This is a genomic window from Ruegeria sp. CDSC002 (assembly GCF_059610905.1).
In genome coordinates this window covers 53,722-111,182 of the sequence record NZ_JBXWOM010000004.1, presented here as the reverse complement: position 1 = coordinate 111,182, position 57,461 = coordinate 53,722, and the positions used below count along the sequence as shown (strand labels likewise).

Sequence of the window (57,461 nt, the reverse complement as noted above, 5' to 3'; positions counted from 1 at the left end):
CTAGTCGCTGTGTTGTGAGGAAAATTTGTCCCCCATACAATGCGTTCGGGGGCATGGGTTGCCATGACCTTCGAAACCTCGGCTACGTCTGAATAATCAGATCCACCTTCAAAGGAAGACTCATAGCAACCGGCAAACTTGAACCAGCATCTACCGCCGTCGACAAGGCGTTTGAGCATGGCGACTTCATCGCCATCAGGCACGACGCCCCTTAAGAATTTGCCATGGTGGTCAAGCACCCATCTGGATCGCAGTTTTGAGAGCCTATCGACATGGTCCGAAATGTCCGAGCCATCGAACTGAATTGCAATCATCCAGCCCGCGGCAAAAGCACGGGCGTCGACCTCTTCGAGCTGACTGAGCCCAACCGCGCCCCCTGGCAGATCCACGATACGCGTCCCGACGACCCCTCCATCCTTGAGCATTTCAAGTTCTGCTTCAGAGGTTTCACCGTCAATGGCGGCCACGCCACGTGCCACGTCCCTGGTTTCTTTGAGCGCCGCCAGCAAATTCGCATGGTTGGCGTGATGTGCATTTCCTTGTGTGATGACAAACCTGTCAATGCCAAGCCAGCCCATGACTTGTCTGTACTCTGATAACCCAGGCTGGCCCTCTGGCAGATCAGGACCTCCTGGCAGTGCTGGAAACCCGGAAAGATAGACGTGAAGGTGTGTATCAATGGCGCCTGCAGGCAGCTTGGTCTCAGGGGCACGGCCAGAGAAGCTGCGTTCGATCATTCGGGTTCTCCCATGGCGAACTCTGCCAATGCATCACGATTGATCTCAATACCCAGACCCGGTTTGTTCGGAATTGCGATCACGCCGTTTTCATGTTCGATCGGGTGGGTGATTATCGCCTGCCTGAATGGGTTATGCGTCCGATCAAACTCAAAAATCGGTTCGATTGGATCACGCCGTGGTGGGTCTGGTAACAGGGCCGAAACAAACTGGAGGCTCGCAGCGATTTGCACTGCCGTTCCCCAAACATGCGGAACAACACGTACGCCGTGAAGAGCCGCCATATCAACGACCCGGCGCATCTCCGAAAAACCGCCAGTGCCACACAAGTCTGGCTGGGCAATATCGATACATCCTGTTTCCAGGGGCTCGCGGAACGCGAACCTACCATGCCAAGTCTCGCCACCAGCAACCGGAATAGGCTGACCAGCGCGTACGCGACGATACGCGTCAAGTTGTTCCGGAATGACTGGTTCCTCGAACCAATCGATATCGAACTCTGCCGCACGGTTGCCCAGAGTGATCGCTTCTTGGATCGAGTACCCGTGATTTGCGTCGATCATCAGACGAGTATGCGTTCCGATCGCTTCACGCACCGCTTTGATGACTGCAAGATCTTCTCCCACCCCAAAGCCAATCTTGATTTTAACTGCGTGGAACCCTGCAGCGACATGGGCTGCGCATTCCTCGGCATTGTCCGAAATACGATCGACCCCGTCGCGCCGGAAAGACCCGGTGGCATATGCCTTTACTTTGTCCCGAACACGTCCTCCGAGAAGCACCGAAACCGGAACGCCAAAGTGGTGACCCTTGATATCCCACAAAGCGACATCAATTCCTGAAAGTGCGGTCATTGTGAGACCGCGCTGCCCTTGGTCTCGAAGGAGATTATACAGGCCTTGCCAGAGAATTTCCGTATCCAGCGGATTGCGGCCAATCAAATAGGGCGCATAGGCCTTTACGATCGCAGCGTTTGGCTGAGCTGGCCCCAGGCATTCTCCCCAACCCGTTGTTCCGTCGTCACAGATAATCTCGACCAAAACATGTTGGCGTCGCGTGAAACGAGTTGCTGCGCTCTCGAAGGCGGTCTCAAGCTTGTAGTCAAGAAGATGTGTATGGACCTCGGAAATCTTCATTTACACACCTCCAACTGGGCAGCGTCCCGAGCCAGGGTCTCGATACCCGCCCAATCGGTCGCTGCGATAAGATCTTTGGGCGCCACCCAACTGCCTCCAGCGCAAACCACATTCTGCTGCGCCAGATATGAGCCTGCATTGGCCGCGCTGACCCCACCTGTAGGACAGAAGGAAACCTGCGGCAAAGGCGCGCCAATAGCCTTGAGTGCCGATACTCCGCCCGAGGCCTCGGCTGGAAAGAACTTGAGCATATCATAGCCGCGCGCCAAAAGACGCATCGCCTCAGACGCAGTCGCGGCCCCGGGCAGGAGCGGCAATCCTTCGGCTTCACAAGCCGCCAGCAGTTCATCGGTTGCCCCCGGAGAGACACCGAAGGTAGCGCCCGCCTCTTTGGCAGCCCGAACATCTTCGGGGGTTATCAGTGTGCCAGCCCCCACATGCCCACCCGGGACGCCGCTCATGACCCGAATAACCTCGAGAGCGGCAGGAGTGCGCAATGTGACCTCCAGCGTGGGTAAACCGCCTGCGATAAGCGCCTCGGCCAATGGTCGGGCTGTTGTGACATCATCAACCACCAAAACCGGCACAATTGGCGCGAGTGCACAGATTTCTCGGGCCCGTAAACTCGCTGCCTTTGGAGAAATAGTCATCTGGATAAGCTATCCTTTTGGTGGGTGAGCCCTGAGGCGAAATGCGTTCGTCCCAGTATTAGACAATAGGTGATCGCGATTCAGACGTCAGTCAGAGAGCCGTGCGCGCCAGACCTTAAATCGTTCAAGAACGTCTGGGTCGGTTGCAGGATAAAGTCCGATTACGGGGGTGTTTTTTCGTACCTCTTCCAGAACAAAGCGTTCGAACAGCTCCATTGGGCCTGCCTCGATCGCAATGTCATCGGCAAGGTGACGTGGGATAATCATGACACCATCGCTGTCACCCAGAACGATGTCACCAGGATAGACCGCCACACCGCCACACCCGATTGGCAATCCGACATCAACCGCATGATGTTTCGTAAGGTTGGTTGGGGCAGACGGTTTGGCAGCAAACACTGGCATCTCTAGTGCGGCGGCACCGTCGGCATCGCGAATGCCACCATCCGTGACGACGCCCGCTGCTCCGCGCATTTCCAGTCGCGTCAAAAGGATCGAACCGGCCGAGGCCGCCGAGGCATCCTGCCGACAATCCATGACCAATACCGCGCCTTCCGGACATGTCTCCACGGCCACGCGCTGCGGGTGATCTGGCTCACGAAACGCCTCGATTGGGTCGGTATCAGGTCGCGTCGGAATGTAGCGCAGCGTAAAGGCCGGGCCGACAAGAGTGGACTTGCCCTTGCCCAATGGGGCAACGCCTTGAACATAGGCGTTTTGGTAACCGCGTTTGTAAAGCAGCGTGGCCACGGTTGCCGTGCTGACCTTTGACAAGCGATCAAGCGTATCGGGATGCAGTTTGATCGTTTTGGCAGGCTGAGGGTTCGGCATGGGCTGGATCCTTCTGCTAAGGCTGTGGGCAACTGTCGAGCAGGCTTTGGTTGATGGGAACAAGGGCACCTTTGCCTTGCACGACATGCCCTGCCAGTTTGCACGCCAGCGCTATGCTGTCTGGCAAGGGTGTATCTGCTGCCAGCCCCGCCAGAATGCCAGCGTTGAAACTGTCACCGGCAGCAGTCGTATCCACAACCGAAGCCAGAGGCGGAACATGGACAGAGCCCTCTGCGTCACCGGTACGATAAAGGACCGTTTCTGCGCCATTCTTGACAACGATCGTTTCCGCGCCCGCGCTTGCATAGCGCCGCAAAGTGGCCGCAGGGTCCATGTCGCTGAACCAACGTGCCTCGTCCTCGAACGATGGCAAGGCGATATCGCTAACGGCCGCCGCCTGCATGATAGTATCGGTCATCTCGGACGGGCTGTCCCAAAGATGCGGGCGTAGATTGGGATCAAAGGCAATCCGTTTTCCATCGCGCCGCGCCGACCGAGCAGCGTCGAGCAAGGCGGCGCGCCCTTCAGGGTCCAAGATTGCCAGAGTGATACCCGAGAAATAGATGAGATCTGATTGCGTCATGGCATGGGCGAGTGCTTGCTTGTCTTGCGCCAACAGACGTGCGGCTGACTGACCACGCCAATAGGTGAAACTGCGCTCCCCGTTGTCCAGCGTGATAAGATACAACCCCACAGAACGGTTTGGCACGATCCGCACCTGCTGGGTATCCACCCCACTTTCGCGCATGGCACCCAGCATCCGGGACGAGATGGCGTCGTCTCCGACGGCGGTAAAATAGGACAAGGGCGTTTCGGGAGTGAGTTGGGCCAGATACCAAGCTGTATTGAACGTGTCTCCGGCGAACCCCATCTGAAACGTGCTTGGCGCGTCAGTAGGGGCCATTTCGGCCATACATTCACCAATCGAGAGAATACGCATAGTCCGGTGTCCAGTACTTTGAAGGTTGACGAACAGTAGCGTTTGACACTTACGCCAACTGTGCTGCTGCGATCACGAGAACAGCATCCCACCATTGATATCAACATTGGTCCCGGTCAGATAAGCCGAGTCCTCGCTTGCCAGAAACGTCACGAGGTTCGCAACATCCTGAGACTGGCCTTGCCGCTTGAGCGGCGCAGCAGCTTCTAGCCCGCGACGGCCTGCATCGGGAGTATGGATGTTATGGAAATCCGTGTCGATCATGCCCGGGCAGATTGCATTGACCCGGATATCGGGGCCCAGTTCCCTTGCAAGACTACGGGTGAACGTCATGACCCCGCCTTTTGACGTTGCATAAGCCGCCGCACCCGGGCCACCACCGTCGCGACCCGCCTGACTGGCGATGTTTACAATGGCCCCGGATTTCATATGCAGCAGTGCCGCTTTGACCATAAGAAACGTGCTGGTCAGGTTGAGATCCATGACAGCCTGCCAATGCTCAAGCGACATCTCGGTGATTTTCTTGCGCGCGATCAAACCTCCGGCATTGTTCACCAGAATGTCCAGGCTGCCATAGGTATCGACCGTCTTGGCGATCAACGCATCGACCTCTTCGGGTTTGTTCAGGTCGCCTTGCATTGCAAACGCCTGTCCACCGATCTTTTTGATCTCGGCTACGGTTTCCTCGGCGCCAGCACTACTGGCGAAGTAGTTCACCGCGACATTCACCCCTTCGGAGGCGAGTTTGACAGCGCAGGCGCGCCCGATATCGCGGCCACCACCCGTGACAATTGCGGTCTTTCCCTGAAGTCTCATGGTTGCTCTTTCCCGTTCAATTGGTGCTGCTATGCGTGACTGATAGATCTGACGCTAAAGCTTGGCAAAATAGTCGAAGATTTCCGGCACGTTGCCGTCGCCCATGCCTGCGTCCGCGGCTGCCTGAAGGTTGTTCGCGGTTCCTTCAGCGATCTCGGCACGAGTGCCCACGTCCTCGGCCAGCTTCAGGAAGTAACCAAGATCCTTGTTGGCGTTGTTAATCGAAAACCCCAAATCGCTGACACCATCAACCGCGTAGTTCTTACAAAACTGCATAAAGGGGGAATTGGACGGTCCAGCTGACATGATGTCAAAAAGCTGCTGTTTGTTTACCCCTGAGCGTTCAGCCACAGCAAAGGCTTGGCTCATGGTGCAAGCTGTCGTCATGCCCATATAATTGTTGATGAGCTTGGTCACATGGCCCGCACCCAGTTCGCCGAGGTGAAAGACATTTTCCCCCAGTACATCCAGGACAGGTTTCACCTTCTCAAAGGCGGCTATATCGCCCGCTGCCATGATGTTCAGCAAACCATCCTTGGCGTGCGCCGGTGTGCGTCCCAGCGGCGCATCAATCATACCAGCACCTTTTGCGGCCAAGTCTGTGCCGATTTTGCGTGTGGACGCTGGGATCGAGGTGCCAAAGTCAATGACCACAGCACTATCTTTGATGCCTGCCAGGATGCCGTCATCGCCGTAGATCAGGCTTTCGACGACATCCGATGTTGTTACACAAAGCATCACGATATCGCTGTTTTCAGCAAGCTCTCGTGGCGTTGTAACCTCTACAGCACCGCGGTTGACTGTTGCTGCGACAGCTTCCTTGTTCCGACCCATAACAACCAGATCAAAACCGTTGTTTTGCAGGCACTCTGCCATGTTGCCGCCCATAAGACCGAGGCCGATGAAACCGATGACGGGTTTTGTCATATCTGACTCCTTAAACTCTTTCTAATTAGGCTTCGCAGAGCGCCGTGACCCCTGCCTGTGCAACTTTGAGATCCTGAGCTGGTGAGCCCGAGCTAACACCAATCCCGCCAACCACCTGTCCGTCGACCGTCACGGGAAGGCCACCTGCAACGGTCACCATTCGTCCGCCGAGCGTTGAGGATATTCCGTGTGCGGCCATGCCAGGCTGATTTGCTTCACCAAGAGCATCGGTTCCTTTTTGGATACCGGTTGCAGTGAAACTCTTGTCGATGGCCAAAATGATGCTGGTAATCTTGCCACCATCCATCCGTTCAAACGCGATGAGGTTGCCGCTTTCATCTGTGACGGCAATACACATCGGCACGCCGATTTCCTGCGCTTTGGCTCGCGCTCCTGCGATCAACTTGCCCGCGTCATCGATGTCCAGGCGTCTTATTGTCAGCATCGCCACATTCTCCTTTGATTTACGGGCCAATGATCAGGTTCGGCAGCGTCAGCGATATTGCCGGTACAAAAGTGATCAGCATGAGCGCGGCAAAGATGGCGAGGTAGAAAGGCCAAATCGTTTTGACCGCTTTCTCCATCGGTAGTTTTCCAACCGCACACCCCACAAAGAGACATGTCCCGACAGGTGGCGTGCAAAGACCAAGACCGAGGTTCACCAAAAGGATCATGCCGAACTGCAGCGGGTCGATACCCAGCATGTTCATCACCGGCAGGAAAATCGGTGTGCAGATCAGGATCAACGCGGCCATGTCCATGATCATCCCCAAAAGCAACAGGACAGCATTGATCATTAACAAGATCAGGATCGGGTTTTCTGTGATACCCAACAGGAATTCGACCGTTTTCGTCGGCACCCGGTTGAACGTCAGCATATAGGCAAAAGCACCGGCACAGGCGATCAGAATCATCACCATAGAAGTTGTGCGTACCGAAGAGATAACGGCAGTTTTAAAGTTTTCCCAGGACAGGCTACGATAGACAACAAGCGTCACGACAAAGGCATACATTGCCCCGAACGCGCCGGATTCAGTCACCGTAAAGACGCCTGACAAGACCCCTCCGACAATAATCACGGCCGTCAATAAACCCGGAATCGAACCCACAAAAGCAATGGCAAGTGCGGTCCAACCTGGAAACTGCTCGGCCTGATAGCCACGCTTGACCGCTACGACGTACGCTGCAATTGCAAGGCAGCAACACATAAGGACGCCGGGCACAACGCCAGCCAGAAACAGTTTTGAGATTGAAACAGCACCGCCCGTTGCAAGGGCAAAGATGATCATGTTGTGGCTGGGCGGAATGATGATCCCGGCAATTGATGACGTCACTGTGACGTTCACGGCATAGTCGGCATCATAACCTTTGTCTTTCATCACCGGGATCAGGATCGACCCAAGGGCCGAGATATCGGCAATCGCCGATCCGGAAATGCCACCAAACAACATGGACGAGAAGACATTGACGATGCCAAGTCCACCGCGCACAGCGCCTACGGCGGCCTGCGCAAACCGAACCAACCGGATCGCGATACCACCGTGAAACATAAGCTCGCCCGCAAAGATGAAGAACGGGATCGCCATTAGGGAAAAGACGTTGATCCCCGACACGATACGCTGGAATCCAACAAACAGCGGTAATCCTTCAAACCAAAAGGAAGCCAATGCAGCGATACCAAGGGCGTATGCCACTGGCGCACCGATGATGACACAAAGGGCAAAAACCCCCAACAGAATCATGAGTCCCATGACTATCCCTGATCTATGTTGTCTTGGCGTTCGTCTCGGCCCAGAAACAGGCGGATCAGATGGCCAGTGGAAAAAAGGAACACCAACGCGCCGCTGATTGTCAGTGGCAAGGAACGCAAGCCCTCTGACCATTGGATGAGCGGGATCAGGGTGTTCCATTTGAATTTGGTCAACTCGATTCCGTACCAAAACATCATGCCACCGAAACCTGCCATCAGGACATCAGAGACCACGACGAAAACCGTTCGCACAGAGGGCGGAACTATATTTCGAAATACGACAACAGAGAGGTGCGTGTGATTGTGCACGCCCGCAGCCGCACCGAGAAACGCGATGACCATGACCAACAGCAGTGAAACCTGCTCGACCCAAGTGGGCGTGTTGTTCAGAACGTAGCGGCCAAATACCAGCCAGGCAAAGATCGCCGTCATTACAACAATGGCAACGCCAGACAGCAACATGCAACCTCGTGCGAGCAGATCAAGAATCCTGTCCATGTTGCGCATGGCGGCAGGTGGGGTATCGGGCTCTTGCATTGGGATTCCTCTGAGACAAAACGCCCGGCATCCAATTGGTGGAGCCGGGCGCTCAAAGTTGGACTGTTACGACAACTTATTCAGTGGCTTGCGCCATTTCTACCAACGCTTTCATGTCAGGATTTGCAGCCAAGTAGTCTGCATAAACCGAATCCATTGCGGACTGGAATGGGCCTTTGTCAGCGATTTCATTGACTGTGATACCAGCCGCTTCGACATCTTTACGCGCTTGCTCAGAGCCGATTGCCCAAAGCTCACGCTGGACCAATGCGGCTTCTTCTGCTGCACCGCGCACAGCGGCCTGCAGTTCAGGAGACAGCGCATTGAATTTGGCCGTGTTCACGCAGATGCACTCGGGAATAATCAGGTGCTCGGATAAAGAATAATTTGTGGTCACTTCAAAGTGGCCGACATTTTTGAATGACGGGAAGTTGTTTTCCGCACCATCAACGACGCCGGTTTTCAGCGCTTGCTGAACTTCGGAGAAAGCCATTGGAGACGGGTTCCCGCCCATAGCTGAAATCATCGATGTATAAAGATCGTTGTTCATCACACGGATTTTCAGACCTTCGACATCTGCGGGAGTATTGATCGGCTTTTGGCTGTAGAATGAACGCGCACCGGCATCAAACCATGCCAGTGGCAGAACACCTGCTTCACCCATCGCAGCTGAAACAACTTCACCGGCATCGCCATCCAGCACACGGAACATGTGCGGCACATCTTTGAAGATGAAAGGAAGCGATACAAGATTAGCTTCTTTCACCATTGGGCCAATGGGACCGAGGTTGAAGTTACCGACCTCGATTGCGCCGATACGAACCTGTTCAAGGGCATCCGGTTGGGAACCAAGAACACCACCGTGGAATACATCGACGGTAACCTCGCCGTCTGTAGCAGCGTCAACCAGTTCAGCAAACTTGTCCATCGCAGCCGTGTTGGGATGGCCGTCGTTGTGGATGTTCCAGGCCCGCCAGTTTTCGGCTGAAGCTGACGTTGCGATGAATGCCACAGCGGTCGCAGTTGCAAAGAACGATTTCGTGAAAGTCATGGGTTCTCCTCCCCGATTAATTTTGGACAGGATTTGGCTTTCATGGAATTTCAGAGACCGTAAGCCACGTAGCTTTCGATTTCCCCCAAGAACCAGAATCGCTGCTGCCCCTAAAGGGACACTAGTATCCAAGTTATGTCAACTGTAGGCTTTTAGTATGTCAGATTGCTTGACAGTCGAAAGCGCAGGGCATTTGATAGGTGACAGGCCTACATTGGTTCACTCAAGCAAAATAAAGTAGAATAATTATTTTATTTCAATACTCTAACAGTGGACCATTAAATTGAAACGTGACTAAGATAGAGGGCGCGAGCAACATACCGTGGAAAATATTGTCAGACGAACCACAACCGATGCGGTCTATGAAGCGCTACACGACGAGATCGTTTCGCTTGAAATTCTTCCCGGTACAAAACTATCCGAAACTGAGGTAGCCAGCCGATTCGGCGTATCACGCCAACCTGTTCGCAACGCATTCACAAGGCTCGGCAACGAAGATCTGCTCTTAATACGACCACAAAAGGCGACCGTAGTTCGAGGATTTTCTATGGAGCGTGTGGCTCTCGCTCGATTGGTTCGAATGGCGGTGGAGCTGGAGATCATCCATCGAGCAATGGAAGTCTGGGACGCAACACGTGAAGCAAAGCTTGCAGAAAACCTCGCCTTACAAGAGCAGGCGATCAATGACGGTGATCTATCTGCGTTTCACGCGCTGGACTATGATTTTCACAAACTGATCTACGTGCTCAGCGGCAATCCTATGGCATTTGACGTGATGCTGGAATCAAAGCAAAAGGTTGACCGGCTTTGTATGCTCAGCCTTGAAAAGGGCAGTGCCGCAGACGCCATCCTCGCCGATCACCGAGAGATTGCACAGGCCATGGCGGCAGGAGACCATGACCAAGCGCAAGCCGCTGTCAGAAAACACCTGTCCCGCCTCGACGAAACCATCGACTTCATCCACAAGACGCACCCAGGCTACTTTGAGTAACCGAGGCCATGCGATCTGGTGGTCTCAGGCCGTTCCTCGTTCCGGACGATCATTATCAATATTGAATTTCATGCCGTCCAAAAGCTCTTCCAAATCGGGACGTGCCGCAGGGCCGTTAGAGATATCGGCCAGCATCAGTGTTCCATTCGGACGGATAGCAAACGCGCCAGGTTCGGCGAACAGACCCGTCGTTTCTGCACCAGACAGAGGCGATGACACGTAAAGACCAAGCGCGCGCATTTGCGCTTCAGTCATTCCATAGCAAAGATCAAAATCCCAGCCGAATTCTGCTTTGTCTGCCGCAGCTTTTTCTTTGGTGTCGGCAGAGACAACAATAACGTCCATAACGTCAGCCCATGCCGACAGCGCCGCATTCAACTTGTTCAAAAAACGCTTGCAGCGCGGACAATGCTTGCCTCGATAAACAAACAGAATGGTCCAGCGGTCTTTTTGTTGACCGATCAAAACCTTGTCCTCAGACCCTAGCATTGAAAAGTACATTTGCTCGATTTGCGCGCCGACATTTGGTTTGGCTGAGGTCATAAGTTGTTCCTTTGCTCCGTAAATCATGGCTTGGCGCAGATACCGTTAGCTTATTTCATGTCACGTCAAGGCAACGATTGAAACCCAGATCGCGGTATCATTCGGTGCTTGAAAGGCACGCTCGGTCTAAGATCGCCGTTGGTTAACGAGGAATCAACGATACCTACCCGCCGTCACTCTACGGCCCTCATTGCAGCCGGGCTTCTAATGCCGCAACAGGTGTGAGCGCAACCAGCTACCTGTATTAGATTCAACGCGACCTGATCACCTGTAGCCCTCAAGAAACCTTTACAATCGAGACAAGAACGATCAAACGACCAGCCTGGTGAAATCCACCACGTCACCGATACCACTTAACTGTAAGCGCGAAGAACTGCTGCGTAAGCACTACCTGCAACCGCAAAAGTCCGCTTAGTCGGCATTGCAGCTGCCGCAGAGCCGCGTTTCGAATGGCAAGTTTTTCGCAGCCGTTGGGTGATTGGCGGCAAAATTACAAACCACAAACGTCGCAGTTGGGGTATTATGTGAAGCGATCTCTGGTTGTATCATCGCCCACCTGGACCCTCATCACTCCAGTGTCCCAATTCGTAAATACCCTGTTTTTTCATACGACGTATAAAAGCAAGGTAGTTTATCACCCGGTCGACCTCATCCATGTCTCCAGTGGCATAGGCGACTGCAATCATCTTGAACTGAGCTTCAGGATCCTCCGCTACTTTTTCGTCACACCAATCCGGACTATTTTCAGTCCCCAATTAAGCGGTCCGTGCTTTGTCTACTTCGCCCCTCATCTCATTGATGATAGACCCTCATACTGAGTTCGGGGGTGTTCTCGCCAAACTTAACCACGGCCTCCCAAATTGGTTTGAGCCGTTCAAAAAGATCATTTCGACCATCAGTCATGTCTCTTCACCTCACAGTTTAACAAATGCTTGTAGTTTGCCTTTAGGAAAAACTGGCAACGGCCTACGCACATGAAATACTTGTAACGTTCCGTTGCCTGTAAACTGCCCTGACTAAAGGGCCTCTCCGGTTGCCAGAGCCGATGCACAAATTCTTTTGCAAAGCCGTCCTATTCCCTCCGATTGATTTTGAAGACCCAGTCCGATATCCAGTCCGGCTGCGTGTTCAGTGTCAAAGCAGAGCCCAGCCCAAGACCAGCAAACCAAACGATGGAGGGTGCCATGTAGTTCTGAAACTGCATGAAAGGCCAAAGACATGGCCCACTACAAACGCAAACGTCCCCGCACCGTGCCTGGGAACGGGTACTCGCTCTTGGGTCTGAGCCGTCGTCTCGGAAAAGACCTGGATGATGTCCGGTGGCTCGGCAATTGGCCGCGCGGCCACGACATCATCTTTCACACACGTCCAACAAGACTCAAATCCAAGGCCCTTGCGCTTGGCATCCTGAAAGGCGCTGATCCTAATGACATTGCTTGGCCGGATAGCCGCAAACCCCATCACTACTACTGGTGAGCATGCACGGCGGAGCATCAGCTTGTCTCCGCCACTTGCTTTTCTTGGTTCAAACAGTCGTTGGTATTTTCGGGTTGGTCTGACGTGTAACCCCTCATCGTCAATTCCCCAACAATATCTCGTATCTCTTTCCGATACGCGCGAACAAACCCGGCCTCACAGCGGATAGTCTCGATTTCTCTTCGGTCCAACGCCCGAGCCAGATGGATCGCGGCAAGTTCAAACTGCTCAGCCATTTGACCCAGTGTTACATAACGCGCCTCAAACGCTTGCAGGCTTTGGGCCATGATATAACACCGGTTGTGCTGCGTGTCCGGGTTTCGCACCGTGACCTGACTAAGAAAGCCACCATCCCGCAACCGTCGGATCGATATCACATTCATTTTCAAGCGTGCCGCCGCATCCAAGAGCGGCAGGTCACCAGAAAATGCACGCTCCTGCCTCTCTAAGCCTTCAGCTTGATCGATCAGCATCCCAGCCAAACCTTCGACTTCTGGATCACGCGACACGCCGGTCAATCGACCTGCCGCCCAATCGGCGACAACGCGTGCCAAAGGAACCCGGCTCTTTCGGCTGAATTCCTTGAGTGGCAACCTACGACGTGTCGATGATGCTAACTGCAGATTCTCAAGACGGGTCATCTAGGTTTGCACAGAAGACGATGTCACGTAGCGCAGAGACGTTCCGAAACGATGAGCTTTCAAAACGTCCTGCCGGATCAGCGCTTTCACCTGGACCGGATGGATATTCAGCTAGGTCGCGGTGGATTTGATATTCTGCAGTCCAGACCAGAAATCGAGCACGGCGGCCAGATCCTCATGGCTGACATCTTTCATATCTGACAGCTCGCTCGCGTTTTGACCGCGAAAGTGGGCGAGAATGCCTCGCACCCGAACCTCGCCGACCCCATGTAGCTCCCGCGCGCGTTCTAGCGTGATGAGTTTGGGTGCTGAGATTTCCGTACCCAGAACTTTCGCACCGGTCTGCAGCGGATAATTCTCCCGCACAAAATCCTGCACCCAAGCCCTGAGGACTACTGTCGCCGGGTCCTCTTCAGTGTCTTTCAGCCAGGTATAGAATTCGCCCATATCTGTCGTGAAATAAGATCGCTTGGAGGAAGACCGACGCCTGGCACGGTCCAACTCAGATATCAGGGCTTCCGGCCCACTCTTCAAAACCTCGAACCCGGCCGACATGGCAGCACGCTCCTGTTCGAAGTCCAAGTCCAAACGACCGACGCCTCGAACCAGGGCGATTGACATTCCCAGTGTCAAACACGCCTGATGAAGACGCGTCAGGTCCAGTGGGTCCAACCAATCATCCGCGACCTCAAACTCGATACGGCGGCTTAAGTAAGTTTCAAACAAAGAACGTCGAAGCGTCTTTGCGTCTTGTGCGGCCTCAAAGATCAGATCCTTGTGGCGGGCCACCTGTTCAATCACGTCGTAGGTGAGATGCGCATGCGCCGCGTTGGGAAGCAGGAGCAACGGTACGCCATGTTTGGCACAGGTCCCAATCGGCAGCACCAACCACTCAAGAAGTTGAAACGCGTTCTCGGAGCCAGAAGCCTCCATGGTCTCCAAAATACATCGTGGACAAATGCGGATGGCCTCCTATTGCTTTTTGCAGTTTGACAGAATGGTACAATCGCAAATGGCGGCGGGCGCTCTTTCCCCTTACTTTCCCTTCGTGGGCCAGCGGCATTTGGACAAGCCAAACGCCCCTGGCCGTCAGGGTGAGGGCGCTGCCCTCCCCCTCGGGCAACCCTTTTAGTCAGGGCCGTGTCCTCGGCTTTGCCTGCGGGCCGCACCGCCCCTGTCGAATAACGTTGTCTCACCCCCTCCCGCGTTCGTGTGGAACGTCACTGATTCCTGCCTAAATCGGCGTCAAAAACCTCAACAAATGGGTAAATCGCGTCACTCAATTCCGACCCAAACGTCAAGCATTTCAAACCCAAAACGAGGAGCGAAATGACATCGAAGGTGCAGGAATACTCCCAAAGACGCTGTATGACACGTTCGAACCAGCCCCCGTTACCCGCCTCAAGCATGCGCGCGGTGCAAGGCCCACAGAGACTTTAATAGAGACCTGCGACCTTTGCCCTCAGTTTGATCAGTGATGCGACGGTATCGATTGTGGGCGTTGAGATACCCGTAAGGTGCCCCAGTTCTTGCACCGAAGTTACCAAGGCATCAATTTCCATCGGTCGGTGCAACTCCAAATCCTGCCACATAGAGGTTTTGTGCGCACCGACAGCCGCTCCGCCGTCGAGGCGTTTTTCAACATCTATCGGGAACTTTACACCAAGTTTTTCACCGACTTCCTGAGCCTCGAGCATCATTCCGCGTGCCACGGAGCGTGTGCCTTCGTCGGCACACAGGACATCAAGTGTTGAGTGGGTAAGAGCGGAAATCGGGTTGAACGACAAGTTACCCCACAGTTTCAACCAAATTTCATCCCGGATTCTTGGTCTGACGGGCGCACGCAGTCCGGCGGCGGATAGAGCAGCCGAAAGCTTGGCAGCACGGTCTGATTTAGTACCATCGGGCTCGCCCAACGAAAAACGATTGCCTTCGATATGCTTGATTGATCCTGGAGCTATGACCTCGGCGGCAGGATAGACAACACATCCGAGGACGCGATCTGGTCCAAAACCGTCCCACTGCACATTTCCCGGATCGACTGAAGCCAACCTCGTTCCCTCGTAAGGACCGCCTAGTTTGTGGAAGTACCACCAGGGCACGCCGTTCACTCCACTTACCACGGTTGTCTCGTCTGCAATCAACGGCTGCATTGAGTCTACGACCGCTGGGACGGAATGCGCTTTCAGTGTGATGAAGACATAATCTTGTGGGCCGAGATCGGCAGCATTGTCTGAAGCGCGTATTGGAACGCTGACCGGATCCTGCCCTTCCTCAAGAAGGGTCAGTCCTTTTTCCTGCATTGCCGCCAAGTGGGGCCCACGCGCGACGACACTGACTTCGGTATCGGTTTGTGCAAGTTTCGCGGCAACGTAACCTCCGATAGCTCCGGCACCAAAGATACAAACTTTCATGTGTCTAAGCCTTTGCCAGTCCCAATTTAGCAGCTAGTCCGATCCTTTGTATCTTGCCAGTCGCGCCTTTTGGAATTTCTTCAAGAATAACCACTGAATTCGGCACCTTGAATTTTGCGAGCCGCGCGCCAACAAAAGCCCTGACCTCCTGACCTTGGATCGTCGCGCCTTCTGAAAGCACCACAGCGGCCGCTATGTCTTCACCCAGTTTTTCGTGGGGAACAGCAAAACAAACTGCCTGAGCAACGTCTGGGTGGCTTAAGAGTACAGCGTCAACCTCAAGTGGGCTGATTTTCTCTCCACCGCGATTGATAAGCTCTTTAAGTCGACCGGTCAGTCGCAGATAATTCTCTTCGTCGAATGAACCCTGGTCACCAGTGCGAAACCAAGTTTTTCCGTCCACTTCAAAGAAATTGGCGGCATTTGCCTGCGGGTTGCTTTCGTATCCCGGCGTCACGTTCGGACCGCTGATAACGATTTCTCCGACGTCCCGCGAAGAGATCAGATTATTTTCGTTTTCGTCTGCAATTCTGACTTCGGGGCCTGCTGCTATTCCAACAGATCCGGGTTTTTGCGTTTGGGGAGTAAGAGGGTTGCAACACATTTGATGTGTCGCCTCAGTCATGCCGTAGGCTTCGATGACGGGCGCATTAAAAGTTGCCACCAACTCTTCCATTACCGGGCCCGGCAACGAAGCAGAAGAAGACCGAAGAAAGCGCAACCGCGACTGCTCTATGATCGATTGGTTTCGTGCAGCTCGGGCGAGGATAGCTTGGTGCATTGTCGGAACCGCGGTGTACCAGGTCGGGTCGACTTCAGCGACTTGAGAGAAAAAGCTAAGAGCGTTGAATCCGGGGGCGCAGCTAATTTGAGATCCAGCACCTAAAGACGCGGCAACAGCCGCAATCAACCCGTGGATATGAAACAGCGGCATAATACTCAGACAGCGATCGTCGATTGTCAGTTTCAAAGATGAAGCCACATTTCGCGCGGATGCGTAGATATTAGCCTGCGTCAGAGGAACGATTTTGGGACGCGACGTAGTTCCTGACGTGTGCAGTATCAGGGCGACATCGTCTTTACCCGGAGCGGATGTGTCAGCCGGGCCAATTGAGTCACAGGGCAAAATAGAAAACTGACCGGCCGAAAGTAAGCGATCTTGAGATGCCCTCAAGATAACAATGCCAAGGTCCCTAGCAGCTTTTACGGCAGGTCCATCTTCGTCTTCGTTTACGAGAAGGGCCTTGGCATTCAGATCCTTGAGGTAGAAAACGTATTCTTCGTAAGTGTACGCCGGGTTCAAAGGTGCCGTCGTCGCCACTTGGGCGACGGATATGAAGGCCGTCGCCATTTCGGGGCCATTGGGCAACACAATTGCCACTCGGTCGCCGCGACCTACTCCGATCTGATGGAGATCTTTTTTGACCTTTGCGCAAAGCTCTCGCAGCCCGAGGTAGTTCAACCAAGATCGACCTGGGGCACCTATAGCATTTGCTGTGCCAGAATGGGGTGCGATCAATTCGGCGACTAAGTGGGGCATCAGGGATCCGTTTACAAAAGCATTGGCCAATTTCGCGGAGAGGGTTCGGTCTGGGTGCTAAGTTACCTTGACAGTTAGGCTACCCAATTTGTCGACCGACAGCACCAATACATCGCCGCGGTTTACTGGACCAACTCCAGAGGGCGTGCCAGACAGGATAACATCGCCGGCAGCAAGTTCGAAGTAATCGCTCAGGTAAGAGATCATTTCAGGGACTTTCCAGATCATCTGGTTCAAATCACCTTCCTGCCGAATTTCTCCGTTCACCGATAGGCGAATTGCGCCTTCGTCGAGCGGTCCAACATCTTCTGCTTTGTGCACCGGTCCACATGGAGCTGAGCGCTCAAATGCCTTCCCGATTTCCCAAGGACGACCCATTTTCTTCATTTCGCCCTGTAGATCTCGTCGGGTCATATCCAGTGAAAGCCCGTAGCCGTAGACGTGATCCAGAGCATCTTCGACAGAAATTTTCGTGCCGCCGGATTTAAGCGCCACATACATTTCAGCTTCATGATGTACGTCCGAGCTGTGAGCCGGATATGGAAATTCTCCGGATGGATCGAGGTTGTCGGGGTTCTTTTGGAAGAAAAATGGGGGTTCACGATTTGGGTCGTGGCCCATTTCTATGGCGTGCGCCGCGTAGTTTCGACCAATGCAATAAACCCGACGTACCGGGAATATGCCACCGCCTTCTACCGGTATTTCGTGAACCTTCACCGCGGGAATTACAAGATCGTGCATCGCTATCCTCCTGAACACATCGTTGCCAAAGATCGGTTTGCCAATCTGTGGCCTTGTTCCGATCGATGCTGTGCCACACCCGAAAAGACGTAGCTCTTGTCTCAGTCATCGCCAATGTGACCGTCGATTTGCAAGAGGTTCAGCCGCTGCTTGGCCCAACCATTTCCCAAATTGGTCGGGCGCTAGTTTAGTGGTCGGCCTCAAGACTAGCTGGCAACACGCGGGAGTAAACGGACCTCAGATGCGCCAACATGGCCTGCGCCGCCTGTTCTCCGTCTCCACTCGATATCGCCGACAGGATCAAGTCATGCTCTCGAAAGCTGGAATAATCATCTGGGGGTTTATAGGTTTTACGAGGTTGTCCCCACACAATGGACCTTCGAACGGAATTCAGAGTCTCGAAGAAATACAGGAAAAGCTGATTACGCGTTGCCCGGGCTATCGCGTGATGCAAATTATTGTCCCATGCTTCATATGTGCGCCAGTCTTCTGCGGCTCGGCACCTCTCAACGCAGAGCCTCATTTGCTCACGGTCCGAACGCGTAGAATGAAGCGCGGCAAGGCGGCTAAGCTGCGGCTCGATGGTAAACCGAACACCCACAACTTGTTCAGGCTTAATCTGTGCACCCAAATAGGTCACGTCCGTCAGATTTAGAACCGGTCGGGCACCAACGAACGTGCCCCGACCCACATGCCGCCAGATAAGCCCCTGCGCCTCTAGTTCGGCCAATACGCGCCTCAGCTGGTTTCTGGTTGTACCTAGCCATTGGCACAGTTCCCTTTCAGGTGGAAGTCTATCGTTGTGCCGGTATCCCGCATTGTCGATCAGGTCCCGGACACGTTGCGAAAGTTCTGAAGGCTCACTCACATTGCCACCCAATTTGCTGATTGGTTGATTGATTGAAACGCCAAGTCGGCAAAAACTCAAGGGCAAGTGACAACCAAATCTGAGTCGCCGGCCAAGATCGGTGACCTAAGTGGGCGCCAGAATGTAGGAGGAGAGCCGAGTGCGTTTAGCGACTGTTTCAGTAGATAGCCACGCCGTTTGCGTCGCATTGCTTGCTAACGGAAGCATGGTGGATGTTTCGCGTGCGTTTAAGATGCTCATGCCGGATACGTCTCTTGATGTAAGCACAATGCAGCTGATTATCGAAGGCGGTCAGACCTCACTTGAAGCGTTGAACGCCGTTGTTGCTGCGGGTGAGGCTGGCGAACTCAAGGACTTGCTCGTCCCCGAAGACGCGCCTCTTCTGTCGCCCATTCCCACGCTACGTAAGAACGTTTTCTGTGTGGGGCGAAACTACGCTGAGCACATCGCAGAAGGTGAACGGGCGCAAAAAGAGATAATCGGCATCACCGAACATCCGGTTTTCTTTACTAAGCCGCCGACCTCGGTCGTTGCACCAGACGCCGACATCCTACTCTTTCCCTCGGTGTCGCAGTCCATCGACTACGAAGTCGAGTTGGCAGTCGTGATAGGGAAGCGCGGGCGTAACATCAGCAAGGCAGATGCGTTTAATCATGTCTTTGGGTATTCTATTCTGAACGACATAACCGCCCGAGACATACAGCGCCGCCATGGCGGCCAGTACTTCAAAGGCAAAGGGCTTGATGGATCTTGCCCAATTGGTCCCTACATCGTGACCGCCGATGCCATCAGCGATCCGCAAGCTCTGTCGATCGGACTGACAGTAAACGGTGAGCAGCGCCAAAACGGGATGACGTCGGACATGATATTCGACATTCCAACGTTGATCGCATCCTTGTCAGAAGGCCTGACACTAGAACCGGGAGACATCATTGCGACAGGTACGCCATCAGGCGTCGGATACGCAATGGAACCGCCGCAGTTTTTGAAAAACGGGGACGTCGTAGTTTGCGAGGTTTCCGAAATCGGCACGCTAAGGAACACAGTGCGCGCCGTATAATGGCTCCTACGCAGCAATCGCTGTGAGGCGTCAACATTCAAGGGAGGAAGACTACAATGATGAACAGAAGGACTTTCACAGCGTCCCTGCTTACTGCTGTTCCAGTAGCAGGAGCACTAGGAACAATGGGTTTTGCGCAAGACTTGCGTGAAATCACCTTCGTGCAACCAAGCCCTTCGGCAATCAACTCATTTCCTGTGTTTGTCGCCATTGGCGAAGGGTACTTCGCAGATGAAGGATTGAACGTGACAGTCGAGGCTATCAACGGCTCAGGCGCCGTGCTTCAGGCGTTGTCTGCTGGGCAAGCGCATTTCGGTCGCCCTGGACCCGGACCTCTGATTGCAGCGCGGTCGCGCGATGTGGATGCCGTACATATCTACAACGTGGCGGCACGCAGCAACTTCGGCATCGCGGTGCCAGAAGACTCTGAAGTCCAAAGCGTTGAGGAACTGCGAGGAAAAGTCATCGGAACCGGCACCGCAGACGGTGCCGAAGTAGGTTTTGCACGAAACGTCTTGACCGGTGCAGGTATGAAAGAAGGTGAGGATTTCACATTTCTTACTGTTGGCGACGGCGGCCCTGCGACTGCAGCTTTCCTGAACGGTGAAATCGACGCATATTCTGCTTCGACGGCAGATACAGCAATCCTGAACCAGCGCGGAATGAAGGTGCGTGACATTACGCCTGCGGAATTCGGGCGTTTCTTCGGAAACGGTATCGCCACAATGGCTGACACAATCGCCAACGATCGCGAATTGGTCGAGGCCTGGAGCCGCGCGTTCGCACGTGGCCATGCCTTTGCTCTCGATGATGCTAACCGTGAAGCTGTGCTGAAGCATCTGGCGGACGGCAATCCGCAAGAAGGCGAAGACAAAGAATTCCAGGCCGCGCTGTTCGATGCCGTACGCTCGAAAACCATAGCAGCGGATCCAAGCAATGGTCTGGGATGGTACCCCGCCGAGGTTTGGCAAGAATGGCAAGACGCACTTGTCGCAGGGGGCGAAATTCCGGGACCGCTTGATGACTTGAGCGCCGCCTGGACCAATGAATTTGCCGCCATTGGCAACGAGGCCGCCAGCAAATGAACGCTGCAGCCGCACAAGAGTTTTCCGGCGCGCCCTTGGGCACGCCGGTCTACGAATTGACCCATTTAAGCAAGACCTATGCACGCAACCTTGTTGTTGCGCTTGAGGACATTAATCTGACGTTACGGAAAGGCAGCTTCACTTCTGTCATTGGGTCCAGCGGGTGCGGGAAATCCACACTGCTCAAAATCATGGCGGGTTTGATCCCTCCCACCAAAGGGCGTGTGATCCTACAAGGTCTGCCAGTGACCGGTCCCCGGCGAGACATTGGTATGATGTTCCAGCAGGCGACACTATTCCCCTGGAAAACGGCCGTGGAAAACATCGTGCTGCCAATCGAGATCCGCGATGGCAAGGCAGCCGCCAAGCAAGCAATTGGCAAGGCTCACGAACTTTTGGACATCGTGGGTTTGAAGGGGTTCGAAAACGTATACCCGAACGAATTGTCGGGCGGCATGGCACAGCGCGCCTCAATCTGCCGTATGCTGATCACAGAACCAGCCGTGCTTTTGTTGGACGAACCGTTCAGCGCGCTGGACGAGCTGTCACGTGACATGATGAATATGGAACTGCAGCGGATTTGCCATGAACAGGATGCGACTGCTTTTCTTGTTACGCACTCTATTCAGGAAGCCGTGATTTTGTCCGACGAAATCGTCGTGTTGAAACCACGCCCAGGCAGGATTGCCGAGATCGTGAAGGTCGACCTGCCACGCCCACGTACGTTGGATATGATGACCACGCCCAAGTTTGGCGCTATTGTAGACTACATTCGCGGCCTCCTGGATAAGGGAGAAGAAATGTGAGCGACGTTCATAACCACTCACCTTCCCTAAAGGATTCTGACACCGCAGAAGACACTGTATGGGAACAGAAAATTCACTTTATTGACTCGATCCCACGCTGGCTGGCGATGACCTTTGTCTTCGTGGTTTTCGTGGGCACATGGCAAAGTGTCACGAGCCTTGGGCTGGTTTCCCCAATCATTTTGCCGACACCGATGGAAACCCTGAAAGATATGATCTTCGTGGGACAAAACCTATTGACTGGCGGCTACATGCTTGGGGCGCTGTGGATCACAATCAAAGAAGTTATCTATGGTTTTGCGCTGGCAATCGCGATCGGTTTTTCGCTGGGCGTATTGGTGGGGGAAACTGCATTTGGTGAAAAGGCCGTGATGCCTTACCTGGTGGCTATAGATACCATGCCAAAGGTAGCATTCGCCCCGCTTTTCGTAGCGTGGTTAGGCTTTGGCATTGAATCAAAGGTCGCGCTTGCCGCCTTTATCGCGACATTTCCAATCGTGGTTGGTACCGCCGCTGGGCTTCACGCCGCCGATGAAAACGCGCGTATGCTTTTCAAGACGATGGGCGCAAGTCGGATGCAGACATTGATCAAGATGAAACTGCCAACCGGCCTACCGCAGGTTTTTACTGGCCTCAAGATCGGAGCGGTCGGCGTAATGGCTGGTGCGATCACAGGAGAATTCCTGGGTGGTGGCAAGGGATTTGGCGAACTTATCCGAGTTGCGGCCTCGCAGCTCAACACGCCGCGCGTCTTCTCGTTGATCCTGTATCTCAGCCTTGTCGGTCTGGTGGTATTTGCATCGGTGGTTTGGACACAGCGTAAATTGGTGTTCTGGCACAAGGAACAGGTGGGAAGAGATGACTTCTGAGCCTGTGAATATAGACTGCCACACCCTGCGTGAATTTGTGGCGGTCGCGCTCGAAACTCGAGGTGTGTCAAAAACAGATGCGGACAAGGTGGCCTCGTTGATGGTCGAGGCCGACATTTATGGCTACGGCACGCATGGTGTCTTTCGCCTGCGCCAGTACCTTGCCCGGCTGGCGGGAGGTGGCTCCAATCCTACGCCAAAAGTAACTGTAGAACATGAGACTGTCGCAACCGCTTTGATCGACGGAGACGATGGCCTCGGCCATCTGGCTATGTTGGCGGCGCGGGATCTTGCAATTGAAAAGGCTAAAGCGACCGGTATCGGGTGGGTTGGTGTTCGGCGCGGCAATCACGCGGGACCACTCGCACTTTATGTACGTCCGCAAGCCGAGGCAGGGCTGCTTGGTATGGCCGCGGCAGTGGGCAGCGCGAACCACGTCCCGCCTTATGGCGGTAGCGATTTGCTTCTTGGCACCAATCCCATTGCTTTTTCCGCCCCTGCCGATGGTCCCGACCCGTTTGTGTTTGATATGGCGACGACCGTAGCCGCGATGGGCAAGATCAAAACCCTGTTGCAGCAAGGCAAGCCTATGCCCGAAGGCTGGATGGTTGGACGTGATGGAAATCCATTGACGGACCCCGCCCTCAAGTCAGAAGGATTTCTGTTGCCGATTGGGGGTCCGAAAGGGTTCGGTCTTTCCGTAGCTATCGGGTTGATGGCCGGGGTCTTAAACCGCGCGGCCTTCGGTTCCGATGTGGTCAATTTCACCTCGGACACAACTTCATCCACAAACACCGGCCAGTTCGTTATGGCGCTCAATCCGGCAGCCTTTGGGATGGGCAATGACTTTGCTTCTAACGCAGCCCGCGTCTTCTCTGAAATGCGCGCATCCGCCCCCCTGCCCGGTCATGACCCGGTGCGCTTGCCCGGAGACGGCAAAACGGCTGCCGCAGAGGCCCGCCGCAAAGACGGTGTGAGGCTGAATCCCGCTCTTTGTCGAGACCTCAACAAACTTGCTGAGGACTGTGGGTTATCCCCTCTGTTTCCTAGTCTCAGCGCCGACTAGCAGCGCATCCGTGGGAAGCTGGTAGGCGCTTTTTACTAGGGTTTAGCGAGGTGTCTCGTCCTCTGCCTCCAGCGCTTTCACAAGAGCAGAAAGTTTGTTCATCATGTGAAGCTTCATGGATTTCCCAAGCCCATCTGCATTACGGGCCCTGAGTAACTCCATCATGGCTTTGTGTTCGTAAATGGCCTGCGCCCAGCGCTCGTCCGACAAGTTGGCCATAAAACGTGCGCGGCGGACCCGTGCGGCCAACAGCTTGTGGTGGCTCGCAAGGATATCGTTTCGCGCGCCACGTATCAGTGCCTGATGAATGTCCTGATTGGCCTTAAAATATGCCTGTCGGTCATGTGACTTATAGGCTTTCAGCATATCGGCGTGGCGACGTTCGATTAGTTCAATTTCAGCGGAATCCAGGTGCTGACATGCCAACTCTCCCGCCAGTTGCTCAAGCGTCGCAAGCACTGGAAATGTATTCTCCAATTCCTCTCGCGTGACACTTGCGACGCGGGCCCCCCGGTTGGCTTGAAGTACCACAAAGCCTTCTGATGCAAGCACCTTTAAAGCTTCTCGCAAAGGTGTCCGCGAGACCCCCAACGAGTCACAAAGCTGCTTCTCGGGCACTTTTTCACCCGGCTTTAGCACATCTTCGACAACCAGGTTACGCAGCCTTTCGACCAGTTCTTCATGAAGGGTCGGGCGATTAATGCTGTCCGTCAGGTTCATTTCCATTTCCTAAACATCAAGAACCAGATCCAACAGGCGCGCGACGTGCATGGGCTTCCGCTGCGTACCTTCGGCGATTTGATGGCGGCAAGATGTCCCATCGGCCACGATAACTGCATCTATAGGTGCTGCTTCCAACGCCGGGAACAAGTCAAGTTGTGCCATCTTTATCGAAACATCGATAGTTTCAGGCGCATACCCAAACGCCCCGGCCATTCCGCAACAACCGCTTTCTATCATGTGAACCTGTGCCTCCGGAATACGCTTCAAAAGGTTGAGCATCGGTGTGACGGCATCGTGTGCTTTCTGGTGGCAATGCCCATGCACATAGATCGGGCGATCCAACGGCTTCAGGGCCAAGTCCGGCTGATCGGCCAGAAATTCCTCAAAGGTACGCGTTGCATTCGACAACATCTCCGTTTCCGGCCCCGGGCAAAGCGCCAAAAACTCATCCCGGAACGTGAGGATAGAGGAAGGTTCGAGCCCGACTACTGGAACACCTTTTGCAACCGCCTCTCGCGTCGCGTCAATCACGCGTTGTGCCTCGTGACGCGCTTCGTCGACGCAGCCCATAGCTAAAAGAGTACGTCCGCAATCCAATGCCCTGTCGGATTGATCGTCTCGCGCCACGGCCACCCGAAGTCCGTTTGCCCGCAAAACCCGGACAGCGGCGCGTAAATTTTCCGGTTCGAAATACCGGTTGAACACATCGGCAAACAGCAACACCTGCGGATCATTGTCCTGAGCCTCGGCATCACGGAACGGAGCAAAAGACCACACTGGCAGATCACGTCGCGCTGAAATACCAGTCGGTCCCTCCAATAGCTTACGCGAGGGTGCAATTTTGTTTCGTAAATTCATAAGCCACGCGACTTTCGCGGCTTTTGGTGCATATCGGGGCAGGTAAGCTATCAATTTGTCTGCCAACGTCAGCCCATCTTTTTTTCGTTTTGCTGACAATACTTCGATTTTCATTCGCGCCATGTCGACGCCGGTCGGACATTCCCGAGCGCAAGCTTTGCAGGACACGCAGTACTTCATTGTGTCCAACATGGCATCGGACGACAAACCGCCCGGCATCTGCCCGCTGATCGCAAACCGCAGCGTATTTGCCCGTCCACGCGTAACATCACGCTCGTTTCGGGTCGCTCGGAAAGATGGGCACATAACCCCACCCTTGAGCTTGCGGCATGCACCATTGTTGTTGCACATCTCGACGGCGCCCTGAAACCCTCCTCCGGAACCTGGCCAAGCGGACCAATCCAGCGTCGTTTCGAATTCAGGAACCGAATAGCCCTGACCATAGCGGAACAATCGCCGGTCATCCATGGCGGGCGCGTTCACGATCTTGCCGGGGTTCATCACCCCGTTGGGATCAAACCGGTTTTTAACCTGCTCAAACGCAGAAACGATACGCTGACCGAACATCTTCTCATGAAATTCTGATCTTACGATCCCGTCACCATGTTCACCTGAATGAGATCCTTTATATATTTTGACCAGTTCAAATGTTTCTTCGGCGATCGCCCTCATTGTCCGGATGTCTTTGTCCTGCCGCATGTTCAGCACAGGTCGCACGTGTAAACACCCCACCGAGGCATGCGCGTACCATGTTCCCTTTGTGCCATGTTTTGCAAAGATTTCGGTCAGGCCAGCGGTGTATTCGGCGAGGTCGGGCAGCGGGACAGCGCAATCTTCGACAAAAGAGAGTGGTTTTCCCGCCTCTTTCATCGACATCATGACATTCAACCCGGATTTTCGGTACTCGGCGATAGAATTCTGCAAAGAGTTGTCCGTAACAGAGACAACGCCGCCCCACCGGTTTTCCGCACCGCTGAAAGCAAACCCGAGATCTCCCATCAGTTGCGAAAGCTCGACCAGTTTTGCGGCATTTGCCTCGACGCTACCCTCGGCGAATTCCACCAGCAGTAGGGCTTCAGGATTGCCTTCAACAAATGCATTAATCGTTTCGCGAAACAATGGGATTTCACGCCCCAACGCAATCATGGTGTCGTCGACCAACTCTACCGCCTGGGGGTTGAGTGTCACGATGTGCTGAGTGGCCTCCATTGCAGCACGGAATGTCGGGAAATGGCACACACCAGTAACTTTCGCACCCGGCAACTGTGCCAAGCTTAATTCCAGTTCTGTGAAATAGGCCAATGTGCCTTCTGACCCCACCAATAAATGGGACATGTTGATGTCGTTACCGATGAGGGCGTCGATATTGTACCCGCCCACACGGCGTTGGACTTTGGGAAAACGAGCGTCAATTTCAGCAGCCTCGCGACGCCCAAGAGCGCGCATATCACCAACAAGATCCGCATAATCGCCTGATGCGGCCGTATCAGCGCTGAACCGCGCTTCCGTGCCGTCAACCATGATTGCGTTTATCGCACGGACGTTGTCTCGCATGATCCCGTATCGCAGAGATTTTCCACCTGAAGAATTGTTTGCCGCCATCCCCCCAAGAGTGCAACGAGACGCTGTTGAGGGATCCACGGGAAACCACAGGCCATGCTGCTTCAACGCTTGGTTCAATTGATCCAGAACAACACCGGGCTGAACGCGCGCGATACGTTTCTCAGCGTCTACGTCAAGAATACGATTCAAGTGTTTTGTGTTGTCCAGCACAACACCCTGATTGACTGTTTGCCCGCATTGCGACGTGCCGGCGCCGCGCGGTAGAACCGAACATCCTTCGTCCCGCGCAATGGACATCACGGCTTGGACATCTTCTGTGGACCGGGGGATCACCACAGCGTCCGGTATCATCTGATAGATTGAGGCATCGGTCGAGTATCGAGCAAGCGATGCCGGATCTGACATCACTTCCCCCCGTACATCAGACAACAGTCGGCGGTACAACGATCCATTCTCTACCATCAGGTTCGCCTTCCCTTCCCTGTAAGCCTAATTAGACCTTTCACTTCATCGTTGACTGAATAATGAATTCATAATTAACTTTTGCAATAGATAATAGCGCCACTTTTTTGGCACCAGCGTAAGGATCAGTTCAAATGCGTCAGGCGGGTAGACACTTTTTGCAGATTCCAGGGCCAAGTGCTGTGCCAGATCGAATCCTGAGAGCCATAAGCACGCAGACCATTGACCATCGAGGACCCAATTTTGCAGAAGTCGGGAATAAAGCCCTCAATGGAATGAAGACGATTTTCAAGACAAAACAGAACGTCTTTATCTATCCTTCATCCGGCACCGGTGCGTGGGAAGCCGCACTTGTGAACACGGTTTCGCCGGGCGAAAAAGTTCTGATGTTTGAAACAGGACATTTCGCTTTCATGTGGTGCAACTTGGCTGGAAAACTAGGATTGCACCCAGAGCTGATCGAAGGGGATTGGCGCGGCGGCGCGGACCCCAATCAGATTGAAGACCGTCTACGTGCGGACAAGCAGCACGACATCAAGGCGGTTTGCGTCGTTCACAACGAAACGTCCACCGGGTCAGTCTCATCAATTGAGGAAGTGCGCAGGGCCATAGACGCTGCAAAACACCCCGCACTTCTAATCGTGGATTCCATCTCCGGCCTTGCGTCGATTGATTTTCGGTTCGATGACTGGGGGGTCGATGTGTGTGTCTCCGGCTCGCAAAAAGGACTGATGTTACCGCCTGGTCTGAGCTTCAACGCCGTGAGCGATCGGGCGCTAAAACACTCAAAATCTGTGACCACGCCGCGAAGTTACTGGGATTGGCAAGATATGGTCGGACCAAATCAGAAGGGGTTCTTTCCCTACACCCCCGGCACCAATCTTCTCTATGGATTAAATGAGGCCATAGACATGTTGCACGAGGAAGGGTTGGACAACGTTTTTGCCCGTCACTCCCGACACGGAGCCGCGACACGGGCTGCCGTGCGCGCCTGGGGTCTTGAGGTTTTGTGCACACATCAAGGTCAGGAATCGGGCGTCTTGACTGCGGTTAAGGTCCCAGAAGGTCACTCCGCCGATGCGTTTCGTGCTACGGCGCTTGAGCACTATGACATCTCACTAGGAAATGGTCTGTCCAAGGTAGCCGACAAGGTGTTCCGCATTGGTCATTTGGGCGATTTCAACGACCTAATGTTGATGGCCACCCTTTCTGGCGTAGAAATGGGGCTAGCCAAGAGCGGTATGCCTCATCACGGAGGCGGCACTCAGGCTGCCTCGGAACATCTCAAGGCTGCGTAGCGCCGGCTAGACGGATACACTTTCATCAGCGCTCGCACGAATTCCAGCAGTTGGGCGGAAAGCGATCATTCGCTGCGATTGCGGAGTCACGTGGTTCTTGCTGTCAAAGTGGACCTTCGATTTCGCATCGTCGATGGAAGTACATTTGGCCTCCCAAACCAAAGATTAGACCAAATGAAAATTCAAAGAGTCGATCCAATGCGCCACGCCAGGGCTCAAAGCAGATTTCTTTGATAACATGTAGAAAAACTGTGCAGACATTCCGCTGCATGTAAAAATATGCTGATAAAATAGGCAAACTGGCAGCCTGATGAAACGCTTAGTGGCCTTGGAATTGCGATCGATGAAGCTTGGGCTCACTTGGGTGCCTATGAAACAACACCTTACTGTCGTTGTCGTCGAGCAGAACCAAGAACGTGCCTTTGCAATTGTGGATGCCTTAAAAGAGTCTGGAGACGTAGACGTTTCTGTAATCGGCAATGTTTCCGGGCTGGCACGTAGAATTGCAATGCATAGCCCAGACATCGTTCTGATCGACATAGACAATCCATCGCGGGATATGCTGGAAGAGTTGACCGTCGCCTCCGGTCCGATGGAGCGTCCGGTGGCCATGTTCGTCTCGGGCGCTGCGGGTGGATTGGCGAAAGCAGCCGTTGAGGCAGGGGTATCAGCCTATGTAGTCGATGGCCTGCAAGCCGAGCGCATCAAACCTGTGATCGATACCGCCATCGCCCGGTTTCAGGTACTACGCCAGATGAGGACCGAACTGGCCGAGACCCGCCGTGCGTTGGAAGAACGCAAAGTGATTGATCGCGCCAAAGGGTTGTTGATGAAAGCCAAGGGTGTGTCTGAAGACGAGGCCTACGCCCTGCTGCGCAAAACAGCGATGAACCAGAACCGCCGGGTTGCAGAAGTGGCCGAAGCCCTGGTCACGGCCTCGGGTTTGTTGTCATGAAAACCGTGACCTTGCCTGTCGCCTATATGCCTTTGGTCGACGCGGCCCCGTTGATTGTCGCGCGCGAGATGGGATTTGACCATGCCGAAGGCGTGTCTCTGGATCTGCGACCGGCCCCGTCATGGTCATCTCTGCGCGATATGCTGGCTTTTGGGCATGTGGACGCAGCGCATCTGCTGTCACCTGTACCCGTTGCGATGGCCTTGGGTTTGGGCGGTATCTCGACGCCGCTGTCCGCAGTGTCTGTCCTATCCCTGAATGGCAACGTCATAGGCGTTGGAACCCAATTGGCAGGGCGTCTGACCGATCAGGGCTATGACTTCGATTTCACTGATGCCGTTGCGGCTGGGGCTGCACTGGCAAAGGCTGCCGGTGAGGTTTTGGTGTTCGGAGTGCCTTTTCCGTTTTCGATGCATGTTGAACTGCTGCGCTATTGGGTTGCGGGAACCGAACTGGCTTCGAAGCAGGTCGAAATCCGCACTGTCCCGCCCCCTCTCATGGCGCAGGCGCTTGCAGGTGGCGAGATCGATGCCTTTTGCGTGGGCGAGCCTTGGGGCTCATTCGCCGTGGATGACAATGTTGGTGCCTTGCTGCTGCCCGGTAAGGCAATCTGGACCTGCGCACCTGAAAAGGTGTTGGCGGTTAGAAACAACTGGGCCGAAACTGAGCCGCATTTGCTGGGTAGCCTCATGCGGGCCGTTTGGCGCGCGGGACGTTGGCTTTCAAACACGGACAGCCGAACAACCGCGTCCGAGATGCTATCGCGCAAAACCTACCTCAATGTCTCACCCGAACTAATCGACCGTGCATTGATGGGCGAATTCACAATCTCGGCGCGCGGCGAGCAACGCCATGTGGATGGGTTTGTCGAGTTCTTTGATGGCGCTGCCACCTTCCCATGGCGCAGTCAGGCCAAGTGGATCGCGCATCAGCTAGCGCAACGGAACGGGATCGATGTCAGCACAGCCGAACGTCAGGCCGCCCGTGTCTTTCGCAGCGATCTCTATCGGCGCGAGTTGTTCGGGCTGGGTGTCGAAACCCCCGGAGCGTCAGAAAAGCTGGAAGGGGCGCTTCCTGAGTCGACCACCGTAGCCTCGACAAACGGAAGCTTGATTCTGGCGCCGAACGTCTTCTTCGATCGTCGCATTTTCGAGCCAACGGGGTGAGAGTGCCCAAAATTTTTGCAGCGCAGCATCAAATCACGCTGCAGCGCAGAAAAATCACACTTTGACGCTCAAAACCGGATGACGGCCCAGATCAAGGATGTCTTAATCGGGACATCGGAAGGCAACGACGCCCACCGACGGAATTCGCCCACTATCCAGGGCACCTTACAAGAGCAAAGCCGCTCGACCATCCGCCACCTCCTCCCGGCGGACTGTGTCGGCGGCTTTTTTGTTTGCCCAAGAGGTTGGGCTGAACCGAAAGGGATCGAGATGAAAAAGCTTCTTTTAGGCCTCGTCGCAACGACGGCGCTTGTGTCTCCGGCACTGGCCGAGCTGGAACTGGAAAAAGACGAGCTGACTTTTGGCTTTATCAAACTGACCGATATGGCGCCGCTGGCTGTCGCTTACGAGAATGGGTACTTTCTGGACGAAGGCCTGTTCGTGACGCTGGAAGCACAAGCCAATTGGAAGGTCCTATTGGATGGCGTGATCGACGGGCAGCTTGACGGCGCACACATGCTGGCCGGACAGCCTTTGGCCGCCACCATCGGATACGGAACCGAAGCGCACATCGTAACGCCCTTCTCAATGGACCTGAACGGCAACGGCATCACCGTGTCCAACGAGATTTGGGAAGAGATGAAGCCGAACATCCCGGTGATGGAGGATGGTCGTCCCCAACACCCTATCAGCGCAGAGGCGCTTGCTCCGGTCGTTGAGAAATACAAATCTGAAGGCAAGCCCTTTAACATGGGCATGGTCTTCCCAGTCTCGACCCACAATTACGAACTGCGCTATTGGCTGGCCGCTGGTGGGCTGCATCCGGGGTTCTACAGCCCAGACAACGTGACCGGTCAAATCGGTGCGGATGTGTTCCTCTCGGTGACACCTCCGCCGCAAATGCCAGCCACGTTGGAGGCCGGAACGATCTATGGCTACTGCGTAGGTGAGCCGTGGAACCAGCAAGCGGTGTTCAAGGGCATCGGCGTTCCAGTAATTACCGATTACGAACTGTGGAAGAACAACCCCGAGAAGGTCTTTGGCATCACAGCCGAGTTTGCCGAGGAGTATCCGAATACCACTCTGGCAGTGACCAAAGCACTGATCCGCGCGGCACAGTGGTTGGATGAAAATGAAAACGCCAACCGACCCGAAGCGGTCGAAATCCTAAGCCGAGCGGAATATGTGGGCGCGGATTATGACGTCATCGCCAACTCGATGACCGGCACGTTTGAATACGAGAAAGGCGACAAGCGCGAGGTTCCCGATTTCAACGTGTTCTTTCGCTACAATGCGACCTATCCGTTCTATTCGGACGCTGTTTGGTACCTGACCCAGATGCGTCGTTGGGGTCAAATCCCCGATGCGAAGCCGGACAGTTGGTATGACGAAGTGGCCAAGTCGGTTTATAAGCCCGAAATCTACCTGGAGGCCGCGCGCCTGCTGGTCGACGAAGGTCTGGCGGATGAGGCTGACTTTCCCTGGGACAGTGGCGGTTACAAGGCACCAACGCCTGCCGAGGATATCATTGACGGTATCGCCTATGACGGCCGCACACCCAACGCCTACCTCGAAAGCATGTCCATTGGCCTGAAGGGCGAGCAGAAGATCGTCGGCTCGGACGTTCAGGGCTAATTCCTCAGCTCCACGTCCGGCCACGGTCGGACGTGGGCTTCACAAGTGCCCCGCCATCGCAAGGACACATCAGATGACGACCGTCGATCCCGAATTCAACGCAGACGCCGCACGCCAGGAGCGTCGCGCCCGCCTTTTCACCCGCATCAATGCAGCCGACAAATGGTTCCAAGTGTTGGGCCTCAGCTGGGCCACGCCTGTTCTGAAGGCCGCTGCCGGAGACAATCCCCGCGCTCAGATGGCCGAGATTTGGCGCTTGCTGATCGTGCCGTTGCTGTCGATCTTCGCCTTTTTGCTTCTGTGGGGCACGCTGGCGCCCAAGGTACAGACCTCGCTGGGCGCGGTCCCCGGGCCAGCGCAGGTTTGGGCGGAGATGGTCAGCCTGAATGAGGACGCCAAAGCTAAAGCGGCAAAACGCGCCAAGTTCGAAGCCATGGTCGACACGCGCAATCAAAAGTTTATTGATGCTGGCCAGCCGGAGAAGGTGAAAGACGTGGCTTTCACCGGGGCTCCGACCTACTACCAACAGATCTGGACCTCGATCAAAACTGTGTTTTTCGGCTTTCTGATCGCTACTGCCCTCGCAGTCCCTCTGGGCATCGCGGCAGGTCTGTCGCCAACGGCAAATGCGGCGCTGAACCCGCTGATACAAATCTTCAAACCGGTTTCGCCACTGGCGTGGCTGCCGATTGTGACCATGATCGTCTCGGCCGTTTACGTCACCAATGATGGCTGGTTCGCGAAATCCTTCCTGATCTCGGCCATCACTGTAACTTTGTGTTCCTTGTGGCCGACCCTGATCAACACCGCGCTTGGTGTGGCATCTATCGACAAGGATCTGCTGAACGTCTCCAAGGTTCTGAAAATGAACACCTATACCAAGATCACAAAGCTGGTGCTGCCCTCTGCCTTGCCACTGATCTTCACTGGTCTGCGCCTGTCGCTTGGTGTTGGCTGGATGGTTCTGATCGCCGCGGAAATGCTGGCGCAGAACCCTGGTCTGGGCAAGTTTGTCTGGGATGAGTTCCAGAACGGTTCCTCCAGCTCTTTGGCCAAAATCATGGTTGCGGTCTTCACTATCGGTATCATCGGCTTCCTGCTGGACCGTGTGATGTTTGCCCTGCAATCCCTTTTCACCTTCACGAATAACCGGTGAACGCGATGAGCATTTTAAGCTTCAAGGACGCCTCTAAATCCTTCGGTGAAGGCACTGCGCGCGCCGATGTGCTGAAAGGCATCGATCTGGACGTGCAAGAGGGCGAGTTTCTGGTGATCCTTGGTTTCTCAGGCACTGGTAAGACGACCCTGATCAACCTGATGGCCGGGCTGGATCGCCCGACCAGCGGAGAGGTCACGTTCAAAGGCGCTCCAATCAAGGGCCCCGGCCCGGAACGCGGGGTGATCTTTCAAAATTACTCGCTGATGCCTTGGCTGACAGTCAGCGGTAACGTCGGGCTGGCAGTTGATACGGTTTTCCCCGGTCTCAGCAAGGTCGAGAAAGCCGAGAAGGTTGCGCAATACGTGCAGATGGTGGGCCTCAGCCATGCCGCGACGCGCCGCCCGGCGGAACTGTCCGGCGGGATGCGCCAGCGGGTCAACGTGGCGAGGGCGCTGTCGATGAACCCTGAGGTATTGCTGCTGGATGAGCCTCTGTCGGCGCTCGACGCTTTGACCCGTGCCAATCTGGCGGACGAGATCGAACACATCTGGGAAGCCGACAAGAAGACTTGCGTGCTGATTACCAACGACGTCGATGAAGCAATCATTCTTGCCGACCGGATCATTGCACTGAACCCCGATGGCACGCTGGGGCAGGAGTTCCACGTGTCGATCCCGCGACCGCGCGAACGCGGTGCCATGAACAACGATGAGACGTTCAAACGCTTGCGGGCGGACGTCACCAAATATCTGATGGACGTAGGGATCGAGGCCAAGGTCGAAGGCACTCGTACCCTGCCGGATGTCACCCCAATCCACGGGGTTCCAACGGCGGTGGCCGAGGCGCAAAAGGGGATGATTGAGAACCGCTTCCTCGATTTCTCGCAGCTGCACAAGGTGTATCCGACGCCCAAAGGCCCTCTGACCGTGGTCGAGGATTTTGACCTGAAGATCGACAAGGGTGAGTTCATCTCTCTGATCGGCCATTCCGGCTGCGGCAAGTCCACAGTTCTGACCATGGCCGCAGGTCTTAATGACATCTCCAAGGGCGCGATCAAGTTAGATGGCCGTCACGTCGAAGGCGCCGACCCGGAACGCGCTGTAGTGTTCCAATCGCCAAACCTGTTCCCCTGGCTGTCCGCCAAGGAAAACGTCGCGATTGGTGTCGACAAGGTCTACCCCAATGCAAGCCTGGCCGAGCGGCAGGACGTGGTGGAGTACTATCTGGAACGCGTCGGACTGGCCGATGCGATGGACAAATCTGCCTCTGACCTGTCGAACGGGATGAAGCAGCGTGTCGGTATCGCCCGCGCCTTTGCTCTGTCGCCCAAACTATTGCTGTTGGATGAGCCTTTCGGGATGCTCGACAGCCTCACACGCTGGGAATTGCAGGAAGTTCTGATGGAGGTCTGGTCCCGCACAAAGGTGACTGCGATCTGCGTCACCCATGATGTGGACGAGGCGATCCTGCTGGCCGACCGCGTAGTGATGATGACCAACGGTCCGCAGGCGACCATCGGTAAAATCACCAAGGTCGACCTGCCGCGCCCAAGGACTCGCAAGGCCCTGTTGGAGCACCAGGATTATTACGCCTACCGGCAGGAAGTTCTCGATTTCCTTGAAGAATACGAACACGGCGCCAAGCCGAAATCGCCCGCCCCTAAGGCGATTGCAGCGGAGTGAAATCATGAAGCAAAGACTAGTTGTTATAGGCGCAGGCATGGCCTCGGGTCGGGTGCTGGAACACCTGACCGACGCCGCACCGGATGCGTTCGAAATCACCCTGTTCAACGCTGAGCCGCGCGGGAACTACAACCGCATCATGCTCAGCCCGGTTCTGTCGGGTGAGAAGACCTATGAAGAGATCGTCACCCATGACGACACTTGGTATGCCGAGCGGGGCATCTCCTGCCGCTTTGGAGAGAAGGTGGCCAAGATCGACCGTGAGATGAAGGTGGTCGAGGGCGAGAACGGACATGTTCCATACGACAAGCTAGTCGTCGCGACCGGGTCGAACCCGTTCATCATCCCTTTGCCGGGGCAGGATCTGGATGGTGTGATCGCCTATCGCGATTTGGAAGACACGCAGCAGATGATGGGCATGAGTCCGGAAAACAAGGTCGTCGTAATTGGCGGTGGTTTGCTGGGGCTCGAGGCCGCTGCAGGGATGGTCGCGCATGGTGTTGACGTCACCGTTGTCCACATAATGGGCCACCTGATGGAGCGTCAACTGGACGAAGCCGCAGGCTACCTGCTGAAGAAGTCTCTGGAAGACAAAGGCATCAAGATCTGCCTGCAGGCGAACTCCAAGGAAATTCTGGGGCAGGACGGAAAGGTTCGCGCGCTGCTTCTGGACGACGGGACCGAACTGCCCTGTGACCTGCTGGTTATGGCGGTGGGTATCCGTCCCAACACGGCGCTGGCGCACGAGGCCGGGCTGGCCGCCGGTCGCGGCATCCATGTGGATGATCAAATGCTGACCTCGGACCCGGATGTCTATGCCGTGGGTGAATGCGTCGAACATGGCGGAGAGATCTTTGGCCTTGTCGCTCCGCTCTACGATCAAGCGAAAGTGGCGGCGCGTGCTCTGTTGGAAGAAGACGCCGCATTCGCGCAGAAAACCCTCTCGACCAAGCTGAAGGTCACGGGCTGCGATCTGTTCAGTGCCGGCGATTTCGCTGACGGGCCGGGGCGTGAAGACATCGTGTTTCGCGACCCTTCGCGCGGCGTCTACAAGCGCCTCGTTATCGAAGAGGATCGGCTGGTTGGTGCTGTCATGTATGGCGACACCGCCGATGGTAGCTGGTTCTTCGGGTTGATCAAGGACGGCACCAGCATCGACGAGATGCGTGAGACGCTGATCTTCGGCCCGGCCTATCAGGGGGGCGACACCGCGGACCCTCTCTCAGCCGTTGCAGCATTGCCGCCTGAGGCGGAGATTTGCGGCTGCAACGGCGTATGCAAAGGCGAGATTGTCGAGGCGATCTACGCAGGTGCCGACGATCTGGGCGCGGTACGTGCAGGCACCAAGGCGAGTGCTTCCTGCGGCACCTGTACTGGACTGGTGGAACAGGTGTTGCAGGTGACGCTGGGTGACGACTTCCAAATGCCAACCGCGCAACCGATCTGCGGTTGCACCGACCTGACGCATGAGGATGTACGTCGTCTGATCAAGGGGCAGGAACTGAAAAGCCAGGCCGCTGTCTGGCAGGAACTCAGCTGGACCACGCCCAACGGCTGCCATGTTTGCCGCCCGGCGATTAACTATTATCTACTGGCAGATTGGCCGCTGGAATACCAAGACGACCCGCAAAGCCGCTTCGTCAATGAACGCAAACACGCCAACATTCAGAAAGACGGCACATTCAGTGTCGTGCCCCGAATGTGGGGAGGGATCACGACACCGGAAGAGCTGCGCGCCATTGCCAATGCTGCCGATAAGTACGACGTGCCAACCGTCAAAGTCACGGGCGGTCAGCGCATCGACCTGCTGGGCGTAAAGGGTGTGGACCTGCCTGCGATCTGGTCGGATCTGAACAAGGCTGGTCTGGTCTCGGGCCATGCCTATTCCAAGGGTCTGCGCACGGTCAAAACCTGCGTCGGCACGGATCATTGCCGGTTTGGCACGCAGGACAGTACAGGCCTGGGGATCAAGCTGGAGAAGACCCTGTGGGGGGCGTGGACGCCGCACAAGCTGAAGCTTGCCGTGTCAGGCTGCCCGCGCAACTGCGCCGAGGCGACGTGCAAGGATATCGGCGTGGTCTGCGTGGATTCGGGCTATCAGATCAGCATCGGCGGTGCCGCAGGCATGGACGTAAAAGAGACCGAGTTGCTCTGCCAAGTCTCCACCGAGGACGAAGCAATCGAGGTCGTGATGGCCGTCACCCAAGCCTATCGCGAAGGCGGCAAGTATCTGGACCGCTTGTACAAATGGTTGGGCAAGGTCGGCATGGACTGGGTCAAAGCTCAGGTCGTGGACGACATTGAAAATCGCGCTGCTTTGGTCGCCCGTTTCGAACTGTCGCAAAGCATCTACCGCAAAGACCCGTGGGCCGAACACGTCAAAGAAAAAGCGCAGACCTACGCGCCGATTGCAGATTTTACATTGGAGGCCGCGGAATGAGCTGGATCGACATCGGACATATTGATGAGGTGCCGGTGCGCGGAGCGCGTCTGGTGAAAACCCATATCGGCTGTATCGCCGTCTTCCGCACCGCCGAGGCGGAAGTATTCGCCGCGACCAACAGCTGTCCGCATAAGGGCGGCCCATTGTCCGAGGGCATCGTCCACGGCCAGTCAGTCACCTGTCCGCTACACAACTGGGTCTTTGACCTGAACACGGGCGAAGCTAAAGGCGCGGATGATGGCAGCATCACCACCTATCCGGTGCGTCTTGAAGACGGGCGTATCCTATTGGACGACAGCGCGGTTTCCCGGCGGAGCGCGGCCTGATGGACGGAAGTGGTCTGCCCGAAGTTCGCTCGACCTGCGCGTATTGCGGCGTTGGCTGCGGCGTGCTTCTGCGACCAGATGGAGTTGGAGGGCTGACTGTCCGGGGCGACCCGGATCATCCAGCGAACCATGGTCGTTTGTGCTCGAAAGGGTTGGCTTTGGGTGATACCGTGGGGTTGGAACACCGGTTGCTGGCTCCTCGCGCCTTTGGTCAGGACACCAGCTGGGATAACGCGTTGCAACTGATTGCAGACCGGTTCTCTGCCGCGATAACTGAACACGGGCCGGACAGCGTCGCTTTTTACGTCTCGGGGCAGTTGCTGACCGAGGATTACTATGTCGCCAACAAACTGATGAAAGGCTTTATGGGCTCGGCGAATATCGACACCAACTCTCGGCTTTGTATGGCATCTACAGTGGCAGGGCACAAACGCGCTTTCGGCACAGATACGGTGCCTGGAACCTATGAGGATCTGGATCAGGCTGACCTGGTTGTGCTGGTCGGCTCGAACCTCGCTTGGTGCCATCCTGTGCTCTATCAACGGGTCATAGCTGCGCGTCAGGCGCGCGGAACGAAGATTGTGGTTATTGATCCACGTCGAACAGCAAGCTGCGATCAAGCCGATCTCCATCTGGCGCTTCAACCGGGCAGCGACGTCGCATTGTTCAACCGATTGTTGGCCAGAATTCACCAAACCGGGCATGTGTCTGCGGAATTTCTGGATCGCAGCGTTGGGTTCAATGAGGCCGTCGAGCTGGCACAGCTTGACGATCCTGATGAGACGGGGCTGCGCCCTGGTGAGATTGAAGCTTTCTGCGATCTATGGATCGGTACCGAGCGCGTTGTGACGATCTTTAGTCAGGGTGTGAACCAGTCTTCTAGCGGAACCGACAAGGTCAACGCGATACTGAACTGCCATTTGGCCACCGGACGGATCGGTCGCCCGGGGATGGGTCCGTTTTCAGTCACCGGTCAGCCAAACGCCATGGGTGGTCGAGAGGTGGGCGGCTTGGCCAACATGCTCGCCTGTCATTTGGATATCGAAAACAAAGCCCACAATTCAGCCGTCCGGAAGTTCTGGAAAGCACCCAACATGCCACAGAAGCAGGGGCTCAAAGCGGTTGACTTGTTTCACGCTGTCGAAAGCGGCCAGATCAAAGCACTGTGGGTCATCCACACCAATCCCGCGGCCACTATGCCAGATGCAGACCGAGTGAAGGCGGCCATCGAAAGCTGTCCATTTACAGTTGTCAGCGACCTGACCGCCAGAACAGATACCGCGCGTGTCGCAGACATATTGCTGCCAGCAGCGGGTTGGGGCGAAAAAAGCGGTACAGTGACCAATTCAGACCGCACGATCAGCAGACAACGCGCCGTTTTGGCGCCTCCGGGACAAGCGCGCGCGGATTGGGATATTTTGGCCGAAGTGGGCCGCCGCATGGGCTGGACAGAAGCATTCAGCTATAAAACCCCAGCACAGGTTTTTCGAGAATACGCTAAGATGACTTCGCTCGCTGTATCATTTGGCAAGGATCTGGATATTACAAATTTTTCGGACCTTGATGACGAAGACTATGAAGCGCTGAGCGCAACACGGTGGCCGACGACATCTCGTAAATCAGATGGCCGTTTTTTCGGCGATGGGCAGTTTTTCCATCCTGATGGCAAAGCACGTTTTGTGCCTGTTACCCATCGTCCACCTAAGGCGACGACTTCTGAACAATTTCCGTTTCTTTTGAACACGGGACGAAACAGGGACCAGTGGCACACCATGACAAGGTCCGGGTTGTCGCCGCGCCTGTCTGCCCATCTTGCCGAGCCTTATGTTGACGTTAACCCCAACGACGTTGATCGATTGGGCCTTAGTGCCGCAGATTTGGTTGAACTCAACAGCTCAGTTGGAAGCGGTATATTTCGGCTTCGCATCACGGAGTCTGTGGCACCAGGTCAAGTGTTTGCGCCAATTCACTGGACGGGTGAAACGGCCCCATCAGCCTGTGTGGATGTACTTGTTCCAAGTGTCACTGATCCGATCTCAGGACAGCCGGAAAGTAAGTCAACTGCGGTATCTGTACGGCGTATGCATGCCGCGTGGTACGGCTTTGCCGTTTCAGTTGACGCGGCGACCCCTGGTTCAGAGTACTGGGCAACTGCCAAAACACCCACCGGCTACAGGATGGAGTTGGCAGGCATGCAGATCATAGACAATTGGGAAAGCACTGCCCGCGAATGGTTTGGGCTACCGGATGCCGAGGCCACCGTAGTAGAAGATCCAAAGAGGGGCTCGTACAGAATAGCGCTGACAGACGGGCAGCGCGTATTGGCAGCGCTCTTCGTCTCGCGCCAACCTATCACATTGATGCGAGACTATTTGGCAAGCTTTCCCAAGGTGACGCCTCAGCAGATTTTGTCTGGCCGTTCCTCTGCGTCTTCAGAAGATTGCGGACCAATTGTCTGTTCCTGTTTCGAAGTCGGGCTAAAAACCATCATCCGTGCCATTCATGACCAACATATGATCAGTGTGGACGATATCGGAGATACCCTTCAGGCTGGAACGAATTGCGGGTCTTGCCGGCCAGAGTTGGCAGACTTGCTCACCGAGCATTCGAAATCAATCCGCAACAAACAGAAGAACTGCCGGCAAGAACAATCCGCGTAGATTCAAGGTTCCTTTGAACGGTACTGCGGTCCGCTATGATTGGTTTTCAAAGCCAGCGCAGGTTCCATTCATCTATAGAACAGATCAAATTGGGCCTTCCTAACCGGTTCGAACAACTTGGTCAGACGATGGCTTCGCCCGTGCTCCAGACCAACACTCGCGTCCCAGTTTCGCGTTTGCGGCGAATGTCTCCTCTGACGCGCCGCACAACGGCTAAGGCGACCGCAACCGAACGGCAGGTTAGGGCCGAATGTCACTTTCGCTATTAGGTAATTTAATGATCGCCAATAGTAGCTATCACCCTTCACGCCGCTTTCCTTTCGCGGGCCAGCGGGATTTGGACAAGCCAAACGCCCTTGGCCGTCAGGGTGAGGGCGCTGCCCTCCCCTTCGGGTAACCCTATTAGACAGGGCCGTATCCTCGGCTGTGCCTGCGGGCCGCACCACCCCTGTCGAATAGCGTTGCCTTGCCCCCTCCCGCGTTCGCCACGTGGCAGATTAGCAGGAACAGGCAGCTTCGCTGTCTGACCTACAAATCAGATCTGATTTTCCGAAAGGGAAGTCAGAACAAATCAAACTGCGTGCGGGAGCATAAAATGGGAACGGTGTGTTAGTTGATGACGCAAAGGTCAAATTCAACTGATGTCCAACGTTGGGGGGCGCCTTCGGATGTCGAACGTTCACCTAGTTTCTGGTCCAACTATGACGATTGGGTCAGGTTCGTGTGACGTTCAACAGGAAATGTGGAACGTCACTGACCTTTGACTCAATCGATTGTCAAAACCTCAATAAATCAGTGAATCGCGTCATTCAATTCTGACCCAAACGTCAAGCATTTCTGACCCAAATTGAATGGCGGCCATTCATCGACGCTGCAGCCAATATCTCAAGGAAAGCACAACAACATCAAGAGACCCCACAGCGCACTGGGCTATCGCCAACCAGCCCCGGAAACTATAATCCCAATGGATCAGAGGCCAACAATGCACTAACAATCAAACTGGACCAGTCAGATGAGGCTGCTCAGAAATCCACACATTGAGCCACTCATTCTCTGAGCCTTCGCCGCTTATGACTTGGTTGGAATCACCACCCGACCGCTTAAACCTCCAAGCGAGACAGATTTTCCCAAGTCAAAGTGCGCACCATATGCATTGAGAAGATCAACCGCTATTGCCAGCCCCAGCCCGCTGCCTCTCACCGAAGTGTCAAGCCGCCCACCAGAGCGCAATGCTTCGCGTATTGCGTCCTCTGGAATACCCGGCCCGTCATCTTCGATACAGATCTCGACGCAGTATTCCCGACGTTTCGCAATCAGTCTTACTTGGCCGCGACACCATTTGACTGCGTTATCCAACAAGTTTCCAAGAACCTCTTCGATATCTTGCGTATCCATGCGCACCCAGAGTTCGGGGTCGCTTTTGACGTCCAGCTTCTTGCCTTCTCTTTCGGCAATCGTTGAAAACAGCCGTGCGAGACGTTCGACTGAGTGTGAAATATCCGTGCGCGAATGCGTCAACTCAGCTGTGTTTAGAGCTCGGATGCGCGCGAGTGACCGACCGAGTTGAGCGTCGATTCGATCAAGAGCTTCGTCAGCGATATTTGTATCGACGCCGGACTGGGACATAGCCTGCAATTCATTTCTCAGAATAGTGGCAGGTGTTTTCAAAGCATGTGCCAGATCAGCGGCTTGCCTGCGTGATCCGGACACAATGTCCCTATTGCGACGCAAAAGCTGATTCAAGTCATCAACCAAAGGGGCCACTTCCTCCGGATAATCCTTTGGTTTCAGGTCGTCATCAGCGTCCCAACGATAAGCCACATCCCTGCGCAATTTACGAAGAGGCCCCAGGATGACAGACATCAGCATCAATGAGCTCGCAACGCCGATCAGGCCAACCAACCCAAACACTGGCAGAAGACTGCGCTGTGCCGCCTGTCTTTCGTTGACCAATTGCGCCTGGCTTTCAGCAACACTTATGCCCCAGACAGTGTCATCTTCGAAGGTAATCTGTTGGTACGCGCTGCGCAGCGCTTCGCCCTCGGGGCCCGAAGTGTTCCAAAGGGTTGCGTTTTCTGAGGCGTTGGGTGGCTCGGCGATTGTTTCATCAAACAGAGACGCCGACGTGAAAACCTCTCCGTCGCCGCTGGTGACCTGCCAGTATCTGCCGGAATATGGCGCACTGTATGCCGGATCAAACATGAGATCACGCAGGGCATCCGGGTCTTGGGTCGTGACGCTCAGCCCGACAACAAGCTGGGTGTGGCGATCTAGAAGCGTGGCGTCGAACCTGTTTGAAACTCGGGAATCGATGAATGAAAACACCGCGAGTGTGCCCACGCCAACCGACAAGGCCCCGGACGCAATCCCCCCAAGCAATGCCCGTTGACGCAATGACAACATCAGAGTGAATCGATCATGTATCCGCGACCCCGAACCGTCGTGATCAGGTCAGGTCCCAACTTGTTACGCAGTCGGTTTATGAAAACCGCGATGGTATTCGAGTCCCGGTCACCATTGTATTCGTAGATATGCTCCGAAAGCTCGGATCTTGGAATCAGGCGACCGGCGTTATGGGCCAGGTAAGTCAGAACAGCAATCTCCTGGGCGGTTAAATCGATCGGAACACCTTCAACAGTCACCCGTCCATTACGTGTATCAAGAATGACGTTGCCCATCTCGATAATGGGGTTAAGCTGCCCACTCTGACGGCGCAAGATGGCGCGGACACGCGCGGCCAGCTCGGGCAAATGGAATGGTTTGGTCATGTAATCATCCGCACCAGCATCCAACCCGTCGACCCGTTCGCTCCACCCATCACGTGCCGTCAGGATCAATACCGGAGTTTTTACGCCTGCGCTGCGCCAGTCGCGCAAAACAGAGATGCCATCTCGTTCCGGAAGCCCGAGATCGAGGATGATCATATCATATGGTTCTGTAGTTCCCAGATGCTGGGCGTCAATGCCATTGTGGACGATATCGACCACTCGGCCTTCAGCGTTCAGCAGCTTTTTGATCTGCTCACAAAGGTGCGGTTCATCTTCAGCGAGTAATACTCTCATACTTTTTTCTATAGGCCTGCGACCGAAATTTTAACCACTATTTTTTGCCACCACCATTACCGTTGCCACCGGAGTTGCCGTTACCGTTGCCACCGCTGTTGCCGTTGCCGCCAGAGTTGCCGTTGCCGTTGCCACCTGAGTTGCCGTTGCCGCCAGAGTTGCCGTTGCCACCGGAGTTGCCGTTGCCGCCAGAGTTACCATTGCCGTTGCCGTTACCGTTGCCGCCAGAGTTACCGTTGCCGTTGCCGCCGGAGTTGCCGTTACCATTGCCGCCGCTATTGTTGCTCTGATTGCCCTTACTGCTGGCCTGTCCTTGCGAGTTGGATTTGGCAGAATTGCCGGGTGTGGACTTGGCTGCATTGGAAATCTGGCGTCCGATATTTGAACGATTGGGCACAACCACACCGGTTTGAGCATTCACGATAACACTGATGATCTTGCCGTTGGGTTTCTTTACAAGGATCCGATAGTAGACCTTGTCAGTCTGAAACGCACGCGCATCAACCGGCGTTCCGCCAAAGACTCTTTCAACGCCTTTAAGAACCCTCTTCAACCTGATGGTGCTGCCCGACGTTGTCACTTTGCGCAATTCGGACTGTTTTAGTTCGCGCACAGCAGCATGCCCGTCCCCGACTTGGAGAAAGGCGAACAGACAAGCGATGATAAAAAATTTTCTCATCCTCAGTACTCAATATCGCGTAACTGCGCCTCAATTCTACAGATTTTAAGATGAACTGGCGATGAACGGCCGGTTCGTCGCAGGTTCAACGATAATGGGCTTAAATCTGTCAGTTAGTTCCTGATTCCGGCACGCACACTCGTGCTGTCATTTTTCTACGCATTTCATCGTGTGTGGAAATTCGCATTTAACAAACGAGGACCGTCATGAAGATCAAAACGACCGGCCTAATGAAAGCCTCTGCAATAGCAATCGCTTTGCTGGGATCTACTGCAATTATTGGGGCGTTCACATTCCCCGATACCGCCTATGCCAAGCAAGGCAATGGTAACGGCGGTGGCAATGGTAACGGCGGTGGCAATGGTAACGGCGGTGGCAATGGTAACGGCGGTGGCAATGGTAACGGGGGCGACAAAGGCAACAGCGGTGGCAAAGGCCACGGCAGCAGCGCGAGTAGCGGAAAAGATAAAGGTAAAGGATCAACCGCATCCACAAACGGCGCAAGCAAAGCTGCCGGGAAATCTGGTCACAAGTCAAAAGGCTCTGAACGGAGCTCCTCGAAATCTTCCAAGAAGGGTCAATTCTCTCTGAATGGATTGTTTGGCGGCAATAAAAAACAAACTGCCAAGAAGACACAAAGGAAGGGAATTGCCGGCCTGTTCAAAGGTAGCAAGCCAGTCACGACTGCAAAACGAACAAAAACTACTTCAGTTAAGCAGTCTTTGCGCCCGCCAAGCAGGAAAGCAACGATTCTAGAAGATAGTACGCTTGCGCTTGAACCGCGCAACCTCGGCAAGTTGAACGGCGCCACTAACTCCAGCCCCAAGGCAAAGCTCGCGCATATTGCCAACGGTCAGTATATGAAAGGTACGGGGCCGGTCAGCCTTGCAGCAGGCCTTGCCGTTGCGGACACCAAATTCAATCACATCATGGGTGAAAACAACACGTTGAGTCCCAAAGACGTGAAAGAAATCAACGCAGCGCTGGACTACTTGGACGAAGCCCCCCTGTCCCTGGAAGAAGCCGAGGATATCCTTGCCAATGAGGAAGCCAACCCTGGGACAACTGATCCTGAAGATTTGGAAGACGCGCAAGCCGTTAAAGATGCGCACGACTTAACCACGGATGAAGATGGTAATCCGATTGATCGACCTACGGAAGATCAGTTGGCGTCCGCAGAAGCCGTGCATCAGGCAGAAGACAACCTTTTGGATCACCACAAGGGCGGGTTTTCAGAAGATGACGCCATCGCAGCGCAGCAGCAAGACAGTGTTCTCGACGCTGTACGAGCCTCTAATCCTGACGAGGAAGCCGTCAAAACCGCTCTTGGCAATTCGTATGACGAAGACAAGTACGATGACGAAGAAGTCAGTATCGATCCGGCCGAAGAAGATCAGACGCCTGATGGAGAGGAAGAGGAAGAACTTGTTAGTAATGGCTAAGTGCTAGGTCAGAAGGGTGTTGGTAAAGACCTGGTCCGCGCCAATATCGCACGGGTTCGCATCATTCCCCAATAACCATTTGGATTCTTTACCCTGCCTCTCACTGTAAAAAAAGCCCGCTCTGATTAGAGCGGGCTTTTGCATTGGTGTTTTCCCGGGTAGGACGTGTCCCTGGAAAACTGCAGACGTCTTTATGTAGGGTCAGACGTCCTTTTTTGCTCTTTCAAACTGTTCGCTGTTTACGATAGCCGTCAGAGCAATCTCGACAGGCGAGAAACGCCCGCTGCCGGATTTCGTGGTGTTCGACTCGCATTTGTGCACGGTGGAACGTGATGGTTTCATTCGTACAGGAATCGGATCCAAAGCTTTTTCAGTGGCAGACTTAATCATGCTGTTCCCCTTCCAGGGAGCCAAGCGCCCTTAACCGTCTCGGCTCGGTAGAATGAGTATGCGCGATGTTTGTTGAACACTGCGAGAACACATTGTTCATCTTTGGTTAAAGTTGTAGCCGATACGTCAACAATAGTCTAAGTTGCTCTTCGCTGCTCAAATCCCCACTGATGGTTTAAGTAACCCTTGATAGTAGATGAGCAGCAATTGTCGTATTTGGCCTTGCACCATCGCTGTGTAGTTGAACAGACAAAGGAACGTTTTGCCAACCTGTGCGGCTAACTTGGTGCTTTACAGCTATCGCATTCACTAGCCGTCAGCCGATACGTGCTGTTTCAGCATTGTTGGAGCCGCGGTCTGCATCATTTCTTCGATTTAACAAATGCAGCAGTTCAACTTGATTAGAAGCGCCCGTCTTTGAAAAAACTGAACTCAGATGCGACCGAACAGTCGTTGGGCAGACAGTCAGGGCTTCGGAAACCTTTTTGACCGTAAATCCTTCCTTCAACATGGCACAAACCCGAAATTCACACCGGCTCAGGCCTGCTGGGTTTTGAGGACCCAGTATCGGAACACGTTTGTTTCCCGAAACCTCCTTAAGATGGTGATTTCGGCCCTTCTCAAAAATCGCGGAAGCTGAACCAGGCGTTCGATTGCTCCAACCGGACGCTAGTGTCGACGCCATTATGGCCAGTAAGTCCAAATCAAATTGGGCAGGCTTATGCCGGAAATGCAGCTCGATGTGATCCACATGCCCGCCACTCGTATCAAGCGGAACGATGATCACCTCACCCAAATCCTTTAAATCGCCCTCAAGATGTCGTGGTATTGCTGCTTTGTCTGCAATCAATGCATCTGACAATGTCCAAATTGAACCAGCCTTTGCCGTCGCAAAATTGTCACCCAAAACCAGCTCTGCCTGAGTTTGAGATTGAGAGGGCCAGACTTTACCTTCTTCTCTGCAACACCGAGCAACGTATTTTACTTTTCGGTCCAGCTTAAATGTTCGTGCAATTAATGCAGCGTCTGCATTAACCAACTCTATTAATTTTCTTAAAGCTTGTGGAATGGAATTATTACCCGCTAAAGCGTGTGTCCATTCCATAACGAATCTGAAGCTGTTTTGCGCCTGGGCGCTTCTGGGAAAACTGACACTCATTACTCTACCAACCAAATCAGCAAACTTTGCTGGTCAAAATTTCTTTCGCAGCCCCCGCCGCAGTTACAAACTTGTTTAGGTCTCATCAGCTCAGCAACTGGTTTTTGAAGCTTCAAATGAAGATGAACAATAAAGCTTGGCGCCGAACTAATTACTAATTATCTGAATTTATTACTAAAAATTCAATTTTGTGAAAATTAAACGTCGACATCCGATCGATCCAAAGAACGAGATTTTAGACTACAGTTACCCCTCGAATCACTAAATTGTTTCCAAACATGCTGATTCGAATGAATGTTAAGACCTTGTTAATGCAAGGTTTATTTTTGTCACCTTCAGGTAACTAGTGAAATTAAAAACACACTTTAAAGGTGTATTTTTCCTATTCTTCGCGGAAGGCGGGAATTTTTATCACGGCTACCGTTATTTCAGAGCCAATGCAAAATGTCTGGCTTGCGTTGCGACAAACGCAACGTGGATTTCAATTTAACCTTTCGAGGGAAACATGACCAAATTTATGAAGAAGTTTGTCAAAGAAGAAAGCGGCGCGGCAATTGTTGAATATGGCCTTGCCCTTTTGGTTGTCGCGTCAATTGCGGTTGGTGCGTTCTCGTTTTTGGGAAGTGAAACGGCCAACAACGTTGCCGCAGCTTGTAATGCGCTAAACGCACAAAATGACTGTGCGCCTACTAACTAACAATGACTGCGCACCCGCCGTCTAGGTGGGAACCGATTTTGGGATTGCAAAAAATAACAGTTTTCTGCGCCGCAACGACGCCCTCGCGGCGCAGAAAACACCGCCGGGATTTTCGACAACAAGATATTCCGTTGTTTCGAATTTTTTGAGCGTAACTTTTGGAGACAGAGATGCGTATCAGACCAGTTATTACCACATTATTCGGAATCGCAATTGCTTCGGGCTCTGTGTTCCTGGCGAAAGATCACATTCAATTTAAAACGACTGAACCCAGTGCTACGACGAACACCGATCTTGTTGAGATCTACGTCGCGCGTTCTGAAATTGCATTTGGTCAAACCATAGAAAATCATCACGTCACCACTCACCTTTGGCCCCGCGAGGCGCTGCCCGCCGGTGTATTTACCGAGCTTGGAGTACTTGTTCCGGATAATCACCGACAACTACGCCGCGCTAAGGGGCGGTTCTATCCCGGCGAGGTCATGCTTCAGTCCAAGGTTTCGAACTATGGTGAAAAGGTCACCTTGGTTCAGAAGCTTGGCGAGAACACGCGCGCAATGGCAATCAAGGTCGACGCGGTCACTGCGGTTGGCGGATTTGTCACGCCCGGTGACTGGGTCGACATCGTTCTAACTCAGGGTGCGAGCTCCGAACTGAGCGCTGTAACCATTTTGCAGAAGATCCGGGTGATCGGTGTGGATCAACAGTCCGAAGAACTGAGTGATCAACCCGGGGTCGCGCGCACGATTACGGTGGAAGTGACACCTCAGCAAGGACAGCGCCTGGCTTTGGCTCAAAAAGCCGGGACCCTGAGCCTCACTCTAAGAACGCTGGACGGTGTCGAGGATGAGCCAATGGAAATGGTTCGCCTGCGCGATCTTTTGCAAGAAGAAGGTCCAGCTGAAAAAGTCGAAACTCAACCGACGGTTAGGTTGAATCGCGGCACGGAATCCGAAGTTGTCATCATCCAGAGGAACTCCCGCGGAGCCGAAGAAGCGACAGAGGCGGCGACGACCCCCCAGACGCAATCCAGCAATCAGACGGATGCTTCGTCCACCCCATTAACTGTCAGCCCAGAGATCAAGCCAAAAGCCCGCTCGATCGAAGTCAGCCAGAACTCTGCACAGTAAGTCTGCGCCATGCATTTTAAAGCCAACATATCATTCTTTGTAAGGGACGAACGCGGCACGGTCGCGATCCTTTGGGGCACAGCATTTGTTGCATTTCTCGGTTTCTTTGCGATCACGCTGGATGTTGGCCGATTGAACTCGACCCACGCAGAGTTTCAGTCCTTCGCGGACCACGTAGCCTTGGCAGCCGCTGGTGAGTTGGACGGACAACCCGACGCTATCACCCGCGCAACCAATGCAGCGGCCAACTTGATCAGTGACAGCCAGACATTTGCCAACGGTCCTTCCACGCTTTCGGGCTCGTCGGATTATACGCTTTTGTTTCATTCCGCGCTGCCGGTTTCGGACCTCACGCCGTTGGGCTCAGATGTCACCACCAACCCACGAGAAGCCAAATTTGCGCAGGTCGTGTTAACACCCAAATCCCTTAGCATGAACCTTGCTTCGGCTTTGGACAGAATGTTTGGTGGAAGCGGCATTTCGGCCAGCGTTTCGGCCGAGGCCGTCGCCGGTTACTCCAAAGCGGCCTGCGATATCTCACCTTTGATGTTCTGCCTGCCGCCGGATTGGGAAAATACCCTGACCGTCGGCGATCAAATCTTGCTGCGCAGCGGTGGCAACGGAACCGCCTGGGGACCGGGTAACTTTGGGTTTATCGACCTGGCGACATTTGAAGATGCCTCTGGCGTATGTGCGGACGAAGGCGGGAACAAACTTGCCTGCCTCATCGCAGCGCAAAGCCAGATTACGCAATGCGTGTTGACTAATGGTCTGGATACCGAACCGGGTCAGAAGGTCGGAATCACCAATGCGGCGTTCAATGTCCGCTTTGATATTTTCCGCTCCGTGCTTAATGGTGAAAAAAACAACCCGGACTTTGCACCGGCTCCGAACGTCATCAAAGGGATACAGAAAAAGGGGGGTGGTTCCTGCATTCAGGGTAACGAAGAGGTTACGCCTGACACGGTCGCTCTTGGTCGAGACACTTGCATGGCGGCAGGCACATGCGGTGGCAACAACCGGTTCGGAGACGGCGTCTGGGATCGCGCAGGGTATCTTAACCGGAACCATGACCTTGCAGACGGTATCGCAGACGGAATTGGCAGCGATGCTCACCTTCCGGCTCTTAGCGTAACGGATAGCGTGTTTGCTGGCACAAGATACGGAATGTATCTGCGGGAAATCGCGCACGGCAATAGCAACCCACATTCACCGCCGAACGCAAATTCGATCCTGGACCCTTCGCTTGCGGAAACCGGCCGTCCGATGTGCTCGAACCAAATGTCGACTGACCCGGCCCGTCGTGTCGTAACAGCGGCAGGCATCGATTGTACCCAAAATCCGGTTTCCGGCTCGACCACGGGCGTTCCGGTTACAAAGTTTGTCGCTGTCTTCCTGACTGAACCAGTTGGGGATGATGGCGGCTCGCCACCCAGCTTTGACATCCATGGCGAAGTTGTCGGCTTCCCTGACGTTTCAGGTGTCGGCAGCGGCGGCAATGGGTTCGGCGGTATCTTTCGCGACCTCGTGCAACTGTATCGGTGATGGGACGCAGGATCATGAAAACCCGCCTCACAGACCCCCTGAAACGCTTTGCAAAAAAGGATGATGGCGCGATCCTCGTGGAATTTGGCCTCGTCATGCCAATCATGCTGCTGCTACTGGCCGTCACGCTGGAATCCGCACGCATGATGTGGTCCTACCAATCGGTCATAGCAGGCGTTCGCGACGCCAGTCGCTATCTGTCCAGAGTGACACCCGCAGATATCTGCACCTCTGGAGGCAATGTTGCCGGACTTACTACTACTTTGAAGGGCATCGTCGAGGACGACAAAAATGCCAACAGCCTGTTCCCGCCCAGCATAACGGTCAATTCGGTGACACCCAGTCTGTCCTGTGTATCAGGAACCTATCGGGTCAACCCGGCGCCTGTCGGTACGGTCAGCGCGAACATTACTATTCAATTTCCTTTGGGCGGAATCCTGTCTCTCTTTGGCAACGGGCTGTCTTCGGCGACGACTGACGTTTCGGACACTTCAAGGATTTTTGGGCAATGAAAGGTCTGCTTCATATCCACACGCACATGCTTCGCAGAGGGCAGAAAGTTCTTTGGGATCAAAGCGGCGGCGTTCTTGTCGAGTTCGCCATTGTCGTTTCCCTGTTTCTGTTCCTCTTCATGGCGCTACTGGATTTCGGTCGCATGTCCTATAGCATTGCAAATGCTCAGAAAGCCTCGCAACTGGCAGCGCGCATTGCAATCGTTCGACCGCCTGCGTGCCCCGGAGTACCCACGACGCATCAGCGGGGCACCTCTACTTCGTCACCACGGTTTGGCACGTCCTGCAGTGCCTCGGCCGGGGTTTGTGCGGATCCTCAAACCCCTTCGTGTTCGGGTGTCGCAATCAATGCTACGGCCTCGGAAGTCTGGGCGCGGATTAGCCCGCTTTTGCCTCCGGATGCCACAATAGACAACTTACAGTTTCATTATGACTTCAACCCCAATCTGGGTTTCTTGGGTGGCCCGTATACTCCCATGGTCTCAGTCGAATTGAACCTTAACGATTTTCAATTCGTTTCACCGTTGGCCGCGCTGGCAAATGCCGCGGGCGCAACTAACAGCACAATATCTTCGACAGTCGGTTACTCAAACTTCAGCGTCTCGCTGCCTGCTGAAGACCTTGCATTAGGAGAGTCAGGATGAGAGATCAGAATGTTTTTACACCGAAATCGCAGGCAATTATGCTTGTTTCGGAAAACGAAGAGATCGCGCAGCTGGTTGCGGATGTCTTTCCCGTAAATGAGGAAAATAAAGTCACCAGGAACGGGGCATCGTTTCAGATGTTGAATGGAACTGCCCTCGATCTTGCATTCAAGCACGATCTGGTGATCTTTGAAATCGACCCTGATGACACAGGGGAGCTCCGCGCTATCGAGGCTGTCCTGACGCACCGCGACGATAACACCTTGTTTGTTGCACTCACTCAGAATGATCTGTCGATCACCAAGGCGCGTGAATTGTACAAGATCGGTATTGATGAGGTTTTGCCGCTGTCGATTGATGGCGAAGGTTTGAAAGCCGCAGTCAGTGAGAAACTAAATGCGCGCGCGGTTTCGCGAACCACTATTTCAGACGGTTCTTCGGCGTTGGGCAAGGTGATACCAGTCGCAAAGGCGCGCGGTGGAATCGGAGCTACAACAGTTGCTGTCAACCTCGCTTGCTCGCTTGTCGGCGGGCGGGGATCTTTCTTCAGGAAGTCTGCAAAAAACCGAGTAGCCCTTTTGGATTTTGACCTTCAGTTCGGAAACTCAAATGTTTTTCTAGATCTCGAGGACAACGGCGGGTTCCTTCAACTTATCGAAAACTCTAAGATTCCTGACGATCATTTTCTGTCTTCGATCCTGCAAGAGCATGGGCTTGGCGTCGACGTTCTGTGCGCGCCTACCCCGATGGTGCCCCTACAATCGATGCGGCCTGATCTGATCGAAGGGATGCTGGACCTTCTGCAACATCGCTATGATTATATTATCATCGACCTTCCCTGCGCCGTCGTTGAATGGGTTGAACCTATTTTCAAACGGGCCACCAAATTGGCTTTGGTTACCGATACTACTGTCCCCTGCGTGCGCCAGGCGCGGCGGTTGATTGATTTCTACCGCGAGGCAAACGTCGGCCTTCCGGTGGAGTTCGTGGTCAACAGAGAGCGGAACACATTGATCAAGCCTTCGCATGTCCGCGAGGCCGAGAAGGTATTGAAGACAAGCCTGAAACACTGGCTGCCCGAGAATTCGAAAGTTGCCAGAAACTCCGTAGATCTTGGACGGCCGATTGTGGACTTGAAGCGGCAAACGGATCTTGGAAAAGCCTTGGCAAAACTGGCCGCTGCGGTCTCGGCTGAAACTCAGCCCGTGGCAACGAAGAAAGCGTAAAAGGAGATCAACGTGTTCAACGAATTTAGATCACGCAAGGTTGCTTCCAAGTCGAATGTGCTGACACTGGATCGACCCATTGACATGCCCACCAAATCCAAGGCGACTCCTGATCCAGTAGATGTCGATCTGCAGGCGCATCTGGAACTCAAAAGCCGCTTGCATGGTGAGCTTCTGGACCGGCTCAATCTTTCAGTTATCGATAAGGTTGAACGATCGGAATTGAAGCGCCAGATCGCATCTTTGGTAACCGGTCTGATTGAGGCTGAAAACCTGCACATGCGCTCTGAGGCTTTCACTGGGCTGGTTGATGAGCTTATTCACGAAGTTATGGGTCTGGGGCCATTGGAGCCGTTGCTGGAAGACCCGACTATCAACGATATTCTCGTAAACTCTTTTGATCAGGTTTACGTCGAACGCTTTGGTCTTCTGGAGCTTTCTACTGTTCGCTTCCGCGATGAACGTCACTTGCTGCGGATTATCGACAAGATCGTCAGCAAAGTTGGTCGGCGTATCGATGAGTCTCAGCCCTGGGTTGATGCGCGCTTGGAAGACGGCAGCCGCGTTAACGCAATTATTCGGCCGTGTTCCGTCGATGGACCAGCTTTGTCAATTCGTAAATTCTCCCGCAACCCTTTAACAATAAAAAAGCTTGTTGATCAGAACAGCATGAATGATCAGGCAGCCAAACTCCTTGCGGCCCTTGTCGAAGCAAGGTTGAATATTCTCATTTCAGGCGGCACTGGCACGGGTAAAACAACCATGCTGAACGCTGTATCGTCGTTTATCGATGGCAATCAGCGTATTGTTACTATCGAAGACGCTGCCGAACTTCAGCTTCAGCAAAGCCACGTTGTTCGTCTTGAAACCCGCCCTCCGAATGCTGAAGGGCAAGGTGTAATCACCCAACGTGACCTAGTTCGCAATGCCCTGAGGATGCGGCCTGACCGCATCATCGTAGGAGAAGTTCGTGGGTCAGAGTGTTTTGACATGCTTCAAGCCATGAATACGGGCCATGACGGGTCTATGACTACCGTTCACGCAAACTCGGCGCGTGATTCACTAAGCCGGGTTGAGCAGATGGTAACAATGCTTGGCACTGACTTGCCGATGAAAACCATCCGATCACAGATTGCTTCGGCGATACAGATTGTACTCCAGCTCAGCCGCCTTAGTGACGGCTCCCGCAGAGTCGTCAGCATTTCGGAAATTACCGGCATGGAAGATGACACAATCACCATGCAGGACATTTTTGTTTTCAAACGTCGCGGCAAGTCGGAGGACGGGCAGATTCTTGGGGAATTCCTGCCTACGGGTATTCGGCCAAAATGCTTCGATCAGTTGGTTGCCGCAGGGGTCAACGTAGATACCAACATGTTTATTCGTGGGGCTATGTCGTTATGATTGACCTGCAACCGAACACCCTGAACATTCTGTTCTACATTTCGATTTTCCTTGGAATTCTTCTTGCATACGAAGGATTACAGCAGCTTTTCCTGCGCAAGGAATCCCTCAGCGAGGCCAGAAACCGGCGCATGAAGCTGATCCAGGGGGGCGCCTCGACCGATCAGGTTCTGCAATTGTTACGCGACCCTGCAATGATGGCTCCTGGCGAAAAACCCAGTTTGATCGCGCGCTTTCGACGTCTGCTTGTCCAAGCCGGGCTGACGATCAATCCGATCTGGATAGTCCTTGCAGCCACTTGTGTAGCCCTAGCGGCCTTCGTTGCAATATCCCGGCTCCTAGCCCCGGAAATTGCCGCAGTTCTTAGCGGCTTTCTGGCCGTTATTCTCCCGGTGCTGGTACTGATCGCCATGAAGGATGCCCGATCCAGGAAACTGACAAAACAGTTGCCGGATGCATTGGACCTTATGGCCCGTGGCCTGAAGGTCGGACACCCGGTGGCTGTAACGGTCGGGAATGTGGCATCAGATCTTCCGGATCCGATAGGTTCCGAGTTTGGCATTATTCAAGACCAAATTAACTACGGCGACGACGTCGCAACGGCGTTTCAGGATTTCTCGAAACGTGTCGGAACAGAGGACGCAAACTATCTTGCGGTCAGCATCGGTATTCAGCACGGAACCGGCGGCAACCTTGCACGTGTCCTAAGCATTTTGTCCCAAGTCATCCGCGACCGGCAAACCATGCAAAAAAAGATCAAGGCAATCTCTGCCGAGGGCCGTCTTAGCAGCCTTATTCTTACGGTCTTGCCGGTGTTCATCTACTTCTCAATCGAGATGTCCACACCTACGTTCTACGGCGATGTGCGAAACGATCCGCTATTTCCCTATTTCGCGTGTGCGATCATCGGCCTGACAATTGCTCAAGGGCTTATTCTGAAACGGCTCGTTAAGTTCAAATTCTGAGAGGGAGCGGAAAAATGGAATTTATTCAAGGTTTTCTGAACAGCCAAGATCTTCCCCTTCAGTATCTCGTGCTGGGCGGGATCGCCGTAAGCGTATTCTTTGTAATCCTCGGGATTTCCGGCATGACCGCAACTGATGACACGGCTGCACGCCGGATGCGGGTCGGATCAATTTCTCGGGGGCATGGCGCAGATTTCGACCTCATCCAGGGGGATAACAGCGACCCGCATGGTCTTCTAAAGGCTTTTGTGCCCTCGTCGAAACGTGAGCGTTCCAGAATTGGCAGAATGCTTAAGCAGGCTGGTATTCAGCGCAAACACGCCATCCGCACTTTCTATTTGTTTCGTGTGGTTATGGGGTTCGTGCTACCGGCCGCTTTCGTTACGGCGTTGGCATTGCCGTTAGAAATTCAGGTTCAGCTTGGTATTGCTAGTCTTTTGCAGAGCATCTCCTGGGTAAATGCATTGCAGATTGTCACCGCGCTGATGGTAGTCGGATTCTACGGCCCTGCTCTGTGGCTGCGGTACCGTATTAGAAAGCGCCGTCAGGCCATTGAACACAGTCTTCCAAATGCGCTGGACCTGTTGCAAGTAGCGATAGAGGCAGGATTAGGATTTGACGCCGCGATGGTGCGTGTGTCGCATGAAATGGCGCACGCAGCACCGGAAATTTCGCAAGAATTCACGATACTCCAACTGGAACTGCAAGCTGGCAAAGAGCGCCAAGCCGCCTTTATGGACATGGCGGAACGCGTCGGCATTGATGAGGTAAACTCTTTCGCGAACGCCTTCCTGCAATCCAACCAATACGGTACCAGCATTTCTGCTTCTCTACGGAGGTTTGCCACCGACATGCGTGTGGATCGCGAACTTCGGGCACAGGAAAAGGCCAACAAACTGCCAGTGCAGATGTCAGCTGTTATGGCCATGTGTATGATGCCCGTTCTTCTGCTGATCTGCCTTTCACCGATGGTGATCCGATGGATCAACATGTTTGGGTGAAAGCGAGGAAGACAACAGTTAAAAGTTTGACGTCAATCCGGGCGCTGCCGGTCCGTCACAGAGCCCGGAGTTCTGCAGCCCATGGATGTTCGACGCCTCGGCAACAAACCGCGAACGTCGTTGAACGGGTGTTATTTAAAACGCCTTTAGGTTGTATTCTCACCTCCTAAATCTTCATCACTCGAGTGTTCCAGATCATAAATACCCTGCTTCTTCATACGGCGTATAAACGCTAGGTAGTTAATTACCTGGTCGATTTCATCCATTTCTCCTGTGGCATAAGCGACGGCAATCATCTTGAACTGAACCTCAGGATTTTCCGCAACTTTCTCGTCACTCTGCGCCGGACTCTTGCCAGCCCCAAAGAAGCGGTATGTGTTTCGTCTTCTTCGCTCCCCATCACATCTAGATAGGACTTCAAATTGAACTCGGGATAACTCTCGCCCAGCTTGCCAACGGCCTCCCGTATTAGTTTCGCTGTCTGACCTACAAATCAGCTCTGATTTTCCGAAAGGGAAGTCAGAACAAATCAAACTGCATGCGGGAGCAAAAAATGGGGGCGGTGTGTTAGTTGATGACGCAAAGGTCAAATTCAACTGATGTCCAACGTTGGGGGGCCTTCTGATGTCGAACGTTCACCTAGTTTCTGGTCCAACTTTGACGGTTGGGTCAGGTTCGTGTGACGTTCAACAGGAAACCAGTGGCGGACCGAGGAGGATTCGAACCCCCGACCCCTTGATTCGTAGTCAAGTACTCTATCCAGCTGAGCTATCGGTCCGCGTTGGTGAGGCGGTATTTAGACCCGGTGTTCGGGACACGCAAGTCGATTCTTCAAAAAGTTTTCAAAAAGTCCCATCGCCCCGCGGAAGCCTGATTTCAAAGGTTGTCCCCTCGGGCCCGGTATGCGCCAGTATCAGGTCTCCGCCATGCCCACGCACCAACTCCTGCGAGATGGCAAGCCCCAGCCCAGAGCCTCCCTTACGCACCCCTCCCTGAAATGGTGTGAACAGGTTCTCACGTGCTTTGGGCGGTAATCCGGGGCCGTCATCCCTGATCTCGACGCACCAGTCGTCTTTATACTCGCAGCCGGCGATCGTGATGCTTCCCGGCTTCCCGGATGCCACTAAGGCCTGACGCGCATTGCGCACAAGGTTCATCATGACACGGAATATCTGCTCTGGGTCTGCCCGGGCCACAAGG

General features: G+C 54.3%; 53 protein-coding genes and 1 tRNA gene (2 of these 54 only partly in view). 26 read left to right on the top strand and 28 right to left on the bottom strand.

The genetic code is table 11. The annotated features are described in order from the left end of the window. From AC2FJE_RS08950 to AC2FJE_RS08900, 11 genes are all read right to left on the bottom strand, one after another. Positions 1-737: the 5' portion of an amidohydrolase family protein gene (locus AC2FJE_RS08950; RefSeq protein WP_496755657.1), read on the bottom strand. Its footprint begins 133 nt before the window's first position; 737 of the gene's 870 nt are visible here — the first part of the coding sequence; it begins with the start codon at positions 735-737; its stop codon lies beyond the left edge, outside the window. Then, positions 734-1,873, bottom strand: a complete 1,140-nt coding sequence (locus AC2FJE_RS08945; RefSeq protein WP_496755658.1) for a mandelate racemase/muconate lactonizing enzyme family protein — start codon at positions 1,871-1,873, stop codon at positions 734-736. The genes AC2FJE_RS08950 and AC2FJE_RS08945 overlap by 4 nt, the downstream gene beginning before the upstream one ends. Then, positions 1,870-2,523, bottom strand: coding sequence for a bifunctional 4-hydroxy-2-oxoglutarate aldolase/2-dehydro-3-deoxy-phosphogluconate aldolase (eda, locus tag AC2FJE_RS08940; RefSeq protein WP_496755659.1), 654 nt, complete (start codon positions 2,521-2,523; stop codon positions 1,870-1,872). The genes AC2FJE_RS08945 and eda overlap by 4 nt, the downstream gene beginning before the upstream one ends. A gap of 87 nt (positions 2,524-2,610) precedes the next feature. Further along, positions 2,611-3,354 carry a ribonuclease activity regulator RraA gene (locus AC2FJE_RS08935; RefSeq protein WP_282120607.1) on the bottom strand — a complete coding sequence of 248 codons (744 nt, stop codon included), beginning with the start codon at positions 3,352-3,354 and terminating at the stop codon, positions 2,611-2,613. A gap of 16 nt (positions 3,355-3,370) precedes the next feature. Continuing rightward, the gene (locus AC2FJE_RS08930) at positions 3,371-4,294 is read right to left on the bottom strand and encodes a sugar kinase (RefSeq protein ID WP_496755660.1); all 924 of its coding nucleotides are present in this window, start codon (positions 4,292-4,294) and stop codon (positions 3,371-3,373) included. A 72-nt stretch (positions 4,295-4,366) separates the two neighbouring features. Further along, entirely contained in the window at positions 4,367-5,110 is a 744-nt protein-coding gene (locus AC2FJE_RS08925) for an SDR family NAD(P)-dependent oxidoreductase (protein ID WP_496760869.1), read from the bottom strand. 54 nt (positions 5,111-5,164) lie between these two features. Further along, positions 5,165-6,037 carry an NAD(P)-dependent oxidoreductase gene (locus AC2FJE_RS08920; RefSeq protein WP_496755661.1) on the bottom strand — a complete coding sequence of 291 codons (873 nt, stop codon included), beginning with the start codon at positions 6,035-6,037 and terminating at the stop codon, positions 5,165-5,167. A gap of 25 nt (positions 6,038-6,062) precedes the next feature. After that, positions 6,063-6,482 carry a GlcG/HbpS family heme-binding protein gene (locus tag AC2FJE_RS08915; protein ID WP_058272448.1) on the bottom strand — a complete coding sequence of 140 codons (420 nt, stop codon included), beginning with the start codon at positions 6,480-6,482 and terminating at the stop codon, positions 6,063-6,065. A gap of 19 nt (positions 6,483-6,501) precedes the next feature. After that, entirely contained in the window at positions 6,502-7,788 is a 1,287-nt protein-coding gene (locus AC2FJE_RS08910) for a TRAP transporter large permease (RefSeq protein ID WP_058272447.1), read from the bottom strand. A gap of 2 nt (positions 7,789-7,790) precedes the next feature. After that, entirely contained in the window at positions 7,791-8,324 is a 534-nt protein-coding gene (locus AC2FJE_RS08905) for a TRAP transporter small permease (protein ID WP_496755662.1), read from the bottom strand. A gap of 76 nt (positions 8,325-8,400) precedes the next feature. After that, on the bottom strand, positions 8,401-9,375 hold the full coding sequence (locus tag AC2FJE_RS08900) for a TRAP transporter substrate-binding protein (protein WP_108862003.1): 975 nt from the start codon (positions 9,373-9,375) through the stop codon (positions 8,401-8,403). Between the two features lie 322 nt (positions 9,376-9,697). Here AC2FJE_RS08900 and AC2FJE_RS08895 point away from each other — a divergent pair, with 322 nt between their 5' ends. Further along, on the top strand, positions 9,698-10,366 hold the full coding sequence (locus AC2FJE_RS08895) for a GntR family transcriptional regulator (RefSeq protein WP_282120601.1): 669 nt from the start codon (positions 9,698-9,700) through the stop codon (positions 10,364-10,366). 24 nt (positions 10,367-10,390) lie between these two features. On the opposite strand, the gene AC2FJE_RS08890 is transcribed toward AC2FJE_RS08895, so the two are convergent. Further along, on the bottom strand, positions 10,391-10,909 hold the full coding sequence (locus AC2FJE_RS08890) for a redoxin domain-containing protein (RefSeq protein ID WP_496755663.1): 519 nt from the start codon (positions 10,907-10,909) through the stop codon (positions 10,391-10,393). A 1,218-nt stretch (positions 10,910-12,127) separates the two neighbouring features. Here AC2FJE_RS08890 and AC2FJE_RS08885 point away from each other — a divergent pair. Then, positions 12,128-12,385 (top strand): hypothetical protein, encoded by a 258-nt coding sequence (locus tag AC2FJE_RS08885; protein WP_282171134.1) that lies wholly within the window; start codon positions 12,128-12,130, stop codon positions 12,383-12,385. Between the two features lie 17 nt (positions 12,386-12,402). Here the strand turns inward: AC2FJE_RS08885 and AC2FJE_RS08880 are convergent, their stop codons facing one another. From AC2FJE_RS08880 to AC2FJE_RS08855, 6 genes are all read right to left on the bottom strand, one after another. Then, positions 12,403-12,939, bottom strand: coding sequence for a hypothetical protein (locus AC2FJE_RS08880; RefSeq protein ID WP_496760868.1), 537 nt, complete (start codon positions 12,937-12,939; stop codon positions 12,403-12,405). Between the two features lie 198 nt (positions 12,940-13,137). Continuing rightward, positions 13,138-13,959, bottom strand: a complete 822-nt coding sequence (locus AC2FJE_RS08875; protein ID WP_496755665.1) for a hypothetical protein — start codon at positions 13,957-13,959, stop codon at positions 13,138-13,140. Positions 13,960-14,462: 503 nt separating this feature from the next. Next, entirely contained in the window at positions 14,463-15,440 is a 978-nt protein-coding gene (locus AC2FJE_RS08870) for a 2-dehydropantoate 2-reductase (RefSeq protein ID WP_496698264.1), read from the bottom strand. A 4-nt stretch (positions 15,441-15,444) separates the two neighbouring features. After that, complete coding sequence (locus AC2FJE_RS08865; RefSeq protein ID WP_496698597.1) at positions 15,445-16,980, bottom strand: acyl--CoA ligase; 1,536 nt, start codon at positions 16,978-16,980, stop codon at positions 15,445-15,447. 57 nt (positions 16,981-17,037) lie between these two features. Continuing rightward, entirely contained in the window at positions 17,038-17,721 is a 684-nt protein-coding gene (locus tag AC2FJE_RS08860) for a fumarylacetoacetate hydrolase family protein (RefSeq protein WP_058277456.1), read from the bottom strand. 187 nt (positions 17,722-17,908) lie between these two features. Beyond that, positions 17,909-18,589, bottom strand: a complete 681-nt coding sequence (locus AC2FJE_RS08855) for a FadR/GntR family transcriptional regulator (RefSeq protein WP_108859904.1) — start codon at positions 18,587-18,589, stop codon at positions 17,909-17,911. A gap of 139 nt (positions 18,590-18,728) precedes the next feature. On the opposite strand from AC2FJE_RS08855, the gene AC2FJE_RS08850 reads away from it, so the two are divergent. The 5 genes from AC2FJE_RS08850 (at position 18,729) to AC2FJE_RS08830 (ending at position 23,475) form a co-directional block, all read left to right on the top strand. Further along, positions 18,729-19,649: a fumarylacetoacetate hydrolase family protein gene (locus tag AC2FJE_RS08850; RefSeq protein WP_496760867.1), complete on the top strand. Its 921-nt coding sequence runs from the start codon at positions 18,729-18,731 to the stop codon at positions 19,647-19,649. Positions 19,650-19,774: 125 nt separating this feature from the next. Then, positions 19,775-20,734: an ABC transporter substrate-binding protein gene (locus tag AC2FJE_RS08845; RefSeq protein ID WP_234416594.1), complete on the top strand. Its 960-nt coding sequence runs from the start codon at positions 19,775-19,777 to the stop codon at positions 20,732-20,734. Next, positions 20,731-21,540 (top strand): ABC transporter ATP-binding protein, encoded by an 810-nt coding sequence (locus tag AC2FJE_RS08840; protein WP_496755668.1) that lies wholly within the window; start codon positions 20,731-20,733, stop codon positions 21,538-21,540. Before AC2FJE_RS08845 ends, AC2FJE_RS08840 begins: the two co-directional genes overlap by 4 nt. Then, positions 21,537-22,409: an ABC transporter permease gene (locus tag AC2FJE_RS08835; RefSeq protein WP_496755669.1), complete on the top strand. Its 873-nt coding sequence runs from the start codon at positions 21,537-21,539 to the stop codon at positions 22,407-22,409. Before AC2FJE_RS08840 ends, AC2FJE_RS08835 begins: the two co-directional genes overlap by 4 nt. Then, positions 22,399-23,475, top strand: a complete 1,077-nt coding sequence (locus tag AC2FJE_RS08830) for an Ldh family oxidoreductase (RefSeq protein WP_496707415.1) — start codon at positions 22,399-22,401, stop codon at positions 23,473-23,475. The genes AC2FJE_RS08835 and AC2FJE_RS08830 overlap by 11 nt, the downstream gene beginning before the upstream one ends. Before the next feature lie 42 nt (positions 23,476-23,517). Here AC2FJE_RS08830 and AC2FJE_RS08825 read toward each other — a convergent pair whose 3' ends face one another. After that, positions 23,518-24,195 (bottom strand): GntR family transcriptional regulator, encoded by a 678-nt coding sequence (locus AC2FJE_RS08825; protein ID WP_496698254.1) that lies wholly within the window; start codon positions 24,193-24,195, stop codon positions 23,518-23,520. Positions 24,196-24,204: 9 nt separating this feature from the next. After that, the gene (locus AC2FJE_RS08820; protein ID WP_496760866.1) at positions 24,205-27,081 is read right to left on the bottom strand and encodes an FAD-binding and (Fe-S)-binding domain-containing protein; all 2,877 of its coding nucleotides are present in this window, start codon (positions 27,079-27,081) and stop codon (positions 24,205-24,207) included. A gap of 134 nt (positions 27,082-27,215) precedes the next feature. Between AC2FJE_RS08820 and AC2FJE_RS08815 the strand changes: the two genes are divergently transcribed. The 9 genes from AC2FJE_RS08815 to AC2FJE_RS08775 all read left to right on the top strand — a co-directional run bounded on the left by AC2FJE_RS08815 (position 27,216) and on the right by AC2FJE_RS08775 (position 40,405). Then, positions 27,216-28,379 carry a pyridoxal-phosphate-dependent aminotransferase family protein gene (locus AC2FJE_RS08815; RefSeq protein ID WP_282120624.1) on the top strand — a complete coding sequence of 388 codons (1,164 nt, stop codon included), beginning with the start codon at positions 27,216-27,218 and terminating at the stop codon, positions 28,377-28,379. 370 nt (positions 28,380-28,749) lie between these two features. Beyond that, positions 28,750-29,334 carry an ANTAR domain-containing response regulator gene (locus tag AC2FJE_RS08810; RefSeq protein WP_282120623.1) on the top strand — a complete coding sequence of 195 codons (585 nt, stop codon included), beginning with the start codon at positions 28,750-28,752 and terminating at the stop codon, positions 29,332-29,334. Continuing rightward, positions 29,331-30,500, top strand: coding sequence for an ABC transporter substrate-binding protein (locus tag AC2FJE_RS08805; protein ID WP_496760865.1), 1,170 nt, complete (start codon positions 29,331-29,333; stop codon positions 30,498-30,500). The genes AC2FJE_RS08810 and AC2FJE_RS08805 overlap by 4 nt, the downstream gene beginning before the upstream one ends. A 270-nt stretch (positions 30,501-30,770) precedes the next feature. Continuing rightward, entirely contained in the window at positions 30,771-32,135 is a 1,365-nt protein-coding gene (locus AC2FJE_RS08800; RefSeq protein WP_496758545.1) for a CmpA/NrtA family ABC transporter substrate-binding protein, read from the top strand. A 73-nt stretch (positions 32,136-32,208) separates the two neighbouring features. Further along, the gene (locus AC2FJE_RS08795; RefSeq protein WP_496758547.1) at positions 32,209-33,291 is read left to right on the top strand and encodes an ABC transporter permease; all 1,083 of its coding nucleotides are present in this window, start codon (positions 32,209-32,211) and stop codon (positions 33,289-33,291) included. A 5-nt stretch (positions 33,292-33,296) separates the two neighbouring features. Further along, the gene (locus tag AC2FJE_RS08790) at positions 33,297-34,976 is read left to right on the top strand and encodes an ABC transporter ATP-binding protein (protein ID WP_496758549.1); all 1,680 of its coding nucleotides are present in this window, start codon (positions 33,297-33,299) and stop codon (positions 34,974-34,976) included. Between the two features lie 4 nt (positions 34,977-34,980). Further along, complete coding sequence (gene nirB / locus AC2FJE_RS08785; protein ID WP_496760864.1) at positions 34,981-37,416, top strand: nitrite reductase large subunit NirB; 2,436 nt, start codon at positions 34,981-34,983, stop codon at positions 37,414-37,416. Then, entirely contained in the window at positions 37,413-37,745 is a 333-nt protein-coding gene (nirD, locus tag AC2FJE_RS08780) for a nitrite reductase small subunit NirD (protein ID WP_282171120.1), read from the top strand. Before nirB ends, nirD begins: the two co-directional genes overlap by 4 nt. Next, positions 37,745-40,405 (top strand): molybdopterin-dependent oxidoreductase, encoded by a 2,661-nt coding sequence (locus tag AC2FJE_RS08775; protein WP_496758556.1) that lies wholly within the window; start codon positions 37,745-37,747, stop codon positions 40,403-40,405. Before nirD ends, AC2FJE_RS08775 begins: the two co-directional genes overlap by 1 nt. A gap of 1,068 nt (positions 40,406-41,473) precedes the next feature. On the opposite strand, the gene AC2FJE_RS08770 is transcribed toward AC2FJE_RS08775, so the two are convergent. Genes AC2FJE_RS08770 through AC2FJE_RS08760 form a run of 3 tightly spaced genes read right to left on the bottom strand, consistent with a single transcriptional unit; the run spans position 41,474 to position 44,146 of the window. Then, positions 41,474-42,808 carry a sensor histidine kinase gene (locus AC2FJE_RS08770; protein ID WP_496760863.1) on the bottom strand — a complete coding sequence of 445 codons (1,335 nt, stop codon included), beginning with the start codon at positions 42,806-42,808 and terminating at the stop codon, positions 41,474-41,476. Beyond that, complete coding sequence (locus AC2FJE_RS08765; protein ID WP_058278674.1) at positions 42,808-43,467, bottom strand: response regulator; 660 nt, start codon at positions 43,465-43,467, stop codon at positions 42,808-42,810. Before AC2FJE_RS08765 ends, AC2FJE_RS08770 begins: the two co-directional genes overlap by 1 nt. A 37-nt stretch (positions 43,468-43,504) precedes the next feature. Continuing rightward, complete coding sequence (locus AC2FJE_RS08760; RefSeq protein WP_496760862.1) at positions 43,505-44,146, bottom strand: PepSY domain-containing protein; 642 nt, start codon at positions 44,144-44,146, stop codon at positions 43,505-43,507. A 206-nt stretch (positions 44,147-44,352) separates the two neighbouring features. Between AC2FJE_RS08760 and AC2FJE_RS08755 the strand changes: the two genes are divergently transcribed. Then, on the top strand, positions 44,353-45,588 hold the full coding sequence (locus AC2FJE_RS08755) for a hypothetical protein (protein WP_496760861.1): 1,236 nt from the start codon (positions 44,353-44,355) through the stop codon (positions 45,586-45,588). A 201-nt stretch (positions 45,589-45,789) separates the two neighbouring features. Here AC2FJE_RS08755 and AC2FJE_RS08750 read toward each other — a convergent pair whose 3' ends face one another. Both AC2FJE_RS08750 and AC2FJE_RS08745 read right to left on the bottom strand, forming a co-directional pair. Beyond that, positions 45,790-45,978, bottom strand: a complete 189-nt coding sequence (locus AC2FJE_RS08750) for a hypothetical protein (protein WP_496755673.1) — start codon at positions 45,976-45,978, stop codon at positions 45,790-45,792. Positions 45,979-46,294: 316 nt separating this feature from the next. Then, the gene (locus AC2FJE_RS08745) at positions 46,295-47,083 is read right to left on the bottom strand and encodes a helix-turn-helix transcriptional regulator (RefSeq protein WP_496737789.1); all 789 of its coding nucleotides are present in this window, start codon (positions 47,081-47,083) and stop codon (positions 46,295-46,297) included. A gap of 559 nt (positions 47,084-47,642) precedes the next feature. On the opposite strand from AC2FJE_RS08745, the gene AC2FJE_RS08740 reads away from it, so the two are divergent. The 9 genes from AC2FJE_RS08740 (at position 47,643) to AC2FJE_RS08700 (ending at position 56,261) form a co-directional block, all read left to right on the top strand. Then, on the top strand, positions 47,643-47,834 hold the full coding sequence (locus AC2FJE_RS08740; RefSeq protein ID WP_282171115.1) for a Flp family type IVb pilin: 192 nt from the start codon (positions 47,643-47,645) through the stop codon (positions 47,832-47,834). 170 nt (positions 47,835-48,004) lie between these two features. Next, positions 48,005-48,964 carry a Flp pilus assembly protein CpaB gene (gene cpaB, locus AC2FJE_RS08735; protein WP_282171114.1) on the top strand — a complete coding sequence of 320 codons (960 nt, stop codon included), beginning with the start codon at positions 48,005-48,007 and terminating at the stop codon, positions 48,962-48,964. 9 nt (positions 48,965-48,973) lie between these two features. Further along, positions 48,974-50,509: a pilus assembly protein TadG-related protein gene (locus AC2FJE_RS08730; protein ID WP_058278679.1), complete on the top strand. Its 1,536-nt coding sequence runs from the start codon at positions 48,974-48,976 to the stop codon at positions 50,507-50,509. 14 nt (positions 50,510-50,523) lie between these two features. After that, a complete protein-coding gene (locus tag AC2FJE_RS08725; RefSeq protein ID WP_496760860.1) occupies positions 50,524-51,021 on the top strand; it encodes a TadE/TadG family type IV pilus assembly protein in 498 nt (165 codons plus the stop codon). Continuing rightward, on the top strand, positions 51,018-51,665 hold the full coding sequence (locus tag AC2FJE_RS08720; protein ID WP_058278681.1) for a TadE/TadG family type IV pilus assembly protein: 648 nt from the start codon (positions 51,018-51,020) through the stop codon (positions 51,663-51,665). Before AC2FJE_RS08725 ends, AC2FJE_RS08720 begins: the two co-directional genes overlap by 4 nt. Further along, a complete protein-coding gene (locus AC2FJE_RS08715) occupies positions 51,662-52,891 on the top strand; it encodes a CpaE/TadZ family protein (RefSeq protein WP_496707436.1) in 1,230 nt (409 codons plus the stop codon). The genes AC2FJE_RS08720 and AC2FJE_RS08715 overlap by 4 nt, the downstream gene beginning before the upstream one ends. Before the next feature lie 12 nt (positions 52,892-52,903). Beyond that, complete coding sequence (locus AC2FJE_RS08710; protein ID WP_496760859.1) at positions 52,904-54,295, top strand: TadA family conjugal transfer-associated ATPase; 1,392 nt, start codon at positions 52,904-52,906, stop codon at positions 54,293-54,295. Continuing rightward, on the top strand, positions 54,292-55,260 hold the full coding sequence (locus AC2FJE_RS08705) for a type II secretion system F family protein (protein WP_058278684.1): 969 nt from the start codon (positions 54,292-54,294) through the stop codon (positions 55,258-55,260). Before AC2FJE_RS08710 ends, AC2FJE_RS08705 begins: the two co-directional genes overlap by 4 nt. A gap of 14 nt (positions 55,261-55,274) precedes the next feature. Then, positions 55,275-56,261 (top strand): type II secretion system F family protein, encoded by a 987-nt coding sequence (locus AC2FJE_RS08700; RefSeq protein WP_058278685.1) that lies wholly within the window; start codon positions 55,275-55,277, stop codon positions 56,259-56,261. A gap of 146 nt (positions 56,262-56,407) precedes the next feature. Here AC2FJE_RS08700 and AC2FJE_RS08695 read toward each other — a convergent pair whose 3' ends face one another. The 3 genes from AC2FJE_RS08695 to AC2FJE_RS08685 form a co-directional block, all read right to left on the bottom strand. Beyond that, positions 56,408-56,857 carry a hypothetical protein gene (locus AC2FJE_RS08695; protein ID WP_496755676.1) on the bottom strand — a complete coding sequence of 150 codons (450 nt, stop codon included), beginning with the start codon at positions 56,855-56,857 and terminating at the stop codon, positions 56,408-56,410. Positions 56,858-56,962: 105 nt separating this feature from the next. Beyond that, positions 56,963-57,039, bottom strand: a tRNA-Arg gene (locus AC2FJE_RS08690). A gap of 64 nt (positions 57,040-57,103) precedes the next feature. Further along, positions 57,104-57,461: the 3' end of an ATP-binding protein gene (locus AC2FJE_RS08685; protein ID WP_496755677.1), read on the bottom strand. It continues 1,025 nt past the right edge of the window; only the last 358 of its 1,383 coding nucleotides appear in the window; its start codon lies beyond the right edge, outside the window; the stop codon is at positions 57,104-57,106.

Excerpts from the sequence above, each read along its gene's own strand:
- AC2FJE_RS08815 (WP_282120624.1), top strand. The coding sequence starts at position 27,216 with ATGCGTCAGGCGGGTAGACACTTTTTGCAGATTCCAGGGCCAAGTGCT.
- AC2FJE_RS08905 (WP_496755662.1), bottom strand. The coding sequence starts at position 8,324 with ATGCAAGAGCCCGATACCCCACCTGCCGCCATGCGCAACATGGACAGG.
- AC2FJE_RS08760 (WP_496760862.1), bottom strand. The coding sequence starts at position 44,146 with ATGAGAAAATTTTTTATCATCGCTTGTCTGTTCGCCTTTCTCCAAGTC.
- eda (WP_496755659.1), bottom strand. The coding sequence starts at position 2,523 with ATGACTATTTCTCCAAAGGCAGCGAGTTTACGGGCCCGAGAAATCTGT.
- AC2FJE_RS08825 (WP_496698254.1), bottom strand. The coding sequence starts at position 24,195 with ATGAACCTGACGGACAGCATTAATCGCCCGACCCTTCATGAAGAACTG.
- AC2FJE_RS08830 (WP_496707415.1), top strand. The coding sequence starts at position 22,399 with ATGACTTCTGAGCCTGTGAATATAGACTGCCACACCCTGCGTGAATTT.
- AC2FJE_RS08885 (WP_282171134.1), top strand. The coding sequence starts at position 12,128 with ATGGCCCACTACAAACGCAAACGTCCCCGCACCGTGCCTGGGAACGGG.
- AC2FJE_RS08770 (WP_496760863.1), bottom strand. The coding sequence starts at position 42,808 with ATGTTGTCATTGCGTCAACGGGCATTGCTTGGGGGGATTGCGTCCGGG.
- AC2FJE_RS08755 (WP_496760861.1), top strand. The coding sequence starts at position 44,353 with ATGAAGATCAAAACGACCGGCCTAATGAAAGCCTCTGCAATAGCAATC.
- AC2FJE_RS08945 (WP_496755658.1), bottom strand. The coding sequence starts at position 1,873 with ATGAAGATTTCCGAGGTCCATACACATCTTCTTGACTACAAGCTTGAG.
- AC2FJE_RS08925 (WP_496760869.1), bottom strand. The coding sequence starts at position 5,110 with ATGAGACTTCAGGGAAAGACCGCAATTGTCACGGGTGGTGGCCGCGAT.
- AC2FJE_RS08740 (WP_282171115.1), top strand. The coding sequence starts at position 47,643 with ATGACCAAATTTATGAAGAAGTTTGTCAAAGAAGAAAGCGGCGCGGCA.
- AC2FJE_RS08715 (WP_496707436.1), top strand. The coding sequence starts at position 51,662 with ATGAGAGATCAGAATGTTTTTACACCGAAATCGCAGGCAATTATGCTT.
- AC2FJE_RS08750 (WP_496755673.1), bottom strand. The coding sequence starts at position 45,978 with ATGATTAAGTCTGCCACTGAAAAAGCTTTGGATCCGATTCCTGTACGA.
- AC2FJE_RS08820 (WP_496760866.1), bottom strand. The coding sequence starts at position 27,081 with ATGGTAGAGAATGGATCGTTGTACCGCCGACTGTTGTCTGATGTACGG.
- cpaB (WP_282171114.1), top strand. The coding sequence starts at position 48,005 with ATGCGTATCAGACCAGTTATTACCACATTATTCGGAATCGCAATTGCT.
- AC2FJE_RS08765 (WP_058278674.1), bottom strand. The coding sequence starts at position 43,467 with ATGAGAGTATTACTCGCTGAAGATGAACCGCACCTTTGTGAGCAGATC.
- AC2FJE_RS08840 (WP_496755668.1), top strand. The coding sequence starts at position 20,731 with ATGAACGCTGCAGCCGCACAAGAGTTTTCCGGCGCGCCCTTGGGCACG.
- AC2FJE_RS08900 (WP_108862003.1), bottom strand. The coding sequence starts at position 9,375 with ATGACTTTCACGAAATCGTTCTTTGCAACTGCGACCGCTGTGGCATTC.
- AC2FJE_RS08930 (WP_496755660.1), bottom strand. The coding sequence starts at position 4,294 with ATGCGTATTCTCTCGATTGGTGAATGTATGGCCGAAATGGCCCCTACT.
- AC2FJE_RS08805 (WP_496760865.1), top strand. The coding sequence starts at position 29,331 with ATGAAAACCGTGACCTTGCCTGTCGCCTATATGCCTTTGGTCGACGCG.
- AC2FJE_RS08700 (WP_058278685.1), top strand. The coding sequence starts at position 55,275 with ATGGAATTTATTCAAGGTTTTCTGAACAGCCAAGATCTTCCCCTTCAG.
- AC2FJE_RS08870 (WP_496698264.1), bottom strand. The coding sequence starts at position 15,440 with ATGAAAGTTTGTATCTTTGGTGCCGGAGCTATCGGAGGTTACGTTGCC.
- AC2FJE_RS08790 (WP_496758549.1), top strand. The coding sequence starts at position 33,297 with ATGAGCATTTTAAGCTTCAAGGACGCCTCTAAATCCTTCGGTGAAGGC.
- AC2FJE_RS08910 (WP_058272447.1), bottom strand. The coding sequence starts at position 7,788 with ATGGGACTCATGATTCTGTTGGGGGTTTTTGCCCTTTGTGTCATCATC.
- nirD (WP_282171120.1), top strand. The coding sequence starts at position 37,413 with ATGAGCTGGATCGACATCGGACATATTGATGAGGTGCCGGTGCGCGGA.
- AC2FJE_RS08720 (WP_058278681.1), top strand. The coding sequence starts at position 51,018 with ATGAAAGGTCTGCTTCATATCCACACGCACATGCTTCGCAGAGGGCAG.
- AC2FJE_RS08920 (WP_496755661.1), bottom strand. The coding sequence starts at position 6,037 with ATGACAAAACCCGTCATCGGTTTCATCGGCCTCGGTCTTATGGGCGGC.
- AC2FJE_RS08745 (WP_496737789.1), bottom strand. The coding sequence starts at position 47,083 with ATGGAATGGACACACGCTTTAGCGGGTAATAATTCCATTCCACAAGCT.
- AC2FJE_RS08705 (WP_058278684.1), top strand. The coding sequence starts at position 54,292 with ATGATTGACCTGCAACCGAACACCCTGAACATTCTGTTCTACATTTCG.
- AC2FJE_RS08875 (WP_496755665.1), bottom strand. The coding sequence starts at position 13,959 with ATGGAGGCTTCTGGCTCCGAGAACGCGTTTCAACTTCTTGAGTGGTTG.
- AC2FJE_RS08795 (WP_496758547.1), top strand. The coding sequence starts at position 32,209 with ATGACGACCGTCGATCCCGAATTCAACGCAGACGCCGCACGCCAGGAG.
- AC2FJE_RS08890 (WP_496755663.1), bottom strand. The coding sequence starts at position 10,909 with ATGACCTCAGCCAAACCAAATGTCGGCGCGCAAATCGAGCAAATGTAC.
- AC2FJE_RS08865 (WP_496698597.1), bottom strand. The coding sequence starts at position 16,980 with ATGCCCCACTTAGTCGCCGAATTGATCGCACCCCATTCTGGCACAGCA.
- AC2FJE_RS08915 (WP_058272448.1), bottom strand. The coding sequence starts at position 6,482 with ATGCTGACAATAAGACGCCTGGACATCGATGACGCGGGCAAGTTGATC.
- AC2FJE_RS08935 (WP_282120607.1), bottom strand. The coding sequence starts at position 3,354 with ATGCCGAACCCTCAGCCTGCCAAAACGATCAAACTGCATCCCGATACG.
- AC2FJE_RS08730 (WP_058278679.1), top strand. The coding sequence starts at position 48,974 with ATGCATTTTAAAGCCAACATATCATTCTTTGTAAGGGACGAACGCGGC.
- AC2FJE_RS08800 (WP_496758545.1), top strand. The coding sequence starts at position 30,771 with ATGAAAAAGCTTCTTTTAGGCCTCGTCGCAACGACGGCGCTTGTGTCT.
- AC2FJE_RS08725 (WP_496760860.1), top strand. The coding sequence starts at position 50,524 with ATGAAAACCCGCCTCACAGACCCCCTGAAACGCTTTGCAAAAAAGGAT.
- nirB (WP_496760864.1), top strand. The coding sequence starts at position 34,981 with ATGAAGCAAAGACTAGTTGTTATAGGCGCAGGCATGGCCTCGGGTCGG.
- AC2FJE_RS08845 (WP_234416594.1), top strand. The coding sequence starts at position 19,775 with ATGGGTTTTGCGCAAGACTTGCGTGAAATCACCTTCGTGCAACCAAGC.
- AC2FJE_RS08810 (WP_282120623.1), top strand. The coding sequence starts at position 28,750 with ATGAAACAACACCTTACTGTCGTTGTCGTCGAGCAGAACCAAGAACGT.
- AC2FJE_RS08860 (WP_058277456.1), bottom strand. The coding sequence starts at position 17,721 with ATGCACGATCTTGTAATTCCCGCGGTGAAGGTTCACGAAATACCGGTA.
- AC2FJE_RS08775 (WP_496758556.1), top strand. The coding sequence starts at position 37,745 with ATGGACGGAAGTGGTCTGCCCGAAGTTCGCTCGACCTGCGCGTATTGC.